The sequence below is a fragment of the Acinetobacter sp. ANC 4178 genome, from assembly GCF_004331175.1.
Lineage (GTDB): Bacteria > Pseudomonadota > Gammaproteobacteria > Pseudomonadales > Moraxellaceae > Acinetobacter.
The window spans coordinates 519,044-576,714 of sequence record NZ_SJOD01000001.1; the positions used below are offsets into that span (position 1 = coordinate 519,044).

The window sequence follows — 57,671 nt, forward strand, 5'->3', positions numbered from 1 at the left end:
CGAATGCCTCGTTTTTTTATGGAAGCAGAACTCAATGTTGATCACACTGTCGAACTGACTGAAACGGTGTTTCACCACTGGGTAAAAGTTTTACGTGCTCAAGTCGGTGAAACAGCGACTTTGTTTAATGGACAAGGCGGCGAATATGAAGTGACCTTAAGTGACGTTGCCAAAAAGTCAGCATCGGTTCAGGTCACTGCTTTTAACCCAACCAATCGTACTCCAGCTATTCGCACTTTACTTGGTCAAGTCATGAGTAAAGGGGACCGTATGGATTATGCCATTCAAAAAGCCGTTGAACTGGGTGTATCTGAAATTCAATTGTTGACCTCAGAACGTTGTGAAATGCGTTTAAAATACGACCGCGACCAAAAGAAGTTGGATCATTGGCAAAGCATTGCGATTGCTGCCTGCGAACAATGTGGCATGAACCTTGTGCCAAAAATCCTTGCACCCCTTAGTTTAGAGAAATGGCTTGCGTCTGAACTACCAGAGACTAAACTTGTGCTCGCACCTAATAAGGATGAAACAAATCCTTTAAACAATGCCAAATCAAATATTGTACTGCTGATTGGACCTGAAGGAGGTTTAAGCGAGATAGAAATTCAAGCTGCGAATGATGTAGGGTTTGTTAACTGGTGCATCGGCGAGCGCGTATTACGTACCGAAACTGCCCCTGTGGTGGCATTGTCCATCTTAAATTACAATGTTAGACCATAGTTTTTCCAAAAAGATAAAAATACGGATGGATAAGATTGATATTTATGAATAACCTGATTAATCTAAAAGTGACCCAATATTTTGTGATTTTATTAAACGACTCAGCAGATGAATGGAACGTATAACCTACACAGTATCTAGAACAAAACAAAAATAAGGTTATGAATGTTATGCCCGATTTTTTAGATGCGAATCTTAGACCGCAGTTACGCGCTGCGCAAATTCATAATTCCATAAGGCATATCCAATTATTTTTGGTCAGTATTCTCATTATTTTTTTATATGTTTACTGCGTTTATCAGTTTAATTTTTCACACTTTTCTGTCTATTTTAATGTTTGGTTTTTGCTCACAGAATTCCTTGTCGGCAGTTTTTGGTTACTCACCACAACTCGATTTAAGTTTGAACAATACTCTGTTACCCAAGCACATCACTGGGTACAATTTCTCTGCATAGGAATCGGTATTCTAATTGCAACTGGTATTAGTCTTATTTATTACTATTTACCGCAGGTCAATCCAAGTTTTGAACCCGTCCATGCCTTAACATTATCAGCCTTACTGTTAATTGTGACTCAAGCATTAGCACTTACTTTCCTGACCCAACGCCTTGATTACTTTTGTCTAATTTTCATTCCATCTATTATTCCTTACTTTATATCTCAGTTTATTCTTACTGACCAAATTAACCAATTATTTCATCTGACCGTGAACTTTGTTCTCATCGTCATTTTATTGTGTGCCAATTCTACTGTACGAATCCATAAACGCTTATCTGCTTTATATTTACGCAATGGTCAACTCATTAAAAGTGCTGAGCAACAAGTAACTCGGACGGAAGAATTATGTGAACAACTGCAAAATGAAATGAACAAATCTAAAGAAATTGAATTACAACTACAGCAAAATAACCAGCAATTAGAGCAAAAAATTAAAGAACGCACTTTTGATATTGAACAAATGAATCGCAATCTAGAAAACCAACAGCAAAATTTGGATCTTGCCCATGAAATTGCAGGCTTAAAACCTTGGGACTGGAATATTAAAGAACGTCACATATCAGTCAATAACTATCAACAACAGAAAAAACGTAAACATTCAAAAGAACACAGCATTCAACTACAAAACACCATTCATCCAGATGATTTATTCTGCTTTAAAACAGCGTTAAAACAACATCTTCGTGCCGAGACGGATCGCTATGAAGCGACCTATCGCGTACTGCAACCCAATGGTGAATGGACTTGGGTGCATGATATTGGACGTGTGATTGAACGAGATCCTACCAATAAAAAACCTTTGCGTATGGTGGGCATACAGCGCGATATTCATCAGGAACGCACCGATCAAGAGCGTTTAAAACTGGCTGCCAGTGTTTTAGAACAAACGGCTGAAGGTATTTTTATCCTCGACAAGCATTTACATTATGTCAATGTAAATCCTTTTTATGAAAAGATCACAGGCTTTAATAAAGACCAATGTTTAGGTCAGCATCTTTTTGCACTCACCTCAAACCATAAATCCGCGCAGCAACAAAACCATCAGGTAATTTTGGAGCAATTGGCACGTACAGGTGAATATGATGGCGAGCTGACTGAAAAATTTAGCACAGGCAAAGAACTGACATTTTGGCTACATATCAATGCCATACAGGATGAGCATAATCGCGTCATCAATTATATTGGGATTGTTTCTGACCTGACAGAACGTAAACTTCAAGAACAACGCTTATCTTATCTTGAAAATTATGACACTTTAACCGACTTACCAAACCGCTTTTATTATAATTATCAATTACATCAATACTTAGTGTCTCATCAAGACTCCATTCAACAATTGGCTGTGATTCGGCTCAATATTGACCGCTTCCGACCCCTCAATGAATATTTGAGTAATAATGGTGGTGACGAACTGTTAAGACAAGTCGCTCAGCGTCTGCGCTTAACCAACACTGATGCGCTGTTCTTGGCACATTTAAATGGCGATGATTTTGCCATTGTGTATGAGATTTCTCATATTCGCCCATCAATTCAACAGCATTGTGAACGTATTCAAGATGCCTTTGCTGAACCATTTGATATTTTTGGACAAGATCATATTATCACGGTGTCGATGGGTATTTCATTTTATCCTGAGCATGGTCGACAACTGGATTATTTAAATAATTGTGCCGAACAAGCCCTAACTGAAGCGAAACGTTTAGGTGGTCACACCATGAAATATTACTCGAGTGATAACACCGCCTTACTTGAACAAGGCATTTATTTAGAACGAGACTTACGTCAAGCTATTCGTAATGATGAACTGGTGGTTTACTACCAACCCAAAATCGACTTTAAAGATCAACATGTTTATGGTTTTGAGGCATTGGTCCGCTGGAATCATCCAACCAAAGGCATTATTCCGCCTGCACTCTTCATTCCAATGGCAGAAAAAACCAGCTTAATTTCAGATATTGGCCGAATTGTCATTCGTAAAACAGCTAAACAAATTAGCTATTGGAATTCGATTGGTTTCAACAATATTTGCGTGTCGGTTAATGTCGTTGCACAACAATTACAACGTGGGCAACTCCTCTCCGATTTAGATGAAGCGATTGCGACGTATCAAATTTCTGGTGAAAGTTTAGAACTTGAAATTACAGAATCTTCGCTGATTGAAAACTCAAAAACAGTCAAAATATTATTGGATCAAATTAAGCAACGCCATATTAATATTGCATTGGATGACTTTGGTACAGGTTATTCTTCTCTGGCTTATCTCGCCGACTTCCCCATTGATATTCTAAAAATAGATCGTGCCTTCATTGCCAACATTGGTGATGGCAAACAAGATGCCATTATTAGTGCTATGGTTGCCATGGGTAAAGCGATGGGATTGACCGTCGTCGCCGAAGGGATTGAAACTGAACAACAGCTTTGCTATCTCGAAAAACTACAATGTGACATTGCTCAAGGCTATCTTTTTTCTAAACCACTGTCTGAAAAAAATGCCACCGAATACTTACAACAACACAAACTTATCCCTTCTTAATCTAAGTCAATAGGCTCAAGGTCTAAGTTTGTGTAAAAAAGAATCGTGTACGACTGGGCTTAAAAGACAAGTAATGGTATATTCGAGCAAATTCAGCAAAACCACCAGCATAAGCTGGACCACTCAGTAACAAACGAGATTCAGATGGACGATCAATCATTAAAACAGCAAGCTTTGTATTATCACGAGTTTCCAACCCCAGGTAAAATCAGTGTTACACCTAGCAAGCAGCTGGTCAACCAACATGACTTAGCACTTGCTTACTCCCCAGGTGTTGCTGCGCCTTGTTTAGAGATTGAACGCGACCCTTCAACTGCCGCCCTATATACTGCCCGTGGTAACCTTGTTGCCGTGATCACTAATGGTACTGCAGTACTTGGACTAGGTAACATCGGTCCATTAGCGTCAAAACCAGTAATGGAAGGTAAAGGCGTCCTGTTCAAAAAATTTGCTGGTGTTGATGTCTTCGACATCGAAATCGCTGAAAATGATCCAGACAAAATCGTAGATATTGTTGCAGCGTTAGAACCCACTTTTGGCGGTATTAACCTCGAAGACATTAAAGCGCCTGAATGTTTCTACATTGAGCGTAAACTTCGTGAACGCATGAATATTCCTGTGTTCCATGATGACCAACATGGTACTTCAATCATTGTAGGTTCTGCTTTACTGAATGCACTTCAGTTAAATGGCAAAAAAATTGAAGAAATCAAAATTGTGGCTTCTGGTGCAGGTGCTGCTGCCCTTTCATGTTTAGACTTACTTTGCGCAATTGGTGCAAAGAAAGAAAACATTATCGTTGCTGACTCACGCGGTCTACTCACGACTCAGCGTGAAGGTCTAGATGACTCGAAAAAACGCTACGTACAAGACATTGAAGGCACACAACTTGCAGATGTGATTGCTGGTGCTGACATGTTCCTTGGTCTTTCTGCTGCGGGCATCTTAACCAAAGAAATGGTTAAGGTTATGGCAAAAGATCCAATTATTTTTGCTCTTGCTAACCCAGATCCAGAAATTTTACCTGAACATGCACATGAAGTTCGTGATGACGTGATCATGGCAACAGGTCGTTCGGACTATCCGAACCAAGTGAACAATGCACTTTGCTTCCCATATATCTTCCGTGGTGCACTTGATGTGGGTGCAACGACCATTAACGAAGAAATGAAAATTGCTTGTGTCTACGCAATTGCGCGTATGGCACACATTGAAGCAGATGCTGCAACTTATGGTGAAAAATCTGCATCATTTGGTCGTGACTATTTAATTCCACGCCCGCTTGATCAACGCTTGATCCTTGAAATTGCACCAGCCGTTGCACAAGCCGCAATGGATTCTGGTGTTGCGACACGTCCAATCGAAGATTTCTCTGCGTATCGTCAACGTTTGTCTGAGTTTGTTTATAACTCTGCATTCATTATGAAACCAATCTTCGCTCAGGCAAAAACTGATCCTAAACGTATTGCTTATGCCGAAGGTGAAGACCTCCGCGTATTACGTGCAGTGCAAATTGCAGTAGATGAAGGTATGGCGAAACCAATTTTGGTGGGTCGTACTGCGGTGATCGAAGCCAACATTAAGAAATTAGGTTTACGCTTAGAACATGGTGTGAACATTGAAATTGTTGACCAAGAGCAAAACCCGAACTACGAAAAATTTGCTGAAGACTATTACGACATTATGCAACGTAAAGGGGTAACACCTGAATACGCACATCGTGAAGCTCGTCGTCGTTCAACATTAATCGCGGGCATGTTGGTTAAGCATGGTCTTGCTGATGGCATGTTGTGTGGTACATATTCAAGCTATGACATTCACTTAGACTTCGTGAAAAATGTGATTGGTTTGAAAGAAGGTCGTACTAACTTCTTTACCTTAAATGCCTTAATGCTTGAAGATCGTAACCTGTTTATTGCAGATACGTATGTAAATACCAACCCGACTGCTGAACAGTTGGCTGAAATGACAATTTTAGCGGCTGAAGAAGTGCGTCGTTTTGGTATCACACCACGTGTAGCACTACTTTCGCATTCTAGCTTTGGTTCAGATCAAAATGATCCAAGTGCACAAAAAATGCGTAAAGTATTTGAAATCTTGAGTGAAATTGCACCTGAGCTTGAAGTTGAAGGTGAAATGCACGGTGATGCAGCAATGGACGAAACTATTCGTCACTTTGCCTTCCCGAACTCACGTTTCAAAGGTTCTGCTAACTTATTAATTATGCCGAACTTAGATGCTGCTAACATTTCATTCAACCTCTTAAAATCAACTTCTGGTAACAACGTTACTATTGGTCCTATTTTATTAGGTGCAGCGAAACCTGTTCATATTCTTACACCAACGACAACAACACGTCGTTTAGTAAACATGACAGCATTAACTGTAGCTGAAATTCAGCAAGCTGAAACTGAAGCGCTTTAATCTTTAGTGAAAAGCTCAAGTTATTGACTTGAGAAAACCTCTATTCTGTAGCATGATTGCTTGAAGAATAGAGGTTTTTTCATGCAAGTTTATTTAGTAGGCGGTGCAGTACGAGATCACTTACTCGGACACCCCTATCACGAAAAAGATTATGTCGTTGTTGGTGCTACTCCAGAGCAATTACTTGCACTTGGCTATCAGCCTGTTGGCAAAGATTTTCCCGTTTTTCTACACCCAGAATCAAAAGAAGAATATGCCTTGGCCCGGACTGAGCGTAAATCAGGACAGGGTTATCATGGTTTCGAGTTCTTTACCGATGTTAGCGTCACACTTGAAGATGATTTAATTCGTCGTGACTTAACCATTAATGCCATGGCAATGGATGAACATGGTCAAATCTACGACCCCTATCAAGGTCAATTAGATTTAGCCAATAAAATACTGCGTCATGTTTCCAATGCCTTTGTTGAAGATCCACTTCGCGTGTTGCGTGTGGCACGTTTTGCCGCGCGTTATAAACCGTTAGGGTTTAGTATTGCCACAGAAACCCTCGATTTAATGCGAAAATTGGCTGAATCAGGTGAATTAAATGCACTTACTCCCGAACGGGTCTGGAAAGAAACTTCACGTGCGCTGATGGAACCCCATGCCGATGTCTATTTTGAGGTTTTAGAAGCTTGTGGGGCTTTAAAAGTTCTATTCCCCGAAATTCAAGCCCTGTTTGGCATTCCACAACGCCCTGAATATCATCCTGAAATCGACTGTGGTGTTCACACCTTGATGTCCTTACATCAAGCCTGTAAAGCCAATTATTCACTGGATGTACGCTTTGCTGTTTTAGTGCATGATTTGGGTAAAGCCCTCACCCCTGAGCATGAATTACCACGGCATATCATGCATGAAGAGCGTGGAATTAAACCCGTAACTCAAGTCTGCGATCGCTTAAAAGTACCGACTCAAACCAAACAATTGGCATTGGCCGTTTGCAAAGAACACTTAAAGTGCCATCAAGCGTTTGCATTAAAACCTGGAACACTTTGGCGCCTATTGCAACGTCTTGATGTACTTCGCCGCCCAGAACGGGTCGAAGCCTTTATACAAGCCTGTGAATGTGATGCACGTGGACGTCTTGGACTTGAAGATCGAGAATATCCGCAAGCCGCCTATATGCGGAATGCGATGGAAATTGTGCGCAGCATTAAAGCACAAGATTTACCTGAAGATATTCAAGGCTCGGAAATCGGTGAAATGCTGATTCAACGTCGCATTCAAGCCTTGGAAGCCTATAAAGCACAGCATGTTACGGCCGATAAATCAGAATAATCAAAAGCCCTTGAAATCAATAAATCAAGGGCTTTGAATCTTCAAATTATTTATGATTATGCAATCTGCGCTGGGAAAGTAATCACCTGTTCCAAGCGCATTTTTTCAGTCGCCACCATCAACAGACGATCTAAGCCTAAAGCAATACCCGCACATTCCGTCATATTCGGCAAAGCAGCTAATAGATATTCATCAATAGGCATCACATGCAAGCCTAATTGCTTACGCTCTTGATTATCTGCCTCAAAACGTTGACGCAATACATCTGCATCAATCAATTCATCATAGGCATTCGCCAATTCCAAACCTTCAATATATAACTCAAAACGAGCGGCGACCAACTCGCCATCATCATCGATACGCGTTTTCGCAAGTGAAGCTAATTCAGGTGGAAAGTCTGTCAAAAATACTGCCGTGTCAAAACCTAAACTTGGCTCTACAAAATGTGAAAACAGTAAATCAATATAACCCAGTCGATCATCACCCAAATCTAGATTTAAGCCGAGACGGTGGCAACAATCTTTCAGCTCTTTTAAACTTGCCTGTAAAGGGTTTAACTCCAAACGATCCATAAACGCATGTTTATAACTTAAAATCGTCGGGCGAATTTCGCCAAAACGCTGTGCTAAAGTCACATTTAATAAATCTGCAACTTCAAACATCAAGTCTTTTAAACTAAAGTACGGGCGATACCACTCCAGCATACTAAATTCGCTGTTGTGCTTACGCCCATGTTCATCGTCACGGAAAACCTTACAGATTTGATAAATAGGTCCGCTGCCACTTGCCAATAAACGTTTCATGGCAAATTCAGGCGAAGTCTGTAGATAATGTGTTGCAAGTTTACCTTGCACATGGCGCTGTGCCTGTATCGAAGCCAAATGTACATCGGTAACACCTGCTTGCGATAAAATCGGGGTTTCAACTTCTAACACTTGACGTTCTGCAAAGAATTGACGGATCTGTGCATACATCTTAGCACGCGCTTGCATTGCCGCTAAATCACAAGTCGGTTGATAATGAACTTGACTCACGCCTGTGGACCTCCATGTGCTGCCCACTCACGTCGAAGCGGATAGTTCTTTCTCAAAGTATCAAATGCTTGCTGTTCAACTTTGCCGTGCTTTACACATGCTCTTAAATTGGCATCATCTTGAGCAATATCATAAATCTGGTTTAAATGTTGAGTCAGCACGGTTTTAAAATCAGCTTGGGCAAAATATTGCTCACAACTTGGAAGTTGAGTTTCAAACCGTTTTGTAGCAGCTTGAGCAAAGACTTGACAAAATGCCTCATAAATCATCTGAGTACCACGTGCCTTCCCTTCTAAGCTATAACCTGCGATATGGGGTGTCGCCAGCGCCAAAAGCTCTAATAGTTCAGATGAAATTTCTGGTTCATGCTCAAAAACATCCAATACCACAGTACGATTGGTGTTTCGAATATCTTGCATTAAATCAGCTTCTGCAACCACAGGCCCACGTGCTGAATTAATCAAGATGGCATTCGGCTTCATTTGAGCCAAAGTTGCTGTATTGAATAAATGATAAGTTGGATGTAGACCTGATTTAGTCAAAGGCACATGAATTGAAATTGCATCGGCTTGTTGTAATAACTGAGTAAAATCCACTTGGTTAACATGATCTTTAGTTACAAATGGATCACAAGCAATTACTCGCCATCCTAACAACTGCGCCATCGTGGCGAGTCGAGAACCGACATTACCTAATCCCACAATCCCTAAGCAAAAATTTTGCTCGGCAGAAATCAGTTCAGGTTTTAAATGTAAAAGTGCAGTAATTACATATTCCGCTACCGCTTGCGCATTACATCCCGCTGCATTCGACCATGGAATACCTGCCGCATTTAAAGCTTGAATATCCAAATGATCCGTACCAATTGTGGCACTGCCCACATAGCGAAGAGCTGTATTCTGTAACAAGGGAGCATTTACCTTGGTTACCGAACGCACCAAAAGTGCATCAGCATCCACAACATCGGAATGACTTAAATTCCGACCTGCAACATGTTGGATTGCACCGAATTCTGCAAAAAAATAGTCGGTAAAAGCAAGATTTTCATCAGCCACAATTTTCATGATTTGGACCAGCAATTGATTCAACACTATCTTACTGGTTTAGAATTCTACTGACCATTCAAATACGATTATTTGATTTTTTCTTTCTGGTTTTTCCGCACCACTGTTTACTTTACGTGCAAAGAATCAAAAGCATACATTAAAATGATTTTATATCATTTGATTGGCACGTAGAATGCTGAGCACTTTTATAAAGCACCATTCCTCATGTTACGCCTTTCCTTCATTGCTTGCGCGCTGCTGTTCACAGGTTGCGCTTTCGGCACCAGCAAAGAAATAAAACAAGCTGAAAAACTACTCGAACATTTTCAATGCCACAATATTGAATCTAGCCAGATGATGCACAGCCCCATCATTAATTATTATGAAAACGCATTAGGAAACTCCAGACAAAAAGTTGAAGGATATGTTCAAAGTTATAAAGATGGCGACATTCTGTTTCATGAACCGCTACCCGATGTCATCTCAGTAGAATATGAACATTATAAAGAAGCTTGTCAGTCACTTGGAGGATTAAGCCAATAAAGGTTTCAGATGTAAAAAAGCGAGGTCAGGATTTCACTGCCTCGCTTGAAAGATGATTTAAAATTAATCAAGCATCTTGTTGATTCAAATAACGGGTATCAATACTGAATTTTTCAGGAAATTTTGGTTGGATACTGGCATAGAATTGCATAATTTCTTGCATATCTTGCTCATAGTTCCCTGTCGGGTAGACAATCTTGCCTACACCTGCCTCTTTTTTTACATAATCCATATAAGCCAAAGCAATGGGCACACCCGCATTGACTGCCACATGATAAAAGCCCGTTTTCCATTGTTCTTGCTTCGAGCGCGTGCCTTCTGGTGTAACGAGCATCACTAATTTAGGATGCGTTTTAAATAGATCAGTCATCAACTCAACCATACTTGGTCGAGCATCACCTTCATTTTTAGGACGACGATTAATTCCAATTCCACCCATTGCACGCACAAAAGGACCAAAAGGTAATTTCATATAACTGTCTTTAATTGTCAGACGTACATTGACACCTAATGCTTTCAAAGCCAAACGCGCGTAAAGTGCATCCCAATTACTGGTATGCGGTGCAGCAATCATGACACATTGATCTAAATGCTCAGGCCATTGATTATCTGTCTTCCACCCCATCAATGCCAAAGATTGTTCAGCCAACTTCTCAAACACAGCAACACCAAAATCAACAAAAAAAAGACAGCGAATTCTACCAGTCTAATTGAATAAAAAAAGTACCAGCTGATTAAAAATCACCCCATTAATATATAAATGTATAAATTGTTTATGACCACTTTTTTAGCTCAACCTTGCAATTATGGACTAATTTTCATCATGTAATTTTTTAGACATCAAACGATGAAAAATACAGATAAATACGTCATTAATTCTTATCTATATCGTAAGGATAATGAGATATCACAGAGCCTTTCATTTGTAAGAAAATATCTCTTAAGCTGAACTGAATACACCGTATTACAAATGAATGAAACGAAAAACTTGAAGCGCATTAAATTACACAAAGCTACTCTGTTTTACATTTTTAATATTCTACTGATTTATATAATAATTTATTTTACCTTTTGATCATAAAATCCATTCAACACTTAAACCACGATAATTTAAGGGACGAATAATGAATAAAACTCTGATTGCTACGCTGTTGTGTTGTTGTGCTTTAACCGCCTGCTCCAAACCCACGCAAAACGCAGAATTAAATGCTGCAACAACTGAAGCTCAAGTTGCCTCTTCAGCCGAAATTGATTCTGCACATAATGCCCAAAATTCTTTAGATTGGGCGGGAGATTATCAGGGCACATTGCCTTGTGCAGACTGCGAAGGCATTAAGACGTTATTGGTTTTAAATGCCGATTCAACTTATCACTTAACCGAAACATACTTAGGTAAAGGTGATCATAATCCATTTAAATCTGCTGGAAAATTCAGTTTTGACCAGAACGGCAGTGTCATTACATTGGATAAAAATGGTGATCATCGCAAATACTTTGTTGCAGAAAACCAACTTTATGCACTTGATCAAGAGGGTAAAAAAATTGAAGGGAACTTAGCTGAACATTACATTTTAAATAAAGACATCCATTAAAAATCTTTAATTTTCTCTCAAAAAATTTCCATTAAAAAACCCTGCTTTCGCAGGGTTTTTTTAAATCAAATCGTAGCTTAGTGAGCAGCGAATTGGTTCATTGTGTTTTTAGCATCATCGTGCGCTTTAAGAGCGTTGTCACCAGAGAAGATTTCTTTGTGATCATCACCGATGTCAGAACCCGCCATTGCTTGATGTTTAACACAAGCGATACCACCGCGGATTTCTTTACGTTGTACGCCAGCAACATAAGCCAACATACCTTCAGAACCGAAGTAACCTTGTGCAAGCTCATGAGTAGAAAGAGCAGCAGTGTGGTAAGTCGGAAGTGTGATCAAGTGATGGAACACACCTGCTTCACGAGAAGCATCCGCTTGGAATGTACGTACTTTCTCATCAGCATCAGCAGCTAATTCAGTTGCATCGTACTCAGCGCTCATTAATTTAGCACGGTCGTAAGCAGAAACGTCTTTACCTTCAGCAACCCAACGGTCGTAAGCTTGTTGACGGAAGTTTAACGTCCAGTTGAAAGATGGCGAGTTGTTGTAAACAAGTTTCGCATTTGGAACTGTTTCACGTACACGGTTAACCATGTGAGCGATTTCGTCAACGTTTGGAGTCGCAGTTTCGATCCAAAGAAGGTCAGCACCATTTTGAAGGCTAGATACACAGTCAAGAACAACACGATCAATTTGTGTGTCAGGACGGAATTGGTATAAACCAGAAGCCAAACGTTTTGGACGGTGAAGTTTACCATCACGTTTGATTAAGATTTCGTCTTCTTGAGCATCAGCAATGTCAATTTCTACAGTGTCTAAGAAACCGATGTATTGAGAAGCGATGTCGCCTGGCTCTTTAACCACTGGGATTTTTTGAGTCAAGTCAGCGCCTTCAGAGTCAGTACGCGCAACGATGATACCGTCATCAAGACCCATTTCTAAGAATGCATAACGTAATGCATGGATTTTAGAGATGAAGTCTTCGTGTGGAACAGTTACTTTACCAGCTTGGTGACCACATTGTTTCGCGTCAGATACTTGGTTTTCGATTTGTAGTGCACAAGCACCCGCTTCGATCATTTTCTTAGCAAGTAAGTAAGTCGCTTCTTCGTTACCGAAACCAGCATCGATGTCCGCAATAATTGGCACAACGTGAGTTTGGAAACCGTCGATTTGAGCAGTAATTTCAGCAGCTTTAGCAGTGTCGCCAGCTTCTTGAGCTTTTTTAAGCGCACGGAATAAATCGTTTAATTCTTTTGCATCAGCTTGACGTAAGAAAGTGTAGATTTCTTCGATTAGTGCAGGTACTGAAGTTTTTTCGTGCATAGATTGGTCAGGAAGTGGACCAAACTCTGAACGAAGAGCAGCAACCATCCAACCAGAAAGGTAGATGTAACGACGTTCAGTTGTACCGAAGTATTTTTTGTTCGCAATCATTTTTTGTTGTGCGATAAAACCGTGCCAGCAACCCAAAGACTGAGTGTATTTGCTAGAATCAGCATCATAAGCAGCCATATCACGACGCATAATTGCAGCTGTGTATTTAGCAATGTCTAAACCAGTTTTGAAACGGTTTTGAATTTGCATACGCGCAGCATCTTCAGGACTGATGTCTGCCCAAGTGCTTCCGAATTTTGCTTTTAATTCGCGGATTGCATCAATCGCTGTTTGGTATGTAGTCATGATATTTTCCTGTAATAATATTAGGATTTCATCAATTGAAGCACTAGAATCTGAATAATGATTTTTGTTCAGATTTACTGCACTTCATTAGGATGAATACAGATTAGATTGAGTTGTAAAATTAATCCAATATTCTCAAGTAATTTTCGGTATTTTTTAAAAAAATATATAGATCAAAGTCGTATTATAAGTAAATTGGTATATTTTAAATTACTGTTATTTATATACTTATTTAATTTTTAAAATAATATGATTTCTTACAAATTGGGCAATTTGATTAAAAAATAAGCATTAGACTTAAGTCTTGCATCCCTCGCTTTTAACTATTTTTGCTTAATTTTAGCTATTTTATTTTGCAATTTTAAGCTTAAACATTTAAATACATTTGTATAAAATATAAACTTCATTACTCCCTATTTAGTAATTCTTTAAGTCGTAAAAACATAAACTCTACGCATTCACTCAGAATTACGATTTCTTGGTTTTTAAGGCTTTTAACTTTTATTTTTAGTCTTTTTCCTTTACTATTCATTCGCAATTCGTTTCACCTCCCGCTAGCTTTTTTCATCATATTTTCTACACAAGCCTTGTCGCTTATGGCATAATCAACATAATTTCATAAGTTTATTCTTGGTATTTATTTTATGAATCTGGAGCGGGTCGACCTTAATTTACTCATTTATCTTGATGTATTATTGCGTGAAAAAAACGTCACGCGCGCAGCAGAACAATTGGGCGTTACCCAACCTGCAATGAGTAACATCTTACGTCGTCTTCGTAATCTCTTTAATGACCCTCTATTGATTCGTTCTTCCGAAGGGATGACACCGACCGAACGTGCGCTTGAATTACAGCCACGAATTCGCGATGCGCTGTCAGATCTTTCCATGATTTTGGAACCACGTACAGAGTTCCGTCCGTATACATCTAATCGTGTTTTTCGCATCATGACTTCGGACTATGCCGAAGCGACGTTAGTTCCTCGTTTAGTGAAAGCATTACGTTCAGAAGCGCCGAATGTTGTTTTAGACTTTCTTACCCCGAGTGACGTGTCCTATCGTGATATGGAACAAGGTAAAGTTGATTTAGCGATTAACCGATTCAATGAAATTCCACAAAGTTTTCATCAAGTTTTAGTATGGCGTGACAGTTTTTCGTGCTTATTGAATGGCAAGCACCCTGCTGCATCAAATTTAAACTTAAAAAGCTATCTTGATGCGCAACATATTTGGGTGTCGAAAACAGGTATGGGCGTAGGTTTTGGGGTAAATCCAGAAAAACAAGCTGGCTTAGGTTGGATTGATCAAGCATTAGAACGTATCGGCCAAAAGCGTAAAATTTCTGTTTTTACACGCCATTATCAAATGCCGGCACTATTAGCATCAAATGTCGATTTGATTGCCACTTTGCCAACCCGTATTGCGCGTCTACAAGCCAAAAGCCAACAGTTACTGATCAAAGATCCGCCATTCTACATTCCTGAATTTGAGTTAAAAATGGCATGGTGTCCTTTGTTACATCATCATCCAGCACACCGTTGGTTACGCCAGTTAATTTTATATGTTGCTCGTCAAATGATCGAAGAAGAAAATCGTGAATTTTTATTAAATAACTCACAATTTTCACATTATTAATTAGATTTTTCTTAAATTCTTCTTTTTTAAGATTATACTGTTAGCACTTCGGGCATAATTCAATTATTCCCCTAGTGCTTTTTTGTGTTAAAAATATTTCATAATAATGATGATCCGCAGGTGGATTTCGTGAGTCTCTTCCAGAATATTATAATCATCGCACTTCTGATTACAGGGGCGGGATTTCTGTCTCTGACTGAAATTGCGCTTGCAGGTGCGCGCAAAGTCAAATTGAAAATTCTGGCTGAAGCTGGCGAAGAGCGAGCGCAGAAAGTCTTAGATTTACAGGAAAATTCTGCAGATTTTTTTGCAGCCTCCCAAATTGGTCTCAATGCAGTCGCAATTTTGGGCGGTATTTTAGGTGAAGGAGCATTTCGACCTTACTTCCTGAGTTTTGTGTCTCGTTTTTATTCAGGTGCTTGGGCGGAAAGCATAAGCTTCGCACTTTCGTTCACCTTAGTGACATCGCTATTCATTCTATTTGCCGATTTAATGCCGAAACGTTTGGCGATGATTGCACCCGAAAAAATCTCGATTGCCGTCATTAACCCCATTCAAGTCTTTATTAAAGTGTGCAAACCTTTGGCTTGGATCATTAATACCTTAGCCAACCTACTCTTCCGTTTGTTCAAAGTGAATACCATACGTGACGACAATATCACCTTTGATGATATTTCTGCGGTCATGGATGCAGGTGCCCAAGCTGGTGTGTTATTAAAGCAAGAACATCACTTTATTGAGAATGTGCTTGAACTTGAAGAACGTAATGTTCCCTCGAGTATGACCACACGTGAAAATGTTATTTATTTCACTTTAAGTGAAGCGGAAGACAGCATTCGACAAAAACTGGCTGAATATCCTTACTCCAAATTTTTGGTGTGTAATGGGAATATTGATCAAGTGATTGGCTATGTCGATGCCAAAGATATATTAGTCCGCATTTTAAATAACCAAAAAATCAATCAACTCAACGAGTCGACTATTCGTAATGTGCTCACCATTCCAGACACCTTAACGCTTTCGGAAGTACTTGATCGATTCCGTTCGAGTAAAGAAAAGTTTGCCGTCGTGATTAACGAGTATGCGCTGGTTGTGGGTGTCATTACCCTCTCTGATATTATGATTACAGTCATGGGAGACTGGGTTACCCCGATTGAAGCAGAGCAACAAATTATTAAACGTGACGATAACTCATGGCTCATTGATGGTGGCACCCCAATTGAGGATATGAAACACGCTCTCGAAATTGACGAAATGCCTGATGAGGAAAATTATGAGACGCTGGCTGGCTTTATGATGTTTCGCTTACGTAAAATTCCACGCCCTGCAGATGTGGTGATTTTTGGTGGTTATAAGTTTGAAGTGGTCGATGTCGATCATTTTAAAATTGACCAATTGTTAGTGACTCGTCTACTGCCAGAACCTAAAGATTCTAATGACACGGAACCTCAAGAATAAAGGTTCAGCTATTTCTTACTTTCTAAGCCTTGCACATCCTGCAAGGCTTTTTTTGCACCAAATTCATGCAAATCCATACCAATTTGGTACTCTGACATACTTTATCGATATATATTATTTATTAGAAAAATAGAATAAAAAATACCATTTGTTAAATAATATTTATAAATCATCATTATTTTAATACTATCAGTTTCACTCAAATATTAAATAAAACCATCACACTCAAAGGACTGATCCATGCTGACTATCTTAGGCTTGGGCATGATTATTTGCTTTATGTATTTAATCATGTCCAAACGTTTGAGCGCTCTTGTCGCTTTAACTTTAATTCCAATTCTTTTTGCACTCATTACGTATGCTTTAAGCTTTTTTGTTGACAGTCTAGCAGGATTTAATATTTCAGAATTAGGCAACATGATGATGGAGGGAATCAAGAAACTTGCCCCGACAGGTGTCATGCTGTTATTCGCTATTCTTTATTTTGCCATCATGATTGATACAGGCTTGTTTGATCCATCGGTGAAATGGATTTTAAAACAAGTCAAAGGCGATCCGCTAAAAGTGACTTTAGGGACAATTACACTTACCTTGATTGTGTCATTAGACGGTGATGGTTCAACGACTTATATGATCTGTGTCGCTGCAATGCTTCCCTTGTATAAACGTATTGGCATGAGCCCTTTGATTATGGCGTGCTTAATGATGCTTGCCAGCGGCATCATGAATTTAACACCATGGGGTGGACCAACGGCGCGTGCTGCAACGGCACTACATGTAGACCCGAATGATGTATTCGTGCCTATGTTATTTCCAATGTTTGTCGCAATTATCTGGCTATATTTCTTAGGTTTTATGTATGGACGCATGGAACGTAAACGTATTGGAATTGTTGAGTTAGATATTAGTCATGGTGATAATATTCAAATCTCTCAAGTCCCTGAAGCAAACCGTCATCATCTGCGTGTCTTTAATGCGGTGTTAACACTAGGGCTCATGATCGCCTTAGTTATGGGTATTTTACCTGCACCAATTTTGTTTATGGTGGCTTTGTGTATTGCGTTGATTGTGAATTATCCAGATTTAGATATGCAAAAGCGCTTGGTTGGTAATCACTCTGCAAGCGCATTGGCCGTGGTCGGTATTATTTTTGCCGCAGGTATATTCACAGGTATTCTTTCAGGCACTGGCATGGTGGATGCAATGTCTAAGCAATTGGTGGCCATTATTCCTGAAAGCATGGGACCTTATTTGGCACCGATTACCGCAATCATTAGTATGCCTTTGACCTTTTTTATGTCAAACGATGCATTCTATTTCGGTGTCTTACCTGTGCTGTCTGAAGCCGCTGGGCATTATGGTATTACTCCAGTAGAGATGGCACGCGCCTCAATCGTTGGACAACCTGTACATCTATTATCACCTTTGGTTCCATCGACTTATTTACTGTGTGGGCTGGCAGGAATCAATTTTGGTGAACACCAAGAGTTCACAATTAAGTGGGCTGTTATTACTTGCTTAGTGATGCTGGTCACCGCTGTAATTTTTGGAATATTCCCACTTTATTCAACACTTGGGTAAAACTACTCAAAAAAAAAGAGCATCTCATGGTGCTCTTTTTTGTTTTGATGGCTTATTAAAAGATTAATACTTTTCTAATAAAGCCTCTAATACAGCTTGATAGTGAATCAAAATATCATCTTCTAGAATTTTGTAGGCATTATCGAATTGCACCATTGGCCAACCCTGTTTCCAGAATGGGAAAATATTGTGCAAATCTTCTGTCACCATCGCTTCTTCACGGGTAATTGCTTGTGCAATTTGTGCCAAAACTTGTGCCGTTTCAGCACCATCAATGGCTAAATAATCAATCCCTTGCGCTTTTAAAATACGAATACGATCTTTTTTATAACGAATCTTTTTCGCTTGAGTTGAATTTAAATGTAAAGCCAACGTTACTGCTTCAACAAAATTTTCTTCAAAAGCTTGGTGTAATGCTACTAAAGCCTGTTTATGTGCTTCCTGACGTCCAGCCTTGCCTCCATCACGAATGATTTGATTGGCTTCAACATTGAGTTTATCGTTTTTCATAGACTTTAAGATGTCTAAAATCTCGATATCACTTAATTGCTCAGGAGATTGTTCAGTCATGCACTGCTCATTTACATTAAAAGGAATCCACTATTCTCGCATATTTCCAACATAAAAAGCAGTCTTTACTTCATGCTCAGATATGAACATGAAGATAAGCTTCAATATATGCTCATTTCGCTATATTCAAGCTTACTTCACGATCAATAACTCGATAGGTTAAATTACTTCAACCACAATTTTACCAATATGCTCACCTGTATCCATAGCACGATGTGCATCTTGAATTTGATCAAATTTAAATGTTTTGTAAATCATAGGAATGCACTGACCTTGCTCTAATAACGGCCAAACATGCTCTTGTAAACCTTGGCTAATTTCTGCTTTCTCAGCCGTATTACGCGCACGCATGGTCGAGCCTGTAATGGTCAAACGCTTCATCATAATTTGCCCGAGTTTGACTTCTTTGGCTTTTGCACCACCAAGGAAAGCGATATAAACCAAACGACCATCTTTACGTAATAAGTTCAGGTTTTGTTCGAGATAAGGTGCACCCACGATATCTAGAATGACATCAACCCCTGCCTGATCTGTCTTTTCCAGAATATAGCTTTCGAAATTTTGTGTTTTATAATTGATTGCATCTGTTAAATGAGCAATGGCTTGAACTTTTTCATCTGAGCCTACAGTTGCAAAGGTTTTAAGCCCCAATGCATTACAAAGCATTAATGCCGTGGTTCCAATACCACTGGTACCACCATGAATGAGCACCGTTTCCCCAGCTTTGGCTTTCCCCATTTGAAACACATTAGCCCATACAGTGAAAAATGTTTCAGGAATGGCCGCAGCCTGCACATAGCTCAAACCTGTTGGAATGTTTAAAGTTTGGCTTTCAGGTACAACACAATATTCGGCGTAACCACCACCATTGGTTAAACCACATACTTGATCACCGACTTTAAACTTCTGAACATCAGATCCAACAGCAACGACTTCACCCGCAACTTCCAAACCTGGCACAGGGGTCACGCCTTTCGGCATTGGGTATAAACCTTGACGCTGTAAAATATCTGGACGATTCAGTCCAAAAGCATGGACCTGAACCAGCACTTCATCGGCTTTGGGTTCTGGTACAACTGTTTGCTCAATGGCTAATTTTTCTGGTCCACCGACTTCAGTAATCACTACCTGATGCATCATTGGATTTGTCATGATGTTTCCCTATATTGCTTTATATTTTCATGCTGTATTTGACCACAAACATTTCAATCAATGAAGTCAAACGTCCTCATCAATTCGCCTAAGTGAGTTTGCTCTAGCTATAAAAAAGCCCCTTTTCAGGAGCTTGTTTTAAAAACTTTATCTTTGCGGCAATGGAATATATTGTGAATCCGAATTTTGAACTTTACGCTCTCCAACCAACACATCCAGACTTAATGCTTTATCACCACGTTGGACTTGAATTTTGACAGTACTATTCGGTGCTTGTAATGCCACATAATTAATCAAATGCGATGCTGAGGTAATTTTTTCCTCATTCACTTGCGTAATTTTATCGCCTTTTAATAATCCTGCTTGCGCAGCTGGTCCATTTTTCAGCACGTCCGCAACAACCACACCCGCTTGTTTCGGTGCCATAATGTTTTCTTGCTGTACAGGCATTAAACTAATACCCAACCAACCACGAACCACACGACCATCTTTCAATATTGAATTGAGCACTTGCTGACAGACTTTTGCGGGAATCGCAAAACCAATACCTAATGAGCCACCTGATTGCGAGAAAATAGCAGTATTGACCCCGATCAAGTTACCAGCCACATCAATCAAGGCTCCCCCTGAATTACCAGGATTAATCGCTGCATCGGTCTGAATAAAGTCTTCATAAGTGTTAATACCTAAATCTGAACGTCCTGTTGCGGAGATAATCCCTTGCGTCACCGTTTGCCCCACACCAAATGGGTTACCAATTGCAAGTACAACATCTCCCACTTCATTACCACTCAGCTTAAAGGGTAATACTGGCAATTTATCCAACTCAATTTTAATCACAGCTAAATCAGTATCAGGGTCAGTACCAATAATTTTAGCAGCCGCACGTCGCCCATCTTGTAATGCAACAATAATTTGATCCGCCTGAGAAACCACATGATTATTGGTTAATATATAACCATCAGGACGAACAATAACTCCAGATCCCAGACTATTTTCATTTTGTTCAGGATTTAATTGTTCTGGAATTTGGTTGCCAAAAAACTCTTTAAATGCTGGATCATTCATGAGCGGGTGATCAAGTTGTTTAACTTTCTGTGTGGTAAAAATATTGACCACCGCTGGTGCAGCAACTTTTACCGCAGCACTATAAGACACCACCCCACCCGCTCTGGACGTATCAATCAGCGGTTCAACTTTTTCAGCAGGCATTTTTACGCCATCAGGAGCAACAGTCGCTTTTGGTTTTTGGTATTGTTGCCATGCAATAAAACCAATAATGACAATAATGAGTAACACCCAAGGTAACCATGTAAAGGTCCGACGCACGTTTTTATCCTCTTAAAATATTTTAATTTCTTAATAACGAAGAATTTATGCTTATTGTAAAGGCAAATACAGTTCGATACACAAAATTCATGCAAGAGTTTTGTGATGCTTTAGTTACAATTCAAAATATGTTTTGATGATATTAATTCGTAACTTAAGAGATTTTTATGGCGACTCTGCAAGAAATTCTACAATGGTGTAATGACACTTTAAAAACCCAAGAATTTAAAGACTATGCACCCAACGGTTTACAAATTGAAGGAAATTCAGAAGTCAAAAAAATTCTCTGTGCTGTCACGGCCTCCCAAGAAGCCATTGATGCGGCGATTGCACAGCAAGCAGATCTTCTCTTAGTCCATCATGGTTATTTCTGGAAAGGTGAAGCCTACCCTATTACAGGCATGCGTGGAAAACGCATTAAAGCACTGATTAAAAATGATATTTCATTAATGGCTTATCACTTGCCTTTAGATTCACACCCAATACTAGGTAACAATGCTGCAATTGCTGAAATCTTAGAATTGGAAAATATTGAAGCTTTAGATGCTTCAGAACGCCACCCTATTGGCAATATAGGTTATTTAAAGCAAGCCATTTCCCCTGAAGCTTTTAAGGAAATCCTCACAGAACGCTTAGGCTTTAACACTATTCATTTAAAGGCAGATAAAGAATCCATCCAAAAAGTGGGTTTCTGTACAGGTGCAGCACAAGACTTTATCAGCAAAGCTGCTGAACAGGACTGTGATGCCTATATTTCAGGCGAAGTCAGCGAACGAACGTATTATGAAGCGAAGGAATTGGATGTGCATTACTACGCTTGTGGACATCATGCAACTGAACGCTATGGTGTGCAACGCTTAGGACAAGCTATTTCAGAACAGTTCAATCTTGAGTATAGTTATTTCGAATTAAACAATCCGATTTAATTTTGGCTTGGCAAATTTTCCTTACTTAAAATATGGATTTAAAGCCGTAAGATTGGATTTATCGTATTTTTTATATACGTATAAATTCGAGCGTTATTCTGTATTGTTATTTAAAAGTATTGCGCAAATTTAGCCTAGAATCCTTTACAATAGTGCCACTTAATGTCAAAACCCAGCAAAATGCAAGGAATTGAAATCATGACAACGATCACTTTACCAGCACTTCCATATGGCTATGAAGATCTTGCTCCTCATATCAGCAAAGAAACTTTAGAATACCATCACGACAAACACCACAATACTTATGTTGTTAACTTAAACAACTTAATCAAAGGCACTGACCTTGAAGGTAAAACTTTAGAAGAAATCATCAAAGCTTCTGCTGGTGATGCAGCTAAAGCAGGTGTTTTCAACAATGCAGCTCAAGTTTGGAACCACACGTTCTACTGGAACTGTATGGCTAAAAACGGTGGCGGTAAAGCGACTGGCGCATTAGCAGCAAAAATTGATGAAACTTTTGGTTCATACGAAAAATTTGCTGAAGAATTTGCTGCTGCAGCAACTACTCAGTTCGGTTCAGGCTGGGCTTGGTTAGTGGCTGACGAAGTAAATGGCGCACTTTCTATTATGAAAACTGCAAATGCAGATACTCCACTTGCTCACGGTAAAGTTGCAGTATTGACTATTGACGTTTGGGAACATGCTTACTACATCGATTTCCGTAATGCTCGTCCTAAATACATCACGACTTTCTTAGAAAGCTTAGTGAACTGGGACTATGCAAATGCGAAATATGCTGGTCAAACAGCTGGTGTTGAAAAATAATTTTTATTTTTCTGCATAAAAAATCACCCTTTACGGGTGATTTTTTCATTTTTAAGCTTTAACTGCATAATTATAAATCAAATAAAACAATTATCTTCAGGAACGGGTTGACGACTCCCATTTTCATCCCTAAAATGCGCATCAGATTCTCCAATAGCTCAGTCGGTAGAGCGACGGACTGTTAATCCGCAGGTCCCTGGTTCGAGCCCAGGTTGGAGAGCCACTATTCTTCCATAGCTCAGTCGGTAGAGCGACGGACTGTTAATCCGCAGGTCCCTGGTTCGAGCCCAGGTGGAAGAGCCAAGATTCTAAAAAACCCACACATTATGTTGTGGGTTTTTTATTGCTTAAATTTCAAGACCATCTTTATTGCAAATTGTAATTCAGCCATATTTTAATTATCTTCATAACATAACAGCAGCATAGAGAATAAGAATGAATCTACCTTGGCTAAAGTCCCTGATTTTTTGGATTATTGTGATTGTAGTTATTTTTGCTGCTTTCCAATGTACGCAAAAATCTGAAAATAATAAATCAGCTTCTGCCCTGATGTATGAGCGCTTATATCAATGTAGTCGTGACTTATCTGGAAAAAATGCTCTGGTGTTAAAATCCATTCAAAAGCAAATTCGTGCAGATATGAAGCAACAAGAACTCATGCAATTGATCACTACCTGCCGCCAAGCCAATCCTCTCAAGACACAAGTTGCTTATACTGAAGCCATACAGCGTATTAAATAATCTTTTTGTCTATTTTTAGTTCATTCAACTCAAAATATATGAATTTTTTAACTTTTTACTTGACCACTTACACTTAGCCCCCTAAAATGCGTTCCAGATTCTCCAATAGCTCAGTCGGTAGAGCGACGGACTGTTAATCCGCAGGTCCCTGGTTCGAGCCCAGGTTGGAGAGCCAAAATTTTAAAAGCCCACTCAGTTTTGTAGTGGGTTTTTTATTGAGTTCAATTTGTGTTTACATCAATTCAAACGCTATTTTTTATTATTGGCTGTCTAGCAAGTTCTGTTTTGCTTTTGATGCTATTCCAACATCTGTTTTGGAAACGTCAGCAATTTTATCGAAAACCCCTTATTACCGCCTTTGAACAGAAAATGTTTGTGCGACTGAATGAAGCCCTACCAGAACATCATATTTTGGCACAAGTCGCCTTTAGTGCCCTAATTACCAGCAACCATTTCAAAATACGCCAACAATTCAATCGAAAAGTCACAGATTTTGTGGTGTTAAATCGTGATATGAAAGTTATTGCAATTGTCGAATTAGATGACCCAAGTCATATTGGTAAGGAAGATGAGGATCGTTTACGTGACGCAATGCTCACAGAAGCTGGTTATACAGTCTTTCGTTATACCTCTATACCAAGTGCACGCGAACTACGTAAAGATCTACTTTAATTTCCTTTCAACAACAATATTCATGAACATTTATTCTAAGAAAAAAACAATCTCAACAAATCACCTAAAATTCACAACAAAATTAAAACCGTTTTCATTTAATTTTTATTCAACAAATACTTACACTAGCATCAGAGATAAAAAATCCCAATTTACAGGTATAGAACATTTTCAGCATTTGGAACACAGTCAAAAGATAATTGGATGCTCAAGTTTAGGACAACAAAATAGTGAATGAGCTTTTACTCCCGGCACCCGTATTAATTCTCTCGGAAGAAGTGAATTTAGACCTTCGCATTAAAATATTATTGATGGAGTTAGGCTACCCTGCGCCTTTAATTCACTCTACGCCTTATTTAGATGACGCACTTGAAATCTATCGTTTACATTTACCCAATATTGTCCTGATCGATCTCAACTTTACGCAAGTGCCTTTACACGATTTAATACGCTCATTAAAAACCTATCATCCTTATGTCATTATTATTTTGATGGCACCCCAAGGGCAAACAGAGCAAATCTTCCATGGGATTCAATCTGGCGCACATGGCTACTTTTTTATAGAGCAGACTGACCGCGAGATTCTACAGCAGATCAGAACAATTTTAAGAGGGGGTGCGACCTTACATGGTGAATTGGCACAATATATTCTTAATGCTCAGACCCAAAGCCAAGCACAACAATTCATTAACCCTTTTAAAGAAAGTCCCAGCCCATTGTTTTCTGATGTTGAGTTAGAAATTTTATCCTTACTCGCAAATCAGTTAAATACGCGTGAAATAGCCCATCAATTGGGGATTCCGCTTTACAGTGTAGAAGGGCGGATCAAATCGATATATCGACATTTAAGCCATAAATAAAAAGAGCCCACTTGAGGCTCTTTCTTTTTTCAGTTATTTAATAATTTCCAACATTGTCCGTTGGGCATTATGCGGCTCTTCCCCTTCTGCCACTTGGGCGCGCACCCATGAACCATCGCCCTGCAATAACCATGCTTGTTGATTGTCTTTTAGATAATTGAGTAAGCCCTGTTGATAAATCCGTTTTTTTAATGCGGGATCTTCAATTGGGAAGCAAGCCTCAACGCGATTGAATAAGTTACGATCCATCCAATCGGCACTTGAGCAATAGATTTGCGGGTTGCCATTATTACTAAAATAGTAAACACGTGTATGTTCCAAGAAACGTCCAACGATAGAACGTACACGAATATTTTCTGACAGGCCTGGTAGCCCAGGACGCAAACAACAAATTGAACGAATAATTAAGTCAACCTGTACACCAGCCTGCGAAGCTTCATACAGTTTATTAATCAATTGTAATTCCGTCAGTGCATTCACCTTCACAATAATCTGTGCAGGCTTGCCCGCTTTGGCATTGGCAATTTCTTCATCAATAAAATTGACTAATTGTGCATGTAGCGTAAATGGTGCATGCAAAAGCTTTTTCAGCTTTGCCATTTTGCCCATACCTGTCAACTCTTGGAAAATTCGATGTACATCTTCACACAATTCTTTGTCTGTGGTGAGCAAACCGTAGTCGGTATAAATGCGGGCATTGCCTGCATGGTAGTTTCCAGTCCCTAAATGGACATAACGCACCAATTTATTATTTTCACGACGAACGACCAGAATCATTTTGGCATGTGTTTTATAGCCGACAATGCCATATACCACCACAGCGCCCGCCTCTTGCAAGACGTTGGCAACCTCAATATTCGACTCTTCATCAAAACGCGCACGTAACTCAATCACAGCGGTGACTTCTTTGCCATTACGTGCTGCTTCTGCCAGTACTTGTACAATCTCAGAATCTGCTCCACTACGATACAATGTCTGCTTAATCGCAAGGACTTGTGGATCTCGCGCAGCCTCACGTAACAAGTTAATGACTGGAGCAAACGATTCAAACGGATGGTGCAGTAAAATATCTTGCTTTTGCATCGCTGAAAAAATGTTTTCAGATTTTTTCAACACTTTAGGAATCACTGGCGTATGTGAATCATAGCGTAAATGCGGACGTTTAAAATTTGACAGTAACCGTGCTAAATTGACTGGACCATCCACCTTATACAACTGCTCTTCTTCTAAATCGAATTCATCAAGCAAGTAGTCATAAATATGTTTAGGACAGTTTTCAGTGACTTCCAAACGCACTGCACGACCAAAACGACGTGAATTTAGCTCCCCTTTTAAGGCTTTCGCTAAATCTTCGACATCTTCATTTAAAGCCAAGTCTGCGTTGCGCGTTACACGGAACTGATAACAGCCCGTTGCAGTCATTCCTGGGAATAGGTCTGAAACATGCTCATGAATAATCGCAGAAAGCATGACATGGTGTTCTTTGCCGCCCGTCAGCTCATCGGGTAACCGTACAACTCGCGGCAACGAGCGTGGAGCGGGTACGACTGCCAAATCAATTTGACGACCAAAGGCATCTTTACCCTCTAAAGTCACAATGAAGTTTAAGCTCTTATTGACCAAACGCGGGAATGGGTGTGCTGGGTCTAAACTAATCGGCGTTAATACTGGAGCAACCTGTTCTTGGAAATACTTTTTCACCCAAGAGGATTGAGCTGGGGTTAGCTCACCACGACGCAAGAAACAAATGTCTTCTTCGCGCAGTTTCGCCAAGATTTCTTCATTTAAAATACGATATTGGCGTTCAATCGCCGCATGTGTCGTTTGTGAAATTTGCTCTAAAACTTGTTTTGGAGTCAAACCATCGGGGGTATGACTTTCATTGCCCAAATCTAACTGTTCCAACATGCCCGCAACACGAATTTCAAAGAACTCATCTAAATTTCTTGAAAAAATGAGCAGGAAATTCATGCGTTCTAGCAACGGATGCAACGGATCAACAGCTTGCTCAAGAACACGTAAATGGAAATCTAAAATAGAAAGTTCACGATTAATAAATCGATCATTATAAGTATATTCAACTGGCTCTAATGGTGTCTGTGCCGCCGTATTCATAATCAACCCATGATTTTAAGACGTTATCTGTATAGTCATAAGTATGCTTCAATTTTGTGACATTTTCATAAAAAAAGCCCAAAATAATTTGGGCTGATGTTGCTTTATGCTTATCGCTGAATTCGGCCATATTAAGGGATTTGGCTATAGCGCATATATTTACGAATCATTCTTTTACGAATTTGGACTTTTTGATCATTCTGATGATCTTGATAATATTTAGGATTTGGTAAAATTGCCGCTAAAAATGCCGCTTGATCACGCGTTAAACTTCGCGCGCTTTTACCAAAATAATGCTGTGTTGCAGCTTCAACCCCGTAAATATTTTCCCCAAACTCAACCGAGTTTAAATACACTTCCAAAATACGCTGTTTCGACCACATGCGCTCCATCATCCAAGTGGCTACAGCCTCTTGTCCTTTACGAATAAAAGAACGCTTATTGTATAAAAATAAATTTTTCGCCAATTGCTGAGAAATAGTCGATCCACCTGCAACCACTTTGCCTTTGTCTTGGTTGCGTTCCAAGGCATATTGCATACCTTCCCAGTCAAAACCGTGATGGTGCATGAATTTTCCATCTTCAGATGCCACCACAGCACTTTTTATATAATCGCTGATCTCATCATAATCCCGCCATTTGTGCTGAATCGGTTTTGATGGCTCAGACCAGTAATCTAGACGCATAAACATTGTGGTTTCGACTGGATGTGTACGCCACCACACTAAACTGCTAAAAATCCATAGCTGTACAAGTAGAATCAAACTGACAATGACTAACAAAGTTCGAACAAAAAAAGCTTTCATGTCAGTAAGTTGCTCCTAATATTTTCATTCTTTCGTGCTAAGCTTGATTAAAATGTAGATTCAAAGTCAAACAATAGCATGCCTCATTCAACACCACCTTGGGTTCCAAGCAAACTGAATATGCAGGATTGGTGGCTCACAACCCTTTTCATTGCCATCAATGTGGGTTTATTCCTCTGGCAAATTGTCTCAGGGGTCAATGTTAGTGATCCAAGCCTAGCAGATGCCATTCGCTGGGGAGCTGATTATGCACCTTTAACCTTTTTAGAGGAACCCACCCGCCTGTTCAGCAGCATGTTTTTTCATTTTGGTTTGATTCATTTAATGTTAAACATGTGGGCATTGTATATTTTCGGCAGTGTCGCTGAGCAACTGTTTGGTCGATTCTACTTTCTTATGCTCTATCTTGCAGCAGGATTAATGGGCAGTCTTTTTAGTGGTTATTTGGCGATACATGACACGGTGGGGATGCTTAATCAACAGGCGATTAATCCTGACTTACTTCCACATGTCAGTGCGGGTGCTTCTGGTGCCGTGATGGGCTTAGGTGGTGCTTTAACCTTACTGTCCCTGTTCCCCGTTCTGCCACAGCAACGCTTTATTCTAGATAAAAAGACCTTAATTATGGTCATGGGCATTAATCTGGTGATTGGACTCACGATCTCTGGGATTAATAATGCTGCGCATGTTGGTGGAATGCTGATGGGCGCAGTGCTCGCAGGGATTTGGTATCTGTGCCAAAAATGGCAAAAACCTTCTCTCAGCTTCATATTAGGTACAACTGTAGCCGTCGTGAGCTGTTGGTTGCTGTACCAATATTGCCTGCAACAAGTTCAATTGATTCAACCCATTTGGGCTGAACTCTTACAAGCCATGCGCCAACACTTCAATTTTTAAAACAAGAGAGATGAATCCTAAGATTGATTCATCTCTCTTAAACTTTGTAAAGGTGGGATATCACAGAGATAACTCAAACGATAACGCCCAATCAATGCGCACAACAACATCATACTCACAGGTAAAATTAACCAGATTTCCCAATGTGCCTGAATGCTTAGATTCATTCGATAACTGGCAATCGCACTGATCAATTCGGCAAAGAAACAAGCCACAATACCTGCTAACAACCCCATAAAGCCAATTTCTAATGTCAGCATATTTTTGAGCATACGTTTAGAACTACCAAATGAACGAAGTAAAGCCACTTCCCTTTTACGCTCATCCATCAATAAATTAAGGCAGGCAATTAAGACCAAAATGCCTGCAAGGCTCACCAGTGCAGCCAGAATGGTCACGACCTGAATTAACACATTCATCAAGCGCTTAATTTCATCCAGTATTAAACCCACATCAATAAACACGGTATTACTAAATTGCTGAATCAATTGTATCAGTTGCGGTTTATCTTGCTCTGGGACATAAAAACTCCCCAAATAACTACCTGCATTTTCATCCAATGTTTGCGGTGAAAAAATAAAGAAAAAGTTTGGGCTAAAACTTTCCCATTCAACTTGTCTTAAATTTATCACTTTGGCCTGTAACAAGCCTTCAGGCAAACTAAAGCTTAACCGATCACCCACCTGTATACCCAATTCTGCGGCAGTTTTCGCTTCAACAGAAACCTCCCCAACAGCAGTGAACTTTGCTTGCCCTTGTACAATTTTATTGTCTGTTGGCAAGCTGCTACTTTGCGTCAGGTTTAACTCACGACGTAAGGAGTTATTTTCCTTAACCAATTGCTCCGAAAAAGGTTGTTCATTTTTGGCCACCAATCGACCTCGAATATTCGGGTACAAGGGTGTGCTGTTCCAGCCATGTGCTTGTAATTGCTGCTTGAATTGGGGGACATCAAATGGCGGTAAACCATACACAAACTGATTGGGCGTACCTTGTGGCAACTGTTGTTGCCAACGTTCTAACAAATCTGTACGCAGGACTGCCAATACGGTAATCAAGCTTAGTCCTAATGCCAAAGCGGTAATCTGAAATGCAGTCTGATAAGGTACTTTGACATAAGCCGAAACTGCCATTTTTAAGCGTTTTAAAGCTTTTAAAACCAGCCAGACCAAAACATATAAGAGCGCACTTAGGGCAATAATGCCGCCAATGACTAAACTGGTTAGCAGTAAATTCTCTGTAAGGATAAGACTAAAAACAAATAAACTCAGCGTGCCAGACAGTAAGGTCCACAACAAAACTTGCGTAGATTGTGTTTTCTGACGAATCACTCGGATTGGTGGGGTGTACATCAACTGCCACAAATTCGGCAAAATAAAACCAGTTAACACTACCGCACTGGTCAATATGGCAACTGGCAACGGTCCTTTCAACATTGCCCATGCAGAAAATTGAAACTGCAAATTTGGAATCAGTTGTAGCATGAGTTGTAACAATCCATACCCCAAAGCCATTCCAAGCAACACCCCAAGCAAAATGGCAATGCCCAATATAACCAACAAAAGATAGGCGTAGACTTTTAAGATTTGGGTTTTGGAAGCGCCCATACAACGCAATAAAGCAATATAGTCTTGGTTTTGCTGTACATAGCGTTGACTGGTCAATGCAATTGCAATACCACACAGCAAAATGGTCAAGATATTGGCCAACTGTAAAAAGGTATCTAAATTCTCAATCGGACGCATCAGACGAGTATTGCCTTCAGTGGCATTTCGCAGTTTCAAACCATTGGTATCTTCAGCATTAACAACCTTGGATTGTTTTCTTGCTTGTTGCTGCTTAAATTGCGTTTGAAACTGTTGAATATTATTTACATCGCCTGCCATAAGTAGACGGTAATCAATTCGGCTACCGACTTGAATGGCATTGGTGCCTGCAATATCTTGTTGTGCAATCATCACCGTTGGTGAAAAACCCGAAAAACCAAGTTCCTGATTGGAGTCATGCTGAATCTTTGCGGTGACTTTAAACGTGCCATCGGCAATTTGAATTTGGTCTCCCAACTTTACCCGTAATAAGTCCATCACCCGTGGACTTAACCAAACTTCCCCACTTTGAATAGGGTGATGGAGCTCGGGTTGTAACTGAAGTTTACCCCGCAGCGGGAAATGTGCATCTACTGCTTTTACATTCACCATGACAAATTGCGACTCAGTATGTGCCATGGAGTTAAACATAGTGACTTGCGACTGTTTTAAATGTAAGGCCGTCGCCTGATCTTTCCAGCGTTGTTCAATTGCAGCCTGATCCGACAATACCAAATCTGCCGCCATCAGCTCTGCGGCTTGTAAAGTCACTGCATTCTGGATTTGCTCATTACTAAATTTCAGTGCTGTGGTTACACTAATGGCCAGTACCAAAGCAATAATCAGCAAATACATTCCACTACTTTTCAGACTTTGCTGCAATAAAGGTCGAAATAGAGCACTCATACGTGATCACCACCCTGCACGTGTTCATGCAACTGACCTTCAAATAAATGCACATGACGCTGACATTGTCTTGCCAATTTCAAATCATGCGTAACTAACACCAAGGTGGTGCCTAGTTCTTGATTTAAAGCAAATAACAATTGCTCAATGTCTTTGGCTGTTTGACTGTCTAGATTTCCTGTCGGTTCGTCTGCAAAAATAATTTTAGGCTGGCTAATTAAAGCACGTGCAATTGCCACACGTTGCTGCTCTCCACCTGAAAGCACTTTAGGTGTTTGTTCTGCCTGTCGCTCTAACCCGACCTTTTTCAGCAAAGCCAACGCTTGTTGTTCTGCCTCCGCATATTGAAAATTAGCGTGTAAACGCAAAGGCAACATCACATTTTCCAATGCGGTTAAATGTGGTAAAAGCTGAAAAGATTGAAAAACAAAACCAATATATTTTAAACGGACAAGCGCTCGCTGTTCTTCATTGAGCGCAGAAATATTTTCTCCACAAACAGTTAATTCACCACCACTGGCTTGGTCTAAAGTGGCCAAAATCCCCAATAAAGTCGACTTACCAGAACCTGAACGACCAGTAATAGCAATTTGTTCGCCTTCCATAATATCGAGATTTAAATTTTCAAAAATTGAGAGATTTTTATCTGCAAGTTGTATTTTTTGTGTCAAATTCTGGGCAGAAATTACGGCTTGTGGCATGATAAATCTCTCTTCTATTGTGCTCAGGTTTTCGTCAGTTACTATGCGTCAATATCGTTTTAAAGTATTCGTTTATTCTTGGGTAATGGGACTCACGCTCTGCCTAAGCCCAATGACGGCTTCAGCTAAAACTATTCTGATTCTCGGTGATAGTATTAGCGCAGGTTATGGCCTACAGCCACAACAAGGATGGGTCACACAGTTACAAAAACGATTAGACCAACAGTATCCGAAACAGCATCAAGTGGTCAATGCAAGTGTGAGTGGTGAAACTACCAGCGGTGCTTTAGCACGTTTACCCAAATTACTTGCAACTTATAAGCCAAGTGTTGTGGTCATCGAACTGGGAGGAAACGATGGTTTACGTGGTCAACCCCCGCAAATGATTCAACAAAATCTAGCGCGTTTAGTTGAACAAAGCCAAAAGGCGAAAGCGAAAGTCGTTTTATTTGGAATGAAAATTCCGCCAAATTATGGCACTGCCTATAGCAAGGCTTTTGAACAGAACTACACTGTTATCAGTCAACGTTATCAGGTGAAATTACTGCCTTTCTTTTTAGAAGGCATCGCAGGTTATAAAAATTTAATGCAAAACGATTTAATTCATCCGAATGCACAAGCACAAGTAAAGTTATTAAATCTCGCTTATCCATACATTAAAGGCGCTTTATAAAGCGCCTTTAATCACATCCATATTTTTATAGATCAGATGTCTTAGAAATCAAAAAAAATCACTTCACCTGTTTCGAGTGAATATTCGGCACCCACAACAATCATCTTGCCTTTCGCAATTAATTGTTCCAATACAGCCGAACCATGACGTAATTGATTAACAGAAGCAAATACATTTGAACGGACAGCGTGGTTCGAAAGTTTTTTCAAATCGTTTTTCAACTCAGTTTGCATCAAGGTTTCAACTGATGGACGCACACGGTTCACAATCGACATCAAATTATTTGATGGTGGGCAGTCTGGGTTCATTAAAGTGTCAATGGTCGCTTGAATAGCACCACAATGACTATGACCAAGAACAACGACCACGGCGCAGTCATAACGTTCGGCAGCAAATTCCACACTCCCCACTTGTGAAGGTGCAACCACATTACCCGCAACACGAATGACAAATAGATCACCTAAGCCTTGATCGAAAACCATCTCGGCAGGAACACGCGAGTCTGAACAACCAAGTATAATTGCAAAAGGATTTTGATCTTCTGCCATTTCAGCACGTTCTTGATGCGTCAATTGTTTAGGGAGGGTTGTTTCCCCAGAAACAAAACGTTGGTTTCCTTTTTTAAGACGGTCTAATGCTTCTTGAGCCGTTAGCATTCTTTTTTCCACCATGATTTGAAGTTTTAATATTCTAATACCAGCCAAAATGAATGTCACTTGCAAAAACGAATACCACTCGGCATTTTTAGATTGGCAAAAAAGTTCAAATGCTTTTTGCCATTATGTTGAAGCCAATCACATTATTTTATTTTTATATCAATCATTTCAATAAACTTGTTCGTGACATTCTATTGATTGTATTTACAATAGTTCAACATAAAGTCAAAGATCATTCTTTATACCCATTTCAGTATTTTGACAGTTTCAAAAATAGATTTCATACAACAAAATTTTAGTGACAAGGATTCAAGTCAATGACACAAACTAGTAAATATTTTTCTCATTTTGTTACTGCAATGGGAATCCTAATTACAATGTCATTGCCCAATGTTGCTTCTGCTAAACCCCTACAGCTTTCTTCTGAGCAAATTTCACTACAAAACTATCTACAACAAGAACGTGAAGATTGCGGATTAAAGACCAAAACGCTTAAAGTGGGTGATATTTTTTGGAGCTATAACGAAGGCGGTTCGAGCCAAAAACCCACTGTTTTACTGATCCATGGGATTGGAGGAAATCGTGACAACTGGAACCGTGTTGCTTCTTATCTCACCCCCAACTACCATGTGATTGTGCCCGACTTACCCATTTATGGGGACACTAAAGTTCCATCCAATTTTGATATTGCTGTTCCAAATGTCACCTCTAGCCTTCGGCAATTTGCAGAAGCCATAGATATAGAAAATAAATTGAATATCGCAGGTCACTCTTTAGGTGGTTCAATTGCTACACTCTATGCTGCGCAATATCCTTTTGATACACAAAGTTTATTTCTATTAAATAGTGCAGGCATCTATAAAAAAGCCAATACGCCCTACAGTAAAGACCCTAATTTTTTAAAGCATATTATTGTGTCAAAACCAGGTGATTATGATGAGGTTCGGCATCAGATTATGCAAAACCCACCTAAGCTTTCGCCAGAACTCAAACATGCCAAAGAGCAACTCCTGATTGCACAAGCAGGCAGAAATAATCTGGTCATTGAGCAAATTTCGACATTAAACCGAATCTATACCCCTGAAACATTTGCCCGAATTACTCGAAATGTAGAAGCGCCAACTTTAATTCTATGGGGCAAACAAGATAAAATTTTTAATGTTGAAGTTGCAGATGAATTAAAATCTCTGTTGAAACGTGCTGAGGCACCTGTCATTCTGAACAATGTAGGTCATATGCCTTTGTTGGAAGCAGATAAACAAGTCGCAAATTACTATCTTCCGTTTCTTGCAAAAACCCAAAGTCTGAAAAATCCATTGGCAGACCAACTGATTCCCTTACATTAAATTTGAACTTTTATGCAAAAACACCCAATGATTGAGCAACTGATTGAAGCTCATCTGCAATTTTTAAATGATGAATTTACTCATTCAGATACCATTAAGAATGAGTTTGTTGAATTCTATCATTGGCTTAGAAAGCAAAATTTAAAACAGATTTGGACTGTTGAGCAGATTCATCAATTGATTGACCAGCAGATATTGAATACACCTGCCAGTGATTTTTTAATTGAACAAATTGCAGAGCATATTCGCTTTGCACTGGTGCACCCTGCAAATGACCAGACCAAAATCGCAGATGCGATTCCTGTGCTTACGGTCGATAAAATTGCCCAATACGTCGCCAGTAAAAGTGGGCATCGTCAACGTTTAATTCATACTGTAGTGAACAATCCTGCTTTCGCTGCCATGATTACACAACTCATTCAGCACGCGATTCATGACTATTTAGACAACTCGGTGATGGTCAAGCATGTGCCGGGTGTTTCTCGTTTTATGAAAATGGGGAAATCTGTTTTAGAAAGTGTGACAGATTCAAACTTAGATCAAGCGATTCAGCATTATTTGCAGAAAAATATTCAGAAACTCAGTCAAATGAGCGAGCAAGTGTTAAATCAGCATTTTAATGACGATAAGCTTTATCACTTTCAAGCCAATTTATGGCATAAAATCAAAGATTTAAATCTAAATGTTTTAAAAAATTATATTGAGGTTGATGACTTGCCTCAAACAGTTGGTTTAGGTCATGAAATTTGGGATCACTTACGTCAAAGTGAATACTTAGAACAGCAAGTGAAAGATGGTATCTCTGCATGGTATGCACGCAATCAAGACCGAAGTTTTGATTTATTGTTTCGTGACTTAAATATTGATGAAGCATTAATCCAAAATCAGTTACAACATCTGTTAGAACCGATTATTCAGAATATGCTGCAATCAGATTACCTCACTCAACGTGCCCGTCATTATTTAGAAAAGTTCTATTATTCCGACAGTACCTTAGCAATCTTGAAAAAAGGCGCTGAATAGCGCCTTTTTGTTCTACATTTAAGTCAACTTAAAACTCATATTTCAGGCTTGCATAATAAGCACGACCTGGTTCGTTATAAGTTTGATTCACTGTGTTATCACGTAATAACTTTTCATCAAACAAATTGCTAACACCCACACGACTGCTAATTTGATCCGTGAATTTATAGCCTACATTAATGCCTGCTATACCATAACTTTTCACAGCAGTAACATTCATAGCGCCATTTTCAGTATTCGATTCTGCATATTGACGTGGCTTTTGGCGACCATACTGGGTATATACAAAGTTCACATCCATGGCATCGGTCACGTTATAGTTAAAGATGGAGTTAATCGTGTAATTCGGCACAATTGACAGCGGATTACCTGTTTTTTTATTCTCCGAATCCATCATATACGTTACATTATTGGTCCAACTTGCATTATCAAAGCTTAAAGTTACACTTCCCTCAAGCCCTTGAATCAATGCTTCAGGCACATTTTCCCACTGTAAAATGTTATGACCCGCTGCTGAAGTGGCTAAAACCGTTTCACCTGCTGTGATTTTATTTTCATAATCATTTCTAAACCACGTTAAGCTGGCATTGACCATATCTTTTTCAAATTGAACGCCCAATTCTTTATTAATTGAGGTTTCAGGTTTTAGATCCGCATTACCAATTAAATAACATTGAGAAATTTGTGTGGCTTTAATTGGGCAACCATTACCACGGGTATATAACAAATAACCTTCTGAAGTTTGATACATATTTGGCGCTTTATACGCTTTGGCAATGCCACCTTTCAAGGTAAAGTAATCGCCCAGTTTTTGGGTAATGTTTAAACTTGGACTCCAATTTGAACCTGATTTATCATGATCATCGAAACGTACACCAAGAACTAAATCTGTACTATCTGTCACCTTAAAGTTATCTTCAATATAAGCAGAAGCAATTCGTGATTGCATGCTTTCACGGTCAGCAGATAAGTTAATGAGTCCTGAAGCATCGGTTTGTACTGTACTCGATGGATCGGTGAAATCATCTTCGATCCATTCAGCACCCACAGTTAAAACTTGAGGAACAACAATCTCTAAAGGGATGTTAGCTTCTGCATTAAAACGTAAGGTCTCTAATGTTGAAGTCTTTTTATTAAATGAGTTTGGACTCCCTTCTGGCCCACCAGCAAGGGATTCTGGAATACGTTTATTCTTGGTTTTATCGTATTGTGCGATGAGTTTAGTATCGCCCCAGTCCCATTTTCCTTCATGCGTTAAGGCATAACTGTCACGATACATGGTATTGGTTTCTAGACCCAATAGGCCTCGGACATAATCTGCATTGCTAAAGCTGCCCCCTATACCCGCAGCATCAAAGTTACTGTTTTGAATATCACCTGTATATTCATTGCCTTGTCGACCTGTCGCAATATCGAGTAAAAGGGTTTGCTGATCATTGACTTGCCATGCCAGTCGTCCTGCAATATCTTGATTCTCTACGCCTTCACGTCCCGCAGCACGCGTTCCTGATTCAGTGACAGGGTTAATGTCTGCTGCATCTGCATCCGTCTGGTTGTAATTACCATACAATCGGTAAGACAATACATCTTTTACAATCGGACCACTTAGATTAAAGCCAACACGATTGGTTGCTCCTTCTTTAGAATCTTCTGGCTGATTGGTATAAAGCTCAACTGAACCATGCACTTCATTGGTCACTTTCTTGGTCTTAATATTGACCACACCACCCATGGCACCTGAACCATAACGCGCAGCTGCTGGCCCACGTAACACTTCAATCGATTCAATTGCATCTGCGGGAACCCAGTTTGAATCTCCACGCGTATCACGTTCACCACGCCAACCATAACGAACTGAGTTTCTTGAATTAACAGGCTTACCATCAATCAAAATTAAGGTATTTTCCGGCCCCATACCACGAATATCAATTTGGCGGTTATTGCCACGTTGTCCAGTTGCACTGTTACCTGTCAAATTCACACCAGGCATACGACGTACATATTCAGAAATGTCATTCACTACAGGAAGCTTATCCAAATCTTCTGCTGTAATGATAGATACCCCTAAGGATTGCTTTACTTGCTCTTCGGCAGTCAACACAATTTTTTCAAGTTTGGTTGAATCTGGCTGTTGTGTCGTAATTTGCGTAGTTGAAGAAGTTTGCTGTTCTGTCTGTAAATCTTCAGCATGACTGATCACACTCATAGCCGACAAAATTGAAAAAGCTAATGCTGATTGGACAATACGTCTGTTCATACAAATACCCCAAAAGTGTGGAAGATAGAAAAAAACGTGAAATTTCGGTTTCAGAGTGTAACAAACATAAATATAAATGCAATTATTATTAATAACAATTCTCATTACCATTAATTATTCTTTAAAATCCACGTAATTTTGTATAAAACAGCCATAAAAAAACCTCCATGCTATGGAGGTTTCTGATGCATTACATTCAAGTATTTACTTGAAATATGCACCTTCTGCTTGGGTATGATCCGTCTGGTCAATCACACGTTGTAACTCTGGAACATGTTGTTTCAAAGTCGTTTCTACCCCTTGTTTCAAGGTCACATCAATTGCTGAACAACCTTGGCAACCGCCACCAAATTTAAGTACAGCCGTTAAACCATGTTCTTCATCTGCAACCACTTCAACCAATGCACAGTTACCACCGTGACCAGCCAAACCTGGATTGATTTCAGATTGTAAAACATAAGTAATACGCTCTTCGACAGAAGCATCAGGGCCAACGCGTGGAACTTTTGAGTTTGGTGCGCGGAAAGTCAACTGACCACCAAAACGGTCTTTGTTGTAGTCAATCACTGCATCTAATAAATATGGAATAGATGGCGCATCAACATAGGCAGGGAAATCTGGATAATCTTGCTTATAATCTGTTGGCACAACTTCTTCAGGTGCACTATATGCCATACAACATTCAGCACGAGGTGTTCCAGGATGTTCCACAAAAACACGTACACCAATACCTGGAGTATTTTGTTTCGCCAATAAATCACGTAAATACTCTTGTGCAGTTGGGGTAATCAATAAGTTTGGAATTTCTTCTGCAACTGCAGTGCTGGTGTTCTCAGTCGACATAACAATATTTCCTCTAGCTGAAGTCGCCATTTTAACTGAAGATGCGGCTAAATTAAAAAAAATCAACTAAAATTGTCGGATTTATTCTAAAAGTCCTGTGCAATTAAACAATTAATGGCATTATTAAGGTTGAGTCATTAAAAATTGAACCTTTTCTATATGCTAAATCTGCCTTTCAACCATACTGTAGCGCTGATTATCATTACTGTGGTGGTTTCACTTCTGGCGTTTTCCAATCAGAAATTGATGAGTCGCTTGATCTTTTGGCCGCCAGCAATGCAAAAAGGACAATATGACCGTTTTATCACACACGGTTTTGTTCATGTGGATGGTGCTCATCTGTTGTTCAATATGATTACCCTGTTTTTTTTCGGGAGTATTATTGAAAGCTTTTATCGCCAGTACTTTTATGACCTTGGCTTTGCTCTGTTTTATTTGGGTGGGTTAATTTTTGCCATTTTACCTAGTTACTTAAAACACAAAAATGACTTTCAATGGGCCAGTCTTGGCGCTTCAGGTGCCGTGTCTGCGGTTCTGTTTGCTTATATCCTGTTTGAACCATGGAAGCTGATTTTTGTATTCTTTATTCCTGTACCTGCCATTATTTTTGCGGTGCTTTATATCGCTTACAGCATTTGGTCAGGGAAACGAGGCAACTCACATATTAACCATAGTGCGCACTTGTGGGGGGCAGCATATGGCGTGGTTGTAACCATTTTACTTGAACCTCGTTTAATTCCACACTTCTTCAATAAACTGACTCAACTGCCATTTTAAATATGTTGAATGCAGGCTTTATGTCATTAATAAAGGGGCGAAGACCTTAACAGTCTCTGCCCCTTCTCTCTTCTTTTCTTAAATAAATTTTTATCTCATCTCAACTTTTACACAAAATAAATCGTAACAAGAAAGCGACTTCACTAAAATTAAGCTTAAAACAATAGAATACGGAGAATTAATACATGTATAAATTTCTCATGATTATTGCAACTTGTCTCAGCTTAAATACCCTAACGGCTTGTGCTGTACATACACGCGAAGGCAGTATTGTTGTTGATCCCAATGGAAACTTAGGCCACTACGAGCATGGTGGTGATTTCTGCCCACCTGGTCAAGCCAAGAAAGGCCGTTGCTAGTCATACATTAAATTGATTTTTTCCTTTGGCTGTCAGCCGATTGCCAGACTGACAGCACCAAACAATCTCGACTCACTTCCCTCAACCTATGCAAATTAGTGAACACTCTTCCAAGCATTTCCCTGATGAGTTTAAAACTTTAGACGCTTGAGGCATAAATTGGTAGTTAATGCCACCCCAAACTTTAATTTGGCATAGATAATGAATACATCTGTATATTAATACTGTTATCAGACGAGATTTTTTGCATGTCCAGCTCTTTAGAGGGTCTACAGTTCCCTGTTCAACCCGATACTCAAAAACCAAGTACAACACGCACAGGCAAGGAAATTATTGCTGAGGCATTATCGATTGTAGACAATCAATCTGCCCAGCAAGTGCTCAAAGAAAAGAAATGGCGTAAAAACTATCCAAAGTACTTTAAAGCCTTAGTCGAACATGGAATTCGCAATTGCAGCAATCCGATTAGCATTGCAAAACAAGGTCTGCATAAAGCTCAACATAGTTTTGAGTTTTACCGTAATGGTCAACGTTATTTATTAAAAGACATGATGGATGTGCCCTTAGCTCAGTTACATACTGTTCAACTCACAGGTGAAAGCCAAGCTGAGCCTGAATGGTATATTCCCTATCATGGTCAAAACCTCAAAGGCGAAGCTTTACTTGCGCAAGTTCAAAAATGGGAAGATGACGGCATTATTGAACCTTCTCATGCGGATGCCTTGCGTTTAGCCAATGCACACCCTGAATGGTTTGATCTTTCTGATCGTACTATGGTACTATTCGGTGCTGGTTCTGAAGCAGGTCCACTCACGTGGCTGTCCAAATGGAAAGCCAATATTGTGGCTGTGGATTTACCCAACAGCAAAGTTTGGCAAAAAATTCTGAATACCATTCAAAATGGTAATGCGACCTTGTATGCACCAAGTCAGACATCGCTTCCAGATCAAACACCAACTCGTGAACTCAGTGCCAAACTTGGGGCAAATTTACTGACTCAAACCCCTGAAATTGCACAATGGCTATTACAAAGCGAACATCAACTGGATTTGGCAGCAATTGCTTATCTTGATGGTGAAAAACATGTCCGTGTTGCAATGGCGATGGACAGTATTATGAAAGTCGTTAGTGAGCACAAAGCCGATACCAGCTTAATGTTTATGTGTACGCCGACTGATGTCTATGCTGTACCCAAAGAGGTGGTTGAGTCTTCAGCAGACAAATTCCGTTATCGCTCGCAAATTCAGAAGTTGCTGACCAAGGGCGTGGCAACAGCATCGTTAAAGCATTTTTTCCAGAAAAACTTACATGACTTGATTACTTCTGACAATGGTCAAGCTTATGGAATTGCAGACTGCCTAGTGATTGAACAAGGTCCAAACTATGCGTTGGCGAAACGAATTCAGCAATGGCGTGCCACTTTAGCCCGCCATGAAGGTCAACGTGTGAGTATTAACATTGCACCATCGACCACTACGCACTCAGTGACCAAAAATCCGCTACTCAAAGCCGCATTTAATGGTGCAAGTTTATTTGATGTTGAAGCTTTTAAGCCCGAAACAACCAATGCCATTATGGCGGCACTCTGGATTCATGATTTACGTAACCCTGAATCAGTCGCAAATCCAGAGACCGTTATGGATCATCCGTTAGAGTTGATGATGCAGGGTGCCAATCATGGTGGATTATGGCGTGTAGCTTACTTGGCACGAACTGCACTACCGTTTGCGGCAATTTATGGCTTTGCCACAGATAAACTGCCCCTTAAGAAAGCACTGGCGAAGTTAAAAAGCTAAGGATTTTCATATCTAGCTAAATCAAGCCGAATCACCTGAAATAGCAAGGGCGCCATACAATGGCGCCCTTGGCTTTCAGCTCAACTCAAAGTCAGCTTAAACGATTAAATTCTTTTTTAATTCATCTTCAACAATCGTCAATTCGATTTCACTGAACTTACGAATTTCACTCTCGGCGTGTTTTTCTAACAATCCACCGATTAAAGGGACTTTCACTTTAACCGTCCATTCCAATTGAAATTCAACATGCTGATCTGAGCCTTTGACTGAACGATTGCAACTGGCATGTAAAGGTAAATTCGCACCTAAATCTACGGTAGAAGTCATCGCTTCGAGATTGCTAATATCTGTACGGTGTAAGCGGAATGCATCTTTTAATAGTTTTTTGGCAATGTCTGGAATATTTACATCTAAATTATAGGCACGTTTAAGGGTGTAAATGTCCCCTACTTTTCTTGATTCCAAAATTTCTAAATGTTCACCCGGAATTCGACGGCAAACTTGTTCATGCAGACTAATATCTGCGGCTAAACGTTTAAATTCTTCTAGAGATACACCCTGTATGGTTGCATTGACAATAAACTGATGTGCCATGACGGCTCCTTCTTTTTTTGTTTTGTCCTGTTGGAAAGTGCAAGTATGTTATTACAAAACAACGTTCACTATACGTTGATATCATGGCCAATTAAAGTCAATTCTGTTTAAGCTGTCATTGACCTATTTTTTGTTTTACCCATTCGAAATGCCAAAAGTTGCACTGATTTCTGATAAACAATTAATCTTTAAAAAATGCTGTTGAAATTGAATGATGGCATAAAATTCAGTCGCACCATCATCTAAACCTGTTGCAGCCCAAGTTGTCCCTTGAGGAAAAAGGTCCAACCAAGTGGCTTGATAAAAGTCAGCAACTGAATCAAATTGTAAATATTGTTCTGGATTTTGAATAATCTTGTGGGCAAGTTCATCAAACTGCTGTAACTTGGCTTGATTAAAATGGATCAACATCCTCTTGCCCCCAACAGTGCTATGCAGATTTCGTGCCTGCCAATTGTTGTTTTTTCTGGACTTGAATCCATTGCCACCAACCAAAAGCGGCTAAGCCAACAAAGGCTGCATATAAACCTGCAGTCAAGAACAAATCTTTATAAATAAACATCCCGACATATACAATATCGACAAATACCCACAGCACCCATGTCGCAATATGCTTGCGACTGGTCCAATAGGTTGCCAATAAGCTAAATGCTGCCAATTGTGCATCTAACATCGGCACCGCTGCATCTGTCCAGAATTTTAGACTTAAGCCAAAAGCCAATCCAGCCAGTGCAGCCAACAATATTTGCCAAATTACAGTGCTGAGTTTAATGGGTTCAATACGAATATCATGGTCTTGTTGCTTACCTTTAAACCAATGATAAAAACCGTAGAAATTCACCACCATAAAGAAAAACTGTAAAATCGTTTCCCCATATAATTTAAAGGTATAAAACAAATAAGCGTATAAAACAAAGGCGAGAAAGTTAAACCACCAACACCACATGTTGCGTTTAATTGTTAACGCTACGCCAATCACGCTGATGATGACAGCAAAAATTTCCAGTCCAGACATCAATGATTCACTTTAAAAACCGATGGCACATTATGAGAAGTTTTTCGCAGAACGCAAGTTACAATAAAATGAGTGAAGTGGGTCAGCTTTAAAACTTTTTCTGGTCTTTAGGAGACTAATTCTTTCGCTTCAGGGGTCATTTTAAACTCAGACTTATGTTCTGCCCCATTCCGATCAACATGGCTACAAAACACGCCATACTTTCCAACATAATATTCGAGTGACTGGTCATAGAAATTCCAATAAATCGACCACTCATTCAGATCTAACTTGCGAATTTGGGTTAACGCTTTGGCAGGTAATTTTTTAAGTAGATTATGTTGAATTTCTTCCGCGGCTTGAATGTCACGAATATGGATATTTTGCTCAAAAAACAGTTGAACTGCATCATCAAAAAGAACCTGATCATAATATTCAATTTCGATGACCTTGCTTTTTGTGACTTTGGTTTCAATTCGCTCCGTTTGAGCATCTTCAGGGTGGGTTTTAGAAAAATAGCGAGCACGATACTTTTCAGTCACTTTGACTTTAATAAAAATCTGCCACGCTGCTGTCAGGACAAAGCCTAATAAACACAAAACAATAATTTTAAACATATTGTCCACCTATTCAGGCATATTTTCAGCATTACGGTCACTTATATCATACGCTGTTTTATATTTTGGGCTAATCCAATTATCTTTAAAATCAGTTAAATGAATATACAGTTCATTCAAATTTGTGATTTATATCAAACTCCATAACTACTTTTTATTAAAAGACTCCCCCTAAAACACACAAAAAAAGCAACAAATCTCTACTGTTCCAATGTCATGAATTCACATGAAATAAGCCTGTTTTCAGGAAATAAGAACAAACAATGATTAGGGCAGCAAAAATTCAGGATATTCCTGAGATTCTTCATGTATTGCAGGAAAGTATTCGCTCCTGTGTACAAGATCATCAGCGTGTGGAAAGTAAAATTCAGGCTTGGTTGGAAAATAAAACGCATAGTCATTTATTGTTATGGATGCATTATAACGACAGTTGGATTTATAGCATCAATCAACGGACTGTTGGCTTTATTATGGTCAGTGACACTGGAAAAATATTGCTGAATTATACGCTACCAGAAATGCAGCATCAGGGGATTGGTTCTGCCTTGCTCAACAGCGCCATTTCCCATTTAAAATTGAAAAACTTGCAACAAATTACCCTCGATAGTACCCAAACTGCGATATCGTTTTACCAAAAGCATGGTTTCCAAATCCGAGCTTATGCCACTCCAGAGCAACACACCATCCCCATGATTAAATATATTTAGTCCTTTACATTCTCAGTTGATCTCGCCCTGCATTCTTGGCGAGATAAAGCTGCTGATCTGCAACTTTCATGAGTTCATGAATATCATGATAAGGGCGATTTCGATCCATATAGGCAGCACCAATACTCACAGTGACGTATCGTTTATGATCCCCACGGCTCATATGCTCGAACTGATGCTGACGAATAATATAAAGCAAATGCTGTAATGATTTTTCCACCACCACCACAGGCATATTCCGTAATATGACTGCAAACTCCTCACCGCCGTAACGTGCTAAATAGGCGTGTTCGGGTAAATTATTTTGAATCACCTGCACCAATTTTTGCAGGATTTCATCGCCTTTGAGATGTCCGTAGTAATCATTATAAGTTTTAAAATAATCAACATCTAACATCGCAAATGCCAATACTGCATTATGCTGCTGAGCCGTTTCATTAAACTGACGCTGAATTTCTGAATTCAAGGCACGGCGGTTAAAAGCTCCTGTTAGGGCATCTGTTTTCGCCTGTAATTCCAACCTTTCATTTAATTCACTAAGTTGTACAGTGCGTTCTTTTACTTTTTGATCCAGTGAGGAATTCAGTTCCAATAAATTATTATTCAACTTCTCAATTCGATCGGAGTGATACGCATAATTCTTAGATTGTTGCACCATAATTAAAAAGGCATAAAAGCTGGTCGAAGCGAAGGATAAATTAACCGAATCAATCCAATTTAAACTCAGTAAAAAATCATGCAGAAAAGTGACACACAACAACACCACTGCCCATAAATTAATGGTGGAATATGGTTCATGCCTGTTGACGGTTTGATAGAACCCATACGCGAAGTTCAGCACCACAATAATTCCCAATAGAAAACTATAAAATGCTAATTTTTCAAAGACGTCAGGCATGGATAAACAGGTAATTACAATGTCAAAACTCAATACAAATACAGCTATGGTAAAAACAGTGGGATGCAAATAACGCTGATTGAGTAAAAACATATAATTGATAAAGAAAAATGCTGATAGATAGGTAAAAATATATTCGAGCCGTGTTCCCCATAACCAATCAATATTGGTGAACACCGTATAAACATAAGGTGCAGAAAATAAATTGTGTAAGGCTAAAAAAATAATAAAAATACCAAACACCAAAAAGCCTTGGCTTTGGCTATGTCTGACTCCGCGAAAAAAGGCAAATAATATGGTGAATACACCAACACCAATGACTGCACCGCATACGCCGGCAATGCTCATCATTAATTGTTGGAACTGGCGGTTCACTGTTTTACTCAACCCAATTCGCATTGGATTTTCTAAACCGCCATGTAAACTCTGAAAACTCGACACCTGCATGGTGACAGTAAAATATTCATTCTCGGCAATGAAATAAGCAAAGCGTGGTGCATTTTCAGTTTTATGGGTTTGGGTTGTAGTGCCAACCTCTCCGAGCCTTAAGAGAAAATCACCATTTAAATACACACGGTAGGCACCGTATTGATTTGGAATCCAAATAGAAATACGTCGTCCGATAAATTCTTTCGGTATCTTAAAATGACCGACAAAAGTTCCATAAGTATTTTGCGGATAACCCATTTCTTTAAAAGAAATCGGTAAAATCACGGTTCTAGATGGACGGGTTGGCGTTGCTGTTTGCAACAATTGTTTTGGATAATACTGCCATTGTCCTGACAAATACGTAGTCGTATTTTCTTCAAATGTGACCGAGTTAATATTCTTTTGATGCGCGTAATAAGACTTGGGAACTGGTTCATACAGTGCCCAACTGGATTGCTGTAAGAGCAACATGAAGCATGTCAGCGCATAAAGGATAAAATGTAATATCGCATATGGCTTAAATATTTTTATCTTCAAGTCGCGTTTATCCCTTATTCGCGAATTTGATTTTTAATATAAAATAGAATGCACTAAAAAACGTTTATTTTCAGTAGCAAGTTTAACCATAGCACGCTTTTTCCCAAACATGCTATGGTTTATTTTTCAAATATTATTAGTCACGTGTTTTCACGTCATAGAGTTCAATTTCAAAAATTAAATTCGAGTTGGCTGGAATAACATTGCCCATTTTACGCTCACCATAGGCTAAATGCGCAGGTACAATCAGTTTACGTTTCCCGCCCACTTTCATACCCATAATACCTTGATCCCAGCCTTTAATCACACGGCCCGTACCAATCACACATTCAAAGTAGTTGCCACGGTCAAGTGAAGAATCGAATTTTGTTCCGTCTTCTAACCAACCCGTATAATGCGTAGTAATTAATGCACCTTTCACTGCTTCTTTGCCTTCGCCTACCACTAAATCAATAATTTCTAATTCATTTGACATGTTCATTCCTCTTCAAACAGACTTATCTTTACTTTAACTGAATCCACTCAATTTGAGCTTGGGCAGTGTCACCAATCAATGTCCATTCGCCATCCATTACATTCAACTGCAAGTGCATGGTGCGTTCGCACAATTGCTGGATAGCTTCAGTGGTCGCTGGTGTTAACTGCCAAACTTCAACATTGCTGAGGGTTTTTAATTTGCTATTACGCTTATACCATTCTTCCACAGCTGTACCATAAGTCACCACGGCAACCGACTTACAACGTGCGCTGGCTTTTTTGACTTTATCTTCATCAGGAGAGCCAACTTCAATCCAATATACCAACTGCCCTGTTAGGTCTTTTTCCCAGAGTGCAGGTTCATCAGTTTCAAATAGATCTTTGGTAAATTCCAACTGTTCGCTCGCGTAACGTGCAAATGCCAAAATTCGAACCATCAAACGTTCAATCGTTTCGGATGGATGCAATGCCATGGTAAGTTGATAATCACCATATTGGTGAGTATCCATGTTGGCAATATTTAAATCTGCCTTATAAATTGTTGCTTTTAGCGCCATGAAATGTTCCTCAAATTTGGCGCCTAGCATATAAGATTTAACACAGTTTTGCTGAACAGTTTTAATCCGTTTCCATATCTATACGACAGGCAAGTAACTGAGTTTCGAATAACGCCCAATCTCGTTCAGTTTGTACAATCACTTCAATACGGTTATCGACATTTTCAGGTGCAGACTGATAATTAAATTGATTCGGATTGAAATTAAAACTTTTCCAGCCTTGATTGGTATTAAAAATACCTTTGATTCTAAGCCACTGCTGTTGTTCGCATAACAAGTCTAGTAAATCGTAGAAATCAAATTGCCAACGCTTGGAAAACTTCCACCCAGCAATACTATAACCCTGCGCAGTTTCTACATAATGATAAGGTAATTGCTTAATTTCAGGTAATGCCGACTCATGACTGTACTGTTTCTGAATTTGAATTAATGGCTGGATTTTGCGTTGCACACCTTGATATGGCAAATCAATTTCTGCCAGTTGGAGTTGCGCCAATGCAGGTTTTAACCATGTCTGAGCATAAGCCAGATATTCCTGCTGCAACTGTTGTAAAGCCTGTTCATCTGCCGCTTGCATCTGTTCAGTATGTGAAATCACCACAATTTGTGCGGCTTTCAACTGATCGGCATACAGGTTTTGTTTTACCCATTCTTTTTCATGCAAACGCGAACCATCCACCACCGTAACTAAAGCACGCATCTGAATTTGGCTTTGCCAATGCGGTTCGGTCAGTTGCTCTAACAGTTGAGCTGGATGCCCCAAACCTGTCGGTTCTATAAATAAACGATCAGGTTGAGTTTCAGACAATAACCGAGATAGCGCAATTTGCATGGGCAATTGACTGCTGCAACACAAACAACCACCTAAAAGCTCCTTTACCGCATAACCTTCGGCTTGTGGAAGCAGGTTTTGATCCACCCCTATTTGACCAAACTCATTCATCAGCACAGCCCAGATTTCACCTTCAGGCTTTTGCGCCAATAGGCTATTCAGTAATGTGGTTTTTCCTGCACCTAAAAATCCAGAAATAATGTGGGTAGGCACGGATTTTTGCGGGGTCAACAGTTTCAAAATGAGATGCTCACAAGCCAAACGTAAGGTGAAGATGAATGTAATAGTATAACAAAATCTTCACCTTCGCTGCATGTCCATCTTACCAACTTGTATGCGGTCGAATCTGTTTTTAAACTGATTTTGAATACGGCGTTAAATAAACTGGCTCGGATCCAACATGTGCAAAGTGATCTTTTTCACCTCATCTCGGCTTTGCTGAATATGGGTGGCAATTGCCGCGATTGCTTGTTCAGTTTTCTGCTCAAAAATCAGTTTTAAAATATGTTGATGTTCCTGATATGTGGCTTCAATACGATACTGTTTAGAAAAATCTAAACGGCGAATAATCCGTATTTTTTCACTCAAGTCGCGGTGAATCCGCACCATCTCATTATTGCCTGCTGCACGCACCAAAGCACAATGAAAATCTTCATCCAGTTGCGAGAGTTGCTTTATGTCATTCAAATAATCTTGCGGTTCCACCATCCAGATGGCTTTTAGTCTTGCCAATTCACTGGATTGCTCACAATCTTGCTGCGATAACTTATAAATGGCATCTTTTTCCAACACAATCCGCACATCATACAGCTCTTCATAATAGCGGAAGTTTAGTGGTCGGACTTGCCAACCACTACGGAAACTGACCTCGACATAGCCTTCTTGTTGTAAGCGATACAAGGCTTGCCGAATTGGCGTTCGGCTGACCTCATAAGCTTGTGCAACTTCGGACTCAGTAAAACGCTCACCGGGCATTAATTTGAAATCAAAGATATCGTTCTTAATGCGTTGATACACCAGCGCGGACAAATTGTCTGCGCTTTTACTTGTCGCGCTTTTCATTTCCTATACTCAACTCTATTCCATATACACCAAAGGTTCTCCGCTGTGTACGGTTTGTCCCGCACGGCAAATGACCGCTTTGACAATGCCATCTTCCGTCGCGTACACCGGTAACTCCATTTTCATGGCTTCAATAATAGCAACAGTTTCACCTTTTTTAATCTCCTGACCAGACTCAACAAAAATTTTCCAGATATTGCCTGTCATCGAAGCATTCACAGCCAAGAAATCACTAAAGTCGTCGAACTGTTGCTGAACAATTTCTTCGGGTTGCGTACTGTGTTCCTCTTTCCAACGCCCGACTTCGGCACCAAAAGCTTGCTGCTGCTGTTGCTTGAATGCTGCAATACTTTCTGCTTCGTCCTGTAAAAATTGGGTATAACTGGCAAAATCAAACTCAGTTTCTTCAATTTGAATCTGTGCCACACCATGTGCAAAGTCGGTCCGCCATTGATTCAATTCTGCTTCTGTCACAGGGAAGAATTTAATTTGATCGAAGAACTGTAAGAACCATTGTTTATCGCCAAATTGTTTGTTTTGTTTAAACTTATTCCAGATCGGCAAGGTACGCCCCACCAATTGATAACCGCCCGGTGAGTCCATGCCATAAATACACATGTACATACCGCCAATACCCACCGTACCTTCCGCAGTAAAAGTACGCGCGGGGTTATATTTTGAACTGAGTAAACGATGGCGCGGATCAATTGGCACCGCACAAGGTGCAGTCAGATAGACATCGCCTAAGCCTAGTACCAAGTAATTGGCATCGAAAATAATGTCGCGGACTTGTTCACGACTGTCTAAGCCATTAATCCGTTGAATAAAGTCGACATTGTTGGGCAACCACGGTGCTTTGGCACAAACACTTTCCTGATAGCGTTCCACAGCACCCAAAGTCGCACTGTCCTCAAATGCCATCGGTAAATGCACAATCCGTGATGGAATTTTTAACTGGCTTAAATCTCCCATTGCAGATTCCAACTCCAGTAAATGTGCAATCAATTGCGGCTGTGAAATCACCAGACCATCATATTTAATTTGCAGTGAACGCACCCCAGGTGACAGTTCTAAAATGCCTGCTTGGTTCGCGCTACGAATCATTTGCATCAATTGGTGCACGCGTAAACGCAGCGCCAAATCTAATACATTTTCACCATATTCCAGCAGAATATAGCTGTCGCCTGCCTGTCGGTAGATTGCTTTTGGTGTAGTTGCTGTTTCCTCTCGTAAAGCCAGAATGGTGCTGCCAATTTCGACTGCTTCTGGAATTTCTGCAACCTTTTGTTCCACAGCAAAGTTTTCAATCTGTTCTATTTGCTGACGTTCTAAAGCATTGGCTTGTTCGACTGTCATCGGGTAAAAACTAATTTTATCATCAGCTTTTAATTGCCCCACTTTCCACAGCTCAGCTTTGGCAATCGTCACGGGGCAAACAAAACCACCCAGACTCGGACCATCTTTTGCCAAGATCACAGGAAAATCCCCCGTGAAGTTAATTGCCCCAATTGCATATTCACAGTCATGTACATTGGAGGGATGTAAGCCTGCTTCACCACCATTTTCACGTGCCCAACTTGGTGTAGGACCCGATAGACGAACCCCTAAACGGTTCGAGTTAAAATGTACTGTCCATTCGGTTTGGAAAAACTCTTCAATATATTCTGCTTTAAAAAAATCAGGAGCGCCATGCGGACCGTAAAGCACACCAATTTTCCATTCACGTCCATAACTTGGAATTAAATCAAGTGCGAGATCTTGAGGCTCTGCTGCCGCCAAAGTTAACCCAGCATGTGGCATATCAGGATCAACCAGTTTAATCATATCTCCAGTACGTAATGTACGCCCTGCATGTCCGCCAAAGTTACCTAAAGCAAAAGTTGCACGACTGCCCAAATATAGTGGGACATCCAAACCATGACGTACAGCCAAATACGTTCGACATCCCGACTCAACTTGACCCAGTTTAAGCACCTGCCCCGCCTTCACCTGAATCGCTGACCAAAATGCAACAGGCTGATCATCCAAAGTTACGGCACATGGTGCACCTGTTAAAGCGACTGTAGTTGCCGCATGGAACTTGAGTGTAGGTCCCAATAGAGTGAACTCAAATCCTGCTGCATTTTGTGGATTGCCGACAATCTTATTTCCTAATTGGAAAGCATAATCATCCATTGGACCTGACGGGGGCACACCAATATCCCAATACCCTGTCCGTCCCGGATAATCTTGAATCGAGCTTAAAGTTCCCGGCTGCAAAACTTCAATTACTTTTGGCACATAAGTAAAATCATCTAACATCCGTGTCCAAATGTTCATCTCGGCAAAACGCTTATCGGCAATGACTGCACGGGTATAATCCAAGTTGGTACTGATACCGTTAAGGCGTGTTTCACTCAGCACTTGCTGTAATTTTGCAATCGCTTGTTCACGGTCTTCCGCATGCACAATGATTTTGGCAATCATCGGGTCAAAGTATTGTGAAATTTCTGTGCCCGTCGCCACCCATGTATCTACACGAGCGTGTTCAGGAAAATAAACTTCAGTTAATACTCCCGGACTTGGCTGGAAATTTTTAACTGGGTCTTCAGCATAAATACGCACTTCAATCGCAGCACCTTGCGGCTGAATATTCTGCAATTTTTCCCAATCTAAACCATCTCCCGCAGCCACTTTGAGCATACATTCAATTAAATCCAGCCCTGTTACCATCTCTGTCACAGGATGTTCGACTTGTAGACGAGTATTGACTTCCAAGAAATAAAATTCATCACGCGCAGCATCATAAATAAACTCGACGGTGCCCGCGCTACGATAATTCACCGAAGCACCCAGTTCTACTGCCGCTTGATGCAACTTCTGACGCGTCGCTTCAGGCAATAATGCAGCGGGTGTTTCCTCCACCACTTTCTGGTTACGGCGCTGCAATGAGCAATCACGCTCACCTAATGCCACTACTTGACCCAAGCCATCGCCAAAAATCTGGACTTCAACGTGACGGGCTTTATCGACAAAACGTTCTAAAAACACGCCTGCATCTTTAAAAAATTGTTCACCTAAACGTTTGACACTGGCATAAGCATCTTGCAGTGCTTCAGGCGTATCACAGCGGGTTAAACCAATGCCGCCGCCTCCTGCGGTGCTTTTCAGCATAATTGGATAACCAATTTCTGCCGCAGCAATCAATGCTTCTTCTAAACTATTGAGCAAACCTGTCCCCGGTGTCATTGGGACATGTGCAGCAGCCGCCAATTCACGCGCACGATGTTTCAGACCAAATTCCAAAATCTGTTCGGCAGTTGGCCCCATAAAAGCAATATGGTTGGCTTCACAGGCTTGTGCAAATTCAGCACTTTCAGACAAAAAACCATAGCCTGGGAAAATTGCTTCAGCACCTGTTTGTTTAGCAGCAGCAATTAATTTTTCAATCGATAAGTAGGTCTCAGCAGGTTTGGTTCCTTGTAAGTCCACTGCAAGATCGGCATCTTGAACGTGCTGCGCATAACGGTCACTGTCCGAATACACCGCCACACTGGTGATTCCTAATTTTTTTAAGGTACGTATTGCGCGTACAGCAATCTCACCACGGTTGGCAATTAATACAGTCTTAAACATGAGCGTTCCTATTTTTTTTAATGTGTTGTTTGTAGTTGTTGTGCATTACGATGCTGAATATAGGCGCGCCAGCCCCCAAAGTGACTGATGTTTTCAGCATCGGCTAAACCATAAGGCTCGCAAATAAAACCCTTGACCCAACGCCCATCACTGAGCTCAACATTACCCATCCCCAATGGCGTTGGAATTTCAGCGACAAACTCACCAAATCGAGCTGTTGGCACATCCCAGAGTTCCACGATAATTTCCTGTCCATTACTTTGACGTGCCAAACCTGGTTTTGGCGGAATCGTGCCATTCAGTGCATATAAGGCATAATGTGCTGTGGTTTTAGTGGTTTCTACATGTACTGCTTGACGTGTGGTGAGTTGAAAATTCAACGGCATGCCCGTTAAATGTGCACCCACCACTGCCACACGAATATGCTGTGCAGATGGTGCAGAGATTGACTTTGCATTTTCAGGATAAGAACGTCCTGTCGCACCTAAAGGTAGTTGCACATGCGCTTGCCATTGACGACCAAAATCTGCCAAAGCACGGTCATGCCATGCAGGTGCAATCAGGCTAATACCAAACGGTAACCCATCACTACGGAATCCCGCAGGTAGTGCCAAAGCACTCAAATCGGCAAGATTGGTAAAGTTGGTATAAGTGCCAAAATGTGAGTTGTATTGAATCGGTTCCTGCTGCATTTCTGCAAGGGTATGAATGGTTGGCGATGTGGGTACAACCAAAGCATCAAACTCCGACAGCAACTCTTGAATCTGTCGCGCCAAATCGTTTTTGAGATATTCGGCTTTATAAGCATCGAGTGCCGTATAGTTTTTGCCTTGTTGAACAATCTCCAAGACGGTTGGATCAAATGCTTCTGGAGCTTGTTCGAGTAATGTTTCAACCGCTACCGTACGTTCTGCAACCCACGCACCTTGATAAAGCTGTGTGGCTAATTGTTCAAAAATTGAAAAATCAATTTCAGTCAACGTGACATTCATTTGCTTTAGTTGTGCAATCGCTTGCTGAAAAGCTTGTTCTGCTTGTACATCACCAAAGAATTGCAAAGTTTTTGGAATCGCAAAATGCAGGGCCGAAGATAATTTTGCGGGTGCCGTTTTAGGGTTATGCCGTGAATAACTATCACGCACATCAAACTGTTCCAACACGTGTGCCACAACGTCTGCATCATCTACCGTCAAGGCAAATATGGAAATGCAGTCGATACTTTTACAAGCTGGCATCAAGCCATAATTAGAAAAACGCCCTTTGGTTGGCTTTAAACCAACAATATTGTTAAAAGCCGCAGGTACGCGCCCTGAGCCTGCGGTATCTGTGCCTAATGCAAATGTAACCAGACCACGTGCCACTACACTGGCAGAACCTGAACTTGAACCGCCACTGACATACTTAGGGTTAAAACTATTGGGAACAGCACCAAATGGAGAGCGCGTACCCACCAAGCCTGTAGCAAATTGATCAAGGTTGGTTTTGCCCACTACAATTGCCCCAGCTTGTTTAAGCAATCGCACTGTTTCGGCATCTTCCTGCGCCATATCATGCAAAACTTTACAACCCGCTGTTGTGACAAAGCCAACAACATCAATATTGTCTTTTACTGCAAATGGAATCCCATAAAGTGGGAACTGTTCGAATAATGCGGTGCTTTCTGCACTGAGTTGTTTTAATTCATCAATCTGTTGTTGCAGAATATTCGGCGTTGCTATTGAAATCCATGCTGTATCTTCTGTATCAAAAGCCTGAACCCAAGCGATTATATCCGTTAATTCAATTTGTTGTGTTTTGTAGGCATTTTGCCATTCTGCGATGGTCCAGCCGAGAGATTGAAGTATGCTCACTTTTGCATCCTATCTTGTATACAAGTTAAGATTCATATAGCGAATTTTATGCCAATATTTATTTATTATTAAAAATCAATATTTTAAATTAAAAATATACATTCATTTAAACTAAATTTAATTCCTAAGAATTTGAAGATGCATTTTTTTAGCACAGTAAAAGCACATATAGACTCAAGATGCTGCATTTTAAATCATGAAAAAACAGTATCAGGTTTGAATAAAAGAGGATTAGAAATGAATTTGAAAGACTATAAAAAAAATTCCCTTCCCCCATTTTCAGGGAGAAGGAAGGACCTAAACTGGTTAAAAATTAAATATTATTATTTAGAACGGTAAGAAAGTTTCATACCCACAACGTAACCATTGTTGTCTTGGAATTCACCAACAGCCTTACCACTCGCAAGTTCACCCGTAGCATCACCAAACCACATGTAACGACCACCCAAGCTAAATGCAACATTTTGGTTAAAGTTATACTTAGCCGCTAAACCCACACCCCAGTAACCTTCAACAGGACCTAAAGTTGGTGCAGGGTTACCCGCACCTGTGTCGTATAAGCCAGAAACTGAAAGCGCAAGCATTGGCGTAACTTTTTTACCGATACCAATTTCAACTGCAGTTGAGTCATCATGATAATTTAATAAAGGAATACTTTTACCTACTGCAGTTTTTGTTACTTGTGCAAGTGCTGGTGGTGCATAGACAAAATCACCCCACGGCACCCAACGCACTTTAGCAAATAACGCTGTGGTTGAATTTAAACCAGTTTGTAAGTTTAAATTCACAGACTCAGGTGTGGTAAGAGTTCCTTTATTGTTATGAGAGTAGTCTATACCGAACAAATCACCCAATGGTACATCTTCAGTCATTGTAGTTTTATGTTCAATTTCAGAACGATATGTTAATGATGCAAGAATACCCAATTCTGGCTTAGCATAGCTCGCACCTGCAACCCAACCAAACGCGATATCATCAAGACTGTCGTTATAACCGCTATTTACGCCATAAGTTTTGCCACGCAAATGCACATCGCCTTTTAGCTCTTGAATAGCTGGGCCACCGTACACCATGAAGTTTTTATTTAGGTTATAGCCCAATAAAGTGGTCACATTTTTTGATCGAACTTCAACACGCGTCTGAGCGTCATCAGCCGGTAAATTAGTCGCGATAAAGTCGTTATTGCCACTAAACTTAACTTTTGCACCATACGGCTCATCATAAATGACAGCTAAACGTAGACTTGGGGTTAAGTCTGTTTTCACTGCGTAGTTCATTGACTGGTAATCTGATGCTAAATCAGATACATGATTACCACTAAGATCAGTACCCTGTACATCTGGAGAAATGTAGGTATAACCGATGTCCGCATACGTACCACGCTCAAATAAAGCATCAATTTGTTGTGGTGAACGCTCTAAGCCCCCCGCAAATGTGTGACCTGTAACTACTGATAGTATTGCAACACTCAGGTACTTTTTCTTATTCAATTTCATCTCTATCCCTTTAGTTAAAATTTAAACAAGTAAATGTATTTCAATCCTATAAATACATTCACTTATTAAAGATTAAATAGCGAGCCATTCAATCTTGGCGGTTACCCGACATGGGCAATTCAGATATGTTTAGTTCAATACATTGAGTTGAATTTTTTAAACAGTTGAGGCTAATCTAGAAATAGTGCTCACCATTCAGTTGTCTGATTCAATCCACTTGATTTAAATCCATTCAACTGCACTCAATATGGAAATGAGTAGGATGACTTTAGCTTTATCGGATCCTAGGTTTAAATGTGTGCAAAGACGTTCGTGTTAAAATTGCGAAGCGGCGCAATTTTTTGCTCTAGAATGAGTTGATTATCATTAACCATCATGGTTCCAAATCCTTTTTAACAGCACGCTCTTACTTTCCTGCAAGAGTGAATATCTTTGTTATTTTCGAATTCAATCTGGACTTCTTTCATCCGATTTCACATCGATACTTCCAAATAAGTTAAATGCTTTTAAGGAGTCCATAGTCTTCCCTTCTTATGGTTACCTCAAAAACATTACTAACAGCTCCCTCTCATTACTGAGATTCTGTTTGCTCTCGCAGATTAACAGCCTTCTAGCATGGAAAAACCATTCAAAAGAATGGTTACTGAATGGTTTTGTTCGTGAGGAGTTTAAAAACAGACTTTATAGATCACAGCAGATACTTATTTTTTATTCATAACGCGAATTATTCAAATTAAAATCATTTAAAGACTTTTTGCTCTACCGTTTTATAAGCAACCTTAAATTTTCAATATCTAACTAAGCTCGTACCAATTCTTGATTTTTAGTCAATAATATTTTGCAGATTCATCGATTTTTCAGCATCAAAGACTTAATTATACTCTTGCCCAATTCAAAAAATTTGGTTGATTTATTCAATGAAAAACATTCTGATTGTCAACGGTGCAAAACAATTCGCGCATTCAAATGGTGAACTTAACGACACATTAACCGATTTTGCCAATACCCATTTAAGCCAACTAGGATGTCACGTTCGAATCACAAGAACAGACGCTGAATATGACATTCAGCAAGAAATTGAAAACTATGTTTGGGCAGATGTGATTATTTATCAAATGCCG

Annotated in this window: 49 protein-coding genes and 3 tRNA genes (1 of these 52 cut by a window edge); 26 read left to right on the forward strand and 26 right to left on the reverse strand. The window is 39.9% G+C overall.

From position 1 onward, the window contains the following. The first annotated feature begins 3 nt into the window (after positions 1–3). The 4 genes from E0H87_RS02480 (at position 4) to E0H87_RS02495 (ending at position 7,499) form a co-directional block, all read left to right on the forward strand. Positions 4–720 carry a 16S rRNA (uracil(1498)-N(3))-methyltransferase gene (locus E0H87_RS02480; RefSeq protein WP_131322082.1) on the forward strand — a complete coding sequence of 239 codons (717 nt, stop codon included), beginning with the start codon at positions 4–6 and terminating at the stop codon, positions 718–720. A gap of 170 nt (positions 721–890) precedes the next feature. After that, entirely contained in the window at positions 891–3,752 is a 2,862-nt protein-coding gene (locus tag E0H87_RS02485; RefSeq protein ID WP_131322084.1) for an EAL domain-containing protein, read from the forward strand. 144 nt (positions 3,753–3,896) lie between these two features. Beyond that, a complete protein-coding gene (locus tag E0H87_RS02490; RefSeq protein WP_131322086.1) occupies positions 3,897–6,176 on the forward strand; it encodes an NADP-dependent malic enzyme in 2,280 nt (759 codons plus the stop codon). A gap of 81 nt (positions 6,177–6,257) precedes the next feature. Next, complete coding sequence (locus tag E0H87_RS02495; protein WP_131322088.1) at positions 6,258–7,499, forward strand: multifunctional CCA addition/repair protein; 1,242 nt, start codon at positions 6,258–6,260, stop codon at positions 7,497–7,499. 56 nt (positions 7,500–7,555) lie between these two features. Here the strand turns inward: E0H87_RS02495 and epmA are convergent, their stop codons facing one another. Beyond that, on the reverse strand, positions 7,556–8,533 hold the full coding sequence (epmA, locus tag E0H87_RS02500) for an EF-P lysine aminoacylase EpmA (protein ID WP_131322090.1): 978 nt from the start codon (positions 8,531–8,533) through the stop codon (positions 7,556–7,558). Continuing rightward, positions 8,530–9,597 carry a 4-phosphoerythronate dehydrogenase gene (locus tag E0H87_RS02505; RefSeq protein ID WP_131322092.1) on the reverse strand — a complete coding sequence of 356 codons (1,068 nt, stop codon included), beginning with the start codon at positions 9,595–9,597 and terminating at the stop codon, positions 8,530–8,532. The genes epmA and E0H87_RS02505 overlap by 4 nt, the downstream gene beginning before the upstream one ends. 207 nt (positions 9,598–9,804) lie before the next feature. Here E0H87_RS02505 and E0H87_RS02510 point away from each other — a divergent pair, with 207 nt between their 5' ends. Next, positions 9,805–10,122 carry a hypothetical protein gene (locus tag E0H87_RS02510; protein ID WP_131322094.1) on the forward strand — a complete coding sequence of 106 codons (318 nt, stop codon included), beginning with the start codon at positions 9,805–9,807 and terminating at the stop codon, positions 10,120–10,122. A 67-nt stretch (positions 10,123–10,189) separates the two neighbouring features. On the opposite strand, the gene E0H87_RS02515 is transcribed toward E0H87_RS02510, so the two are convergent. After that, positions 10,190–10,783 carry a 1-acyl-sn-glycerol-3-phosphate acyltransferase gene (locus E0H87_RS02515; RefSeq protein ID WP_131322096.1) on the reverse strand — a complete coding sequence of 198 codons (594 nt, stop codon included), beginning with the start codon at positions 10,781–10,783 and terminating at the stop codon, positions 10,190–10,192. Between the two features lie 463 nt (positions 10,784–11,246). Here E0H87_RS02515 and E0H87_RS02520 point away from each other — a divergent pair, with 463 nt between their 5' ends. Next, positions 11,247–11,714 (forward strand): copper resistance protein NlpE, encoded by a 468-nt coding sequence (locus E0H87_RS02520; RefSeq protein WP_131322098.1) that lies wholly within the window; start codon positions 11,247–11,249, stop codon positions 11,712–11,714. Between the two features lie 77 nt (positions 11,715–11,791). Here E0H87_RS02520 and E0H87_RS02525 read toward each other — a convergent pair whose 3' ends face one another. Next, positions 11,792–13,396 carry an isocitrate lyase gene (locus E0H87_RS02525; protein ID WP_131322100.1) on the reverse strand — a complete coding sequence of 535 codons (1,605 nt, stop codon included), beginning with the start codon at positions 13,394–13,396 and terminating at the stop codon, positions 11,792–11,794. Positions 13,397–14,040: 644 nt separating this feature from the next. Between E0H87_RS02525 and E0H87_RS02530 the strand changes: the two genes are divergently transcribed. The 3 genes from E0H87_RS02530 to E0H87_RS02540 all read left to right on the forward strand — a co-directional run bounded on the left by E0H87_RS02530 (position 14,041) and on the right by E0H87_RS02540 (position 18,069). Further along, positions 14,041–15,030 carry a LysR family transcriptional regulator gene (locus E0H87_RS02530; protein ID WP_131263514.1) on the forward strand — a complete coding sequence of 330 codons (990 nt, stop codon included), beginning with the start codon at positions 14,041–14,043 and terminating at the stop codon, positions 15,028–15,030. 129 nt (positions 15,031–15,159) lie between these two features. Then, entirely contained in the window at positions 15,160–16,488 is a 1,329-nt protein-coding gene (locus E0H87_RS02535; RefSeq protein ID WP_131322102.1) for a hemolysin family protein, read from the forward strand. 240 nt (positions 16,489–16,728) lie between these two features. Continuing rightward, the gene (locus E0H87_RS02540; RefSeq protein ID WP_131322104.1) at positions 16,729–18,069 is read left to right on the forward strand and encodes a CitMHS family transporter; all 1,341 of its coding nucleotides are present in this window, start codon (positions 16,729–16,731) and stop codon (positions 18,067–18,069) included. Positions 18,070–18,132: 63 nt separating this feature from the next. On the opposite strand, the gene E0H87_RS02545 is transcribed toward E0H87_RS02540, so the two are convergent. The 3 genes from E0H87_RS02545 to E0H87_RS02555 all read right to left on the reverse strand — a co-directional run bounded on the left by E0H87_RS02545 (position 18,133) and on the right by E0H87_RS02555 (position 21,120). Then, positions 18,133–18,639 carry a hypothetical protein gene (locus tag E0H87_RS02545; protein ID WP_131322106.1) on the reverse strand — a complete coding sequence of 169 codons (507 nt, stop codon included), beginning with the start codon at positions 18,637–18,639 and terminating at the stop codon, positions 18,133–18,135. Positions 18,640–18,798: 159 nt separating this feature from the next. Beyond that, positions 18,799–19,791, reverse strand: a complete 993-nt coding sequence (locus E0H87_RS02550; protein ID WP_131322108.1) for an NAD(P)H-quinone oxidoreductase — start codon at positions 19,789–19,791, stop codon at positions 18,799–18,801. 147 nt (positions 19,792–19,938) lie between these two features. After that, entirely contained in the window at positions 19,939–21,120 is a 1,182-nt protein-coding gene (locus tag E0H87_RS02555; RefSeq protein ID WP_131322110.1) for a S1C family serine protease, read from the reverse strand. A 167-nt stretch (positions 21,121–21,287) separates the two neighbouring features. On the opposite strand from E0H87_RS02555, the gene E0H87_RS02560 reads away from it, so the two are divergent. The 8 genes from E0H87_RS02560 (at position 21,288) to E0H87_RS02595 (ending at position 25,144) form a co-directional block, all read left to right on the forward strand. Beyond that, complete coding sequence (locus tag E0H87_RS02560) at positions 21,288–22,046, forward strand: Nif3-like dinuclear metal center hexameric protein (protein WP_131322112.1); 759 nt, start codon at positions 21,288–21,290, stop codon at positions 22,044–22,046. A 198-nt stretch (positions 22,047–22,244) separates the two neighbouring features. After that, on the forward strand, positions 22,245–22,871 hold the full coding sequence (locus E0H87_RS02565; RefSeq protein ID WP_131322114.1) for a superoxide dismutase: 627 nt from the start codon (positions 22,245–22,247) through the stop codon (positions 22,869–22,871). 147 nt (positions 22,872–23,018) lie between these two features. After that, positions 23,019–23,094: transfer RNA gene (locus E0H87_RS02570), tRNA-Asn, on the forward strand. 4 nt (positions 23,095–23,098) lie between these two features. Then, positions 23,099–23,174: transfer RNA gene (locus E0H87_RS02575), tRNA-Asn, on the forward strand. A 132-nt stretch (positions 23,175–23,306) separates the two neighbouring features. After that, the gene (locus E0H87_RS02580) at positions 23,307–23,612 is read left to right on the forward strand and encodes a hypothetical protein (protein WP_131322116.1); all 306 of its coding nucleotides are present in this window, start codon (positions 23,307–23,309) and stop codon (positions 23,610–23,612) included. A gap of 99 nt (positions 23,613–23,711) precedes the next feature. Next, positions 23,712–23,787: transfer RNA gene (locus tag E0H87_RS02585), tRNA-Asn, on the forward strand. 53 nt (positions 23,788–23,840) lie between these two features. Further along, on the forward strand, positions 23,841–24,284 hold the full coding sequence (locus E0H87_RS02590) for a DUF2726 domain-containing protein (RefSeq protein WP_227547296.1): 444 nt from the start codon (positions 23,841–23,843) through the stop codon (positions 24,282–24,284). Positions 24,285–24,514: 230 nt separating this feature from the next. After that, positions 24,515–25,144, forward strand: coding sequence for a response regulator transcription factor (locus tag E0H87_RS02595; RefSeq protein ID WP_131322118.1), 630 nt, complete (start codon positions 24,515–24,517; stop codon positions 25,142–25,144). A 33-nt stretch (positions 25,145–25,177) separates the two neighbouring features. Here the strand turns inward: E0H87_RS02595 and ppk1 are convergent, their stop codons facing one another. After that, complete coding sequence (ppk1, locus tag E0H87_RS02600; RefSeq protein ID WP_131322120.1) at positions 25,178–27,259, reverse strand: polyphosphate kinase 1; 2,082 nt, start codon at positions 27,257–27,259, stop codon at positions 25,178–25,180. Between the two features lie 131 nt (positions 27,260–27,390). After that, the gene (gene mtgA, locus E0H87_RS02605; RefSeq protein WP_131322122.1) at positions 27,391–28,065 is read right to left on the reverse strand and encodes a monofunctional biosynthetic peptidoglycan transglycosylase; all 675 of its coding nucleotides are present in this window, start codon (positions 28,063–28,065) and stop codon (positions 27,391–27,393) included. A 78-nt stretch (positions 28,066–28,143) separates the two neighbouring features. Here mtgA and E0H87_RS02610 point away from each other — a divergent pair, with 78 nt between their 5' ends. Then, the gene (locus tag E0H87_RS02610) at positions 28,144–28,962 is read left to right on the forward strand and encodes a rhomboid family intramembrane serine protease (protein ID WP_131322124.1); all 819 of its coding nucleotides are present in this window, start codon (positions 28,144–28,146) and stop codon (positions 28,960–28,962) included. A gap of 17 nt (positions 28,963–28,979) precedes the next feature. Here E0H87_RS02610 and E0H87_RS02615 read toward each other — a convergent pair whose 3' ends face one another. Together E0H87_RS02615 and E0H87_RS02620 are read right to left on the reverse strand one after the other, a co-directional pair. Next, entirely contained in the window at positions 28,980–31,454 is a 2,475-nt protein-coding gene (locus E0H87_RS02615) for an ABC transporter permease (protein WP_131322126.1), read from the reverse strand. Further along, positions 31,451–32,155, reverse strand: a complete 705-nt coding sequence (locus E0H87_RS02620) for an ABC transporter ATP-binding protein (protein ID WP_131322128.1) — start codon at positions 32,153–32,155, stop codon at positions 31,451–31,453. Before E0H87_RS02620 ends, E0H87_RS02615 begins: the two co-directional genes overlap by 4 nt. Positions 32,156–32,240: 85 nt before the next feature. Between E0H87_RS02620 and E0H87_RS02625 the strand changes: the two genes are divergently transcribed. Beyond that, positions 32,241–32,828 (forward strand): arylesterase, encoded by a 588-nt coding sequence (locus E0H87_RS02625; RefSeq protein ID WP_413773105.1) that lies wholly within the window; start codon positions 32,241–32,243, stop codon positions 32,826–32,828. A gap of 41 nt (positions 32,829–32,869) precedes the next feature. On the opposite strand, the gene E0H87_RS02630 is transcribed toward E0H87_RS02625, so the two are convergent. Continuing rightward, positions 32,870–33,484 carry a carbonic anhydrase gene (locus E0H87_RS02630; RefSeq protein ID WP_131322130.1) on the reverse strand — a complete coding sequence of 205 codons (615 nt, stop codon included), beginning with the start codon at positions 33,482–33,484 and terminating at the stop codon, positions 32,870–32,872. 317 nt (positions 33,485–33,801) lie between these two features. On the opposite strand from E0H87_RS02630, the gene E0H87_RS02635 reads away from it, so the two are divergent. Together E0H87_RS02635 and E0H87_RS02640 are read left to right on the forward strand one after the other, a co-directional pair. Then, a complete protein-coding gene (locus E0H87_RS02635; RefSeq protein WP_131322132.1) occupies positions 33,802–34,830 on the forward strand; it encodes an alpha/beta fold hydrolase in 1,029 nt (342 codons plus the stop codon). A gap of 12 nt (positions 34,831–34,842) precedes the next feature. Further along, positions 34,843–35,853 carry a hypothetical protein gene (locus E0H87_RS02640; protein WP_131322134.1) on the forward strand — a complete coding sequence of 337 codons (1,011 nt, stop codon included), beginning with the start codon at positions 34,843–34,845 and terminating at the stop codon, positions 35,851–35,853. A gap of 28 nt (positions 35,854–35,881) precedes the next feature. Here E0H87_RS02640 and E0H87_RS02645 read toward each other — a convergent pair whose 3' ends face one another. Together E0H87_RS02645 and nfuA are read right to left on the reverse strand one after the other, a co-directional pair. After that, positions 35,882–38,110 (reverse strand): TonB-dependent siderophore receptor, encoded by a 2,229-nt coding sequence (locus E0H87_RS02645; protein ID WP_131322136.1) that lies wholly within the window; start codon positions 38,108–38,110, stop codon positions 35,882–35,884. A 204-nt stretch (positions 38,111–38,314) separates the two neighbouring features. Further along, positions 38,315–38,953, reverse strand: coding sequence for a Fe-S biogenesis protein NfuA (gene nfuA / locus E0H87_RS02650; protein WP_131322138.1), 639 nt, complete (start codon positions 38,951–38,953; stop codon positions 38,315–38,317). 159 nt (positions 38,954–39,112) lie between these two features. Here nfuA and E0H87_RS02655 point away from each other — a divergent pair, with 159 nt between their 5' ends. From E0H87_RS02655 to E0H87_RS02660, 3 genes are all read left to right on the forward strand, one after another. Further along, positions 39,113–39,730 carry a rhomboid family intramembrane serine protease gene (locus tag E0H87_RS02655; protein WP_131322140.1) on the forward strand — a complete coding sequence of 206 codons (618 nt, stop codon included), beginning with the start codon at positions 39,113–39,115 and terminating at the stop codon, positions 39,728–39,730. Positions 39,731–39,915: 185 nt separating this feature from the next. Continuing rightward, a complete protein-coding gene (locus tag E0H87_RS16030) occupies positions 39,916–40,089 on the forward strand; it encodes a hypothetical protein (protein WP_165493923.1) in 174 nt (57 codons plus the stop codon). A gap of 248 nt (positions 40,090–40,337) precedes the next feature. Next, positions 40,338–41,885: a hypothetical protein gene (locus E0H87_RS02660; RefSeq protein ID WP_131322142.1), complete on the forward strand. Its 1,548-nt coding sequence runs from the start codon at positions 40,338–40,340 to the stop codon at positions 41,883–41,885. A gap of 96 nt (positions 41,886–41,981) precedes the next feature. Here E0H87_RS02660 and E0H87_RS02665 read toward each other — a convergent pair whose 3' ends face one another. The 4 genes from E0H87_RS02665 to E0H87_RS02680 form a co-directional block, all read right to left on the reverse strand. Then, positions 41,982–42,479, reverse strand: a complete 498-nt coding sequence (locus tag E0H87_RS02665) for a DUF2505 family protein (protein ID WP_131322144.1) — start codon at positions 42,477–42,479, stop codon at positions 41,982–41,984. A 135-nt stretch (positions 42,480–42,614) separates the two neighbouring features. Continuing rightward, a complete protein-coding gene (locus E0H87_RS02670) occupies positions 42,615–42,890 on the reverse strand; it encodes a hypothetical protein (protein ID WP_131322146.1) in 276 nt (91 codons plus the stop codon). Positions 42,891–42,909: 19 nt separating this feature from the next. Continuing rightward, entirely contained in the window at positions 42,910–43,494 is a 585-nt protein-coding gene (gene pnuC, locus E0H87_RS02675; RefSeq protein WP_131322148.1) for a nicotinamide riboside transporter PnuC, read from the reverse strand. Positions 43,495–43,601: 107 nt separating this feature from the next. Further along, positions 43,602–44,090: a hypothetical protein gene (locus E0H87_RS02680; protein ID WP_131322150.1), complete on the reverse strand. Its 489-nt coding sequence runs from the start codon at positions 44,088–44,090 to the stop codon at positions 43,602–43,604. A 263-nt stretch (positions 44,091–44,353) separates the two neighbouring features. Here E0H87_RS02680 and E0H87_RS02685 point away from each other — a divergent pair, with 263 nt between their 5' ends. Next, a complete protein-coding gene (locus E0H87_RS02685; RefSeq protein WP_131322152.1) occupies positions 44,354–44,797 on the forward strand; it encodes a GNAT family N-acetyltransferase in 444 nt (147 codons plus the stop codon). A 4-nt stretch (positions 44,798–44,801) separates the two neighbouring features. Here the strand turns inward: E0H87_RS02685 and E0H87_RS02690 are convergent, their stop codons facing one another. The 8 genes from E0H87_RS02690 to E0H87_RS02725 all read right to left on the reverse strand — a co-directional run bounded on the left by E0H87_RS02690 (position 44,802) and on the right by E0H87_RS02725 (position 56,550). Next, positions 44,802–46,595, reverse strand: coding sequence for a GGDEF domain-containing protein (locus E0H87_RS02690; RefSeq protein WP_131322154.1), 1,794 nt, complete (start codon positions 46,593–46,595; stop codon positions 44,802–44,804). A 202-nt stretch (positions 46,596–46,797) separates the two neighbouring features. Beyond that, a complete protein-coding gene (locus E0H87_RS02695) occupies positions 46,798–47,136 on the reverse strand; it encodes an FKBP-type peptidyl-prolyl cis-trans isomerase (protein ID WP_131322156.1) in 339 nt (112 codons plus the stop codon). A 28-nt stretch (positions 47,137–47,164) separates the two neighbouring features. Then, a complete protein-coding gene (locus E0H87_RS02700) occupies positions 47,165–47,695 on the reverse strand; it encodes a YaeQ family protein (protein WP_131322158.1) in 531 nt (176 codons plus the stop codon). 61 nt (positions 47,696–47,756) lie between these two features. After that, positions 47,757–48,767 carry a CobW family GTP-binding protein gene (locus E0H87_RS02705; RefSeq protein WP_131322160.1) on the reverse strand — a complete coding sequence of 337 codons (1,011 nt, stop codon included), beginning with the start codon at positions 48,765–48,767 and terminating at the stop codon, positions 47,757–47,759. Positions 48,768–48,902: 135 nt separating this feature from the next. Continuing rightward, the gene (locus tag E0H87_RS02710; protein WP_131322162.1) at positions 48,903–49,589 is read right to left on the reverse strand and encodes a GntR family transcriptional regulator; all 687 of its coding nucleotides are present in this window, start codon (positions 49,587–49,589) and stop codon (positions 48,903–48,905) included. Between the two features lie 15 nt (positions 49,590–49,604). After that, entirely contained in the window at positions 49,605–53,204 is a 3,600-nt protein-coding gene (gene uca / locus E0H87_RS02715; RefSeq protein ID WP_131322164.1) for an urea carboxylase, read from the reverse strand. A gap of 17 nt (positions 53,205–53,221) precedes the next feature. Continuing rightward, positions 53,222–55,054: an allophanate hydrolase gene (gene atzF, locus E0H87_RS02720; protein ID WP_131322166.1), complete on the reverse strand. Its 1,833-nt coding sequence runs from the start codon at positions 55,052–55,054 to the stop codon at positions 53,222–53,224. Positions 55,055–55,377: 323 nt separating this feature from the next. Continuing rightward, positions 55,378–56,550, reverse strand: coding sequence for an OmpP1/FadL family transporter (locus E0H87_RS02725; protein ID WP_131322168.1), 1,173 nt, complete (start codon positions 56,548–56,550; stop codon positions 55,378–55,380). Between the two features lie 917 nt (positions 56,551–57,467). On the opposite strand from E0H87_RS02725, the gene E0H87_RS02730 reads away from it, so the two are divergent. Continuing rightward, positions 57,468–57,671 carry the 5' portion of an NAD(P)H-dependent oxidoreductase gene (locus tag E0H87_RS02730; protein WP_131322170.1) on the forward strand. 381 nt of this gene lie beyond the right edge of the window, so 204 of the gene's 585 nt are visible here — the first part of the coding sequence; the start codon lies at positions 57,468–57,470; its stop codon lies beyond the right edge, outside the window.

What these genes read in the sequence shown, in the direction of transcription:
- E0H87_RS02625 (WP_413773105.1), top strand. Translation starts at nt 32,241, where the DNA reads ATGGGACTCACGCTCTGCCTAAGCCCAATGACGGCTTCAGCTAAAACT.
- E0H87_RS02670 (WP_131322146.1), bottom strand. Translation starts at nt 42,890, where the DNA reads ATGTTGATCCATTTTAATCAAGCCAAGTTACAGCAGTTTGATGAACTT.
- E0H87_RS02545 (WP_131322106.1), bottom strand. Translation starts at nt 18,639, where the DNA reads ATGACTGAACAATCTCCTGAGCAATTAAGTGATATCGAGATTTTAGAC.
- E0H87_RS02480 (WP_131322082.1), top strand. Translation starts at nt 4, where the DNA reads ATGCCTCGTTTTTTTATGGAAGCAGAACTCAATGTTGATCACACTGTC.
- uca (WP_131322164.1), bottom strand. Translation starts at nt 53,204, where the DNA reads ATGTTTAAGACTGTATTAATTGCCAACCGTGGTGAGATTGCTGTACGC.
- E0H87_RS02660 (WP_131322142.1), top strand. Translation starts at nt 40,338, where the DNA reads ATGTCCAGCTCTTTAGAGGGTCTACAGTTCCCTGTTCAACCCGATACT.
- E0H87_RS02580 (WP_131322116.1), top strand. Translation starts at nt 23,307, where the DNA reads ATGAATCTACCTTGGCTAAAGTCCCTGATTTTTTGGATTATTGTGATT.
- E0H87_RS02495 (WP_131322088.1), top strand. Translation starts at nt 6,258, where the DNA reads ATGCAAGTTTATTTAGTAGGCGGTGCAGTACGAGATCACTTACTCGGA.
- E0H87_RS02550 (WP_131322108.1), bottom strand. Translation starts at nt 19,791, where the DNA reads ATGACAAATCCAATGATGCATCAGGTAGTGATTACTGAAGTCGGTGGA.
- E0H87_RS02725 (WP_131322168.1), bottom strand. Translation starts at nt 56,550, where the DNA reads ATGAAATTGAATAAGAAAAAGTACCTGAGTGTTGCAATACTATCAGTA.
- E0H87_RS02540 (WP_131322104.1), top strand. Translation starts at nt 16,729, where the DNA reads ATGCTGACTATCTTAGGCTTGGGCATGATTATTTGCTTTATGTATTTA.
- nfuA (WP_131322138.1), bottom strand. Translation starts at nt 38,953, where the DNA reads ATGTCGACTGAGAACACCAGCACTGCAGTTGCAGAAGAAATTCCAAAC.
- pnuC (WP_131322148.1), bottom strand. Translation starts at nt 43,494, where the DNA reads ATGTCTGGACTGGAAATTTTTGCTGTCATCATCAGCGTGATTGGCGTA.
- E0H87_RS02560 (WP_131322112.1), top strand. Translation starts at nt 21,288, where the DNA reads ATGGCGACTCTGCAAGAAATTCTACAATGGTGTAATGACACTTTAAAA.
- E0H87_RS02680 (WP_131322150.1), bottom strand. Translation starts at nt 44,090, where the DNA reads ATGTTTAAAATTATTGTTTTGTGTTTATTAGGCTTTGTCCTGACAGCA.
- E0H87_RS02690 (WP_131322154.1), bottom strand. Translation starts at nt 46,595, where the DNA reads ATGTTGCTCTTACAGCAATCCAGTTGGGCACTGTATGAACCAGTTCCC.
- E0H87_RS02685 (WP_131322152.1), top strand. Translation starts at nt 44,354, where the DNA reads ATGATTAGGGCAGCAAAAATTCAGGATATTCCTGAGATTCTTCATGTA.
- E0H87_RS02620 (WP_131322128.1), bottom strand. Translation starts at nt 32,155, where the DNA reads ATGCCACAAGCCGTAATTTCTGCCCAGAATTTGACACAAAAAATACAA.
- E0H87_RS02645 (WP_131322136.1), bottom strand. Translation starts at nt 38,110, where the DNA reads ATGAACAGACGTATTGTCCAATCAGCATTAGCTTTTTCAATTTTGTCG.
- E0H87_RS02525 (WP_131322100.1), bottom strand. Translation starts at nt 13,396, where the DNA reads ATGACTACATACCAAACAGCGATTGATGCAATCCGCGAATTAAAAGCA.
- E0H87_RS02635 (WP_131322132.1), top strand. Translation starts at nt 33,802, where the DNA reads ATGACACAAACTAGTAAATATTTTTCTCATTTTGTTACTGCAATGGGA.
- E0H87_RS02655 (WP_131322140.1), top strand. Translation starts at nt 39,113, where the DNA reads ATGCTAAATCTGCCTTTCAACCATACTGTAGCGCTGATTATCATTACT.
- E0H87_RS02610 (WP_131322124.1), top strand. Translation starts at nt 28,144, where the DNA reads ATGCCTCATTCAACACCACCTTGGGTTCCAAGCAAACTGAATATGCAG.
- mtgA (WP_131322122.1), bottom strand. Translation starts at nt 28,065, where the DNA reads ATGAAAGCTTTTTTTGTTCGAACTTTGTTAGTCATTGTCAGTTTGATT.
- E0H87_RS02615 (WP_131322126.1), bottom strand. Translation starts at nt 31,454, where the DNA reads ATGAGTGCTCTATTTCGACCTTTATTGCAGCAAAGTCTGAAAAGTAGT.
- E0H87_RS02490 (WP_131322086.1), top strand. Translation starts at nt 3,897, where the DNA reads ATGGACGATCAATCATTAAAACAGCAAGCTTTGTATTATCACGAGTTT.
- ppk1 (WP_131322120.1), bottom strand. Translation starts at nt 27,259, where the DNA reads ATGAATACGGCGGCACAGACACCATTAGAGCCAGTTGAATATACTTAT.
- E0H87_RS02695 (WP_131322156.1), bottom strand. Translation starts at nt 47,136, where the DNA reads ATGTCAAATGAATTAGAAATTATTGATTTAGTGGTAGGCGAAGGCAAA.
- E0H87_RS02510 (WP_131322094.1), top strand. Translation starts at nt 9,805, where the DNA reads ATGTTACGCCTTTCCTTCATTGCTTGCGCGCTGCTGTTCACAGGTTGC.
- E0H87_RS02710 (WP_131322162.1), bottom strand. Translation starts at nt 49,589, where the DNA reads ATGAAAAGCGCGACAAGTAAAAGCGCAGACAATTTGTCCGCGCTGGTG.
- E0H87_RS02665 (WP_131322144.1), bottom strand. Translation starts at nt 42,479, where the DNA reads ATGGCACATCAGTTTATTGTCAATGCAACCATACAGGGTGTATCTCTA.
- E0H87_RS02640 (WP_131322134.1), top strand. Translation starts at nt 34,843, where the DNA reads ATGCAAAAACACCCAATGATTGAGCAACTGATTGAAGCTCATCTGCAA.
- E0H87_RS02520 (WP_131322098.1), top strand. Translation starts at nt 11,247, where the DNA reads ATGAATAAAACTCTGATTGCTACGCTGTTGTGTTGTTGTGCTTTAACC.
- E0H87_RS02530 (WP_131263514.1), top strand. Translation starts at nt 14,041, where the DNA reads ATGAATCTGGAGCGGGTCGACCTTAATTTACTCATTTATCTTGATGTA.
- E0H87_RS02505 (WP_131322092.1), bottom strand. Translation starts at nt 9,597, where the DNA reads ATGAAAATTGTGGCTGATGAAAATCTTGCTTTTACCGACTATTTTTTT.
- E0H87_RS02630 (WP_131322130.1), bottom strand. Translation starts at nt 33,484, where the DNA reads ATGCTAACGGCTCAAGAAGCATTAGACCGTCTTAAAAAAGGAAACCAA.
- E0H87_RS02565 (WP_131322114.1), top strand. Translation starts at nt 22,245, where the DNA reads ATGACAACGATCACTTTACCAGCACTTCCATATGGCTATGAAGATCTT.
- E0H87_RS02485 (WP_131322084.1), top strand. Translation starts at nt 891, where the DNA reads ATGCCCGATTTTTTAGATGCGAATCTTAGACCGCAGTTACGCGCTGCG.
- E0H87_RS02700 (WP_131322158.1), bottom strand. Translation starts at nt 47,695, where the DNA reads ATGGCGCTAAAAGCAACAATTTATAAGGCAGATTTAAATATTGCCAAC.
- E0H87_RS16030 (WP_165493923.1), top strand. Translation starts at nt 39,916, where the DNA reads ATGTATAAATTTCTCATGATTATTGCAACTTGTCTCAGCTTAAATACC.